At 70.3% G+C, this 56,819-nt stretch carries 51 protein-coding genes and 1 pseudogene (2 of these 52 cut by a window edge); 37 read left to right on the top strand and 15 right to left on the bottom strand.

Annotation, left to right across the window (positions count from 1 at the left end):
- The 7 genes from ACFYO2_RS31035 to ACFYO2_RS31005 all read left to right on the top strand — a co-directional run.
- Positions 1-368, top strand: the 3' portion of a protein-coding gene (locus ACFYO2_RS31035; RefSeq protein ID WP_388355613.1) for a diaminopimelate decarboxylase family protein. 904 nt of this gene lie to the left of the window's left edge; only the last 368 of its 1,272 coding nucleotides appear in the window; the start codon falls outside the window, past its left edge; the stop codon is at positions 366-368.
- Complete coding sequence (locus ACFYO2_RS31030; protein ID WP_388355611.1) at positions 365-1,615, top strand: MFS transporter; 1,251 nt, start codon at positions 365-367, stop codon at positions 1,613-1,615. Before ACFYO2_RS31035 ends, ACFYO2_RS31030 begins: the two co-directional genes overlap by 4 nt.
- Positions 1,612-2,892: an ATP-grasp domain-containing protein gene (locus tag ACFYO2_RS31025; protein ID WP_388355610.1), complete on the top strand. Its 1,281-nt coding sequence runs from the start codon at positions 1,612-1,614 to the stop codon at positions 2,890-2,892. Before ACFYO2_RS31030 ends, ACFYO2_RS31025 begins: the two co-directional genes overlap by 4 nt.
- 5 nt (positions 2,893-2,897) lie before the next feature.
- Positions 2,898-4,010, top strand: a complete 1,113-nt coding sequence (locus tag ACFYO2_RS31020; RefSeq protein ID WP_388355609.1) for a GNAT family N-acetyltransferase — start codon at positions 2,898-2,900, stop codon at positions 4,008-4,010.
- The gene (locus ACFYO2_RS31015; RefSeq protein ID WP_388355607.1) at positions 3,988-4,509 is read left to right on the top strand and encodes a GNAT family N-acetyltransferase; all 522 of its coding nucleotides are present in this window, start codon (positions 3,988-3,990) and stop codon (positions 4,507-4,509) included. Before ACFYO2_RS31020 ends, ACFYO2_RS31015 begins: the two co-directional genes overlap by 23 nt.
- Before the next feature lie 133 nt (positions 4,510-4,642).
- A complete protein-coding gene (locus ACFYO2_RS31010) occupies positions 4,643-4,951 on the top strand; it encodes a DUF4229 domain-containing protein (protein ID WP_388355605.1) in 309 nt (102 codons plus the stop codon).
- 39 nt (positions 4,952-4,990) lie between these two features.
- Positions 4,991-5,653, top strand: coding sequence for a TetR/AcrR family transcriptional regulator (locus ACFYO2_RS31005; RefSeq protein WP_388355603.1), 663 nt, complete (start codon positions 4,991-4,993; stop codon positions 5,651-5,653).
- Between the two features lie 64 nt (positions 5,654-5,717).
- Here ACFYO2_RS31005 and ACFYO2_RS31000 read toward each other — a convergent pair whose 3' ends face one another.
- Positions 5,718-6,557 carry a MaoC family dehydratase gene (locus ACFYO2_RS31000; RefSeq protein ID WP_388355601.1) on the bottom strand — a complete coding sequence of 280 codons (840 nt, stop codon included), beginning with the start codon at positions 6,555-6,557 and terminating at the stop codon, positions 5,718-5,720.
- Between the two features lie 255 nt (positions 6,558-6,812).
- On the opposite strand from ACFYO2_RS31000, the gene ACFYO2_RS30995 reads away from it, so the two are divergent.
- Together ACFYO2_RS30995 and kstD are read left to right on the top strand one after the other, a co-directional pair.
- Complete coding sequence (locus ACFYO2_RS30995) at positions 6,813-8,729, top strand: AMP-dependent synthetase/ligase (protein ID WP_388355599.1); 1,917 nt, start codon at positions 6,813-6,815, stop codon at positions 8,727-8,729.
- A 125-nt stretch (positions 8,730-8,854) separates the two neighbouring features.
- Positions 8,855-10,675: a 3-oxosteroid 1-dehydrogenase gene (gene kstD / locus ACFYO2_RS30990; RefSeq protein ID WP_388355597.1), complete on the top strand. Its 1,821-nt coding sequence runs from the start codon at positions 8,855-8,857 to the stop codon at positions 10,673-10,675.
- A 9-nt stretch (positions 10,676-10,684) separates the two neighbouring features.
- On the opposite strand, the gene ACFYO2_RS30985 is transcribed toward kstD, so the two are convergent.
- From ACFYO2_RS30985 to ACFYO2_RS30975, 3 genes are read right to left on the bottom strand one after another with little or no spacing between them, the layout of a single operon-like run.
- Entirely contained in the window at positions 10,685-11,344 is a 660-nt protein-coding gene (locus ACFYO2_RS30985; protein WP_388355595.1) for a class I SAM-dependent methyltransferase, read from the bottom strand.
- Positions 11,345-11,397: 53 nt separating this feature from the next.
- Positions 11,398-11,712, bottom strand: a complete 315-nt coding sequence (locus tag ACFYO2_RS30980) for an AzlD domain-containing protein (protein WP_388355593.1) — start codon at positions 11,710-11,712, stop codon at positions 11,398-11,400.
- Positions 11,709-12,401, bottom strand: coding sequence for an AzlC family ABC transporter permease (locus tag ACFYO2_RS30975; protein WP_388355591.1), 693 nt, complete (start codon positions 12,399-12,401; stop codon positions 11,709-11,711). Before ACFYO2_RS30975 ends, ACFYO2_RS30980 begins: the two co-directional genes overlap by 4 nt.
- Before the next feature lie 68 nt (positions 12,402-12,469).
- Between ACFYO2_RS30975 and ACFYO2_RS30970 the strand changes: the two genes are divergently transcribed.
- Complete coding sequence (locus tag ACFYO2_RS30970; RefSeq protein WP_388355589.1) at positions 12,470-13,039, top strand: helix-turn-helix domain-containing protein; 570 nt, start codon at positions 12,470-12,472, stop codon at positions 13,037-13,039.
- Between the two features lie 102 nt (positions 13,040-13,141).
- On the opposite strand, the gene ACFYO2_RS30965 is transcribed toward ACFYO2_RS30970, so the two are convergent.
- Positions 13,142-13,345 carry a cold-shock protein gene (locus tag ACFYO2_RS30965; protein WP_003992177.1) on the bottom strand — a complete coding sequence of 68 codons (204 nt, stop codon included), beginning with the start codon at positions 13,343-13,345 and terminating at the stop codon, positions 13,142-13,144.
- A gap of 344 nt (positions 13,346-13,689) precedes the next feature.
- Between ACFYO2_RS30965 and ACFYO2_RS30960 the strand changes: the two genes are divergently transcribed.
- From ACFYO2_RS30960 to ACFYO2_RS30940, 5 genes are all read left to right on the top strand, one after another.
- Positions 13,690-14,538, top strand: a complete 849-nt coding sequence (locus tag ACFYO2_RS30960) for a menaquinone biosynthetic enzyme MqnA/MqnD family protein (RefSeq protein ID WP_388355587.1) — start codon at positions 13,690-13,692, stop codon at positions 14,536-14,538.
- Between the two features lie 65 nt (positions 14,539-14,603).
- Positions 14,604-16,313 carry a serine/threonine-protein kinase gene (locus ACFYO2_RS30955; RefSeq protein ID WP_388355585.1) on the top strand — a complete coding sequence of 570 codons (1,710 nt, stop codon included), beginning with the start codon at positions 14,604-14,606 and terminating at the stop codon, positions 16,311-16,313.
- Entirely contained in the window at positions 16,310-17,119 is an 810-nt protein-coding gene (locus ACFYO2_RS30950) for a prepilin peptidase (RefSeq protein WP_388355583.1), read from the top strand. Before ACFYO2_RS30955 ends, ACFYO2_RS30950 begins: the two co-directional genes overlap by 4 nt.
- A 74-nt stretch (positions 17,120-17,193) precedes the next feature.
- Entirely contained in the window at positions 17,194-18,393 is a 1,200-nt protein-coding gene (gene mqnC, locus ACFYO2_RS30945; RefSeq protein WP_388355581.1) for a cyclic dehypoxanthinyl futalosine synthase, read from the top strand.
- 7 nt (positions 18,394-18,400) lie between these two features.
- The gene (locus tag ACFYO2_RS30940) at positions 18,401-19,078 is read left to right on the top strand and encodes a hypothetical protein (protein WP_388355579.1); all 678 of its coding nucleotides are present in this window, start codon (positions 18,401-18,403) and stop codon (positions 19,076-19,078) included.
- 36 nt (positions 19,079-19,114) lie between these two features.
- Here ACFYO2_RS30940 and ACFYO2_RS30935 read toward each other — a convergent pair whose 3' ends face one another.
- Positions 19,115-20,155, bottom strand: coding sequence for a chitinase (locus ACFYO2_RS30935; RefSeq protein WP_388355577.1), 1,041 nt, complete (start codon positions 20,153-20,155; stop codon positions 19,115-19,117).
- 307 nt (positions 20,156-20,462) lie between these two features.
- Between ACFYO2_RS30935 and ACFYO2_RS30930 the strand changes: the two genes are divergently transcribed.
- Genes ACFYO2_RS30930 through ACFYO2_RS30915 form a run of 4 tightly spaced genes read left to right on the top strand, consistent with a single transcriptional unit; the run spans position 20,463 to position 25,070 of the window.
- Entirely contained in the window at positions 20,463-20,861 is a 399-nt protein-coding gene (locus ACFYO2_RS30930) for a hypothetical protein (protein WP_388355575.1), read from the top strand.
- Positions 20,858-23,221 (top strand): bifunctional polysaccharide deacetylase/glycosyltransferase family 2 protein, encoded by a 2,364-nt coding sequence (locus ACFYO2_RS30925; RefSeq protein WP_388355573.1) that lies wholly within the window; start codon positions 20,858-20,860, stop codon positions 23,219-23,221. Before ACFYO2_RS30930 ends, ACFYO2_RS30925 begins: the two co-directional genes overlap by 4 nt.
- Complete coding sequence (locus ACFYO2_RS30920; protein WP_388355571.1) at positions 23,221-24,339, top strand: acyltransferase; 1,119 nt, start codon at positions 23,221-23,223, stop codon at positions 24,337-24,339. Before ACFYO2_RS30925 ends, ACFYO2_RS30920 begins: the two co-directional genes overlap by 1 nt.
- Positions 24,340-24,374: 35 nt before the next feature.
- Positions 24,375-25,070, top strand: coding sequence for a demethylmenaquinone methyltransferase (locus tag ACFYO2_RS30915; protein WP_388355570.1), 696 nt, complete (start codon positions 24,375-24,377; stop codon positions 25,068-25,070).
- Here the strand turns inward: ACFYO2_RS30915 and ACFYO2_RS30910 are convergent.
- A complete protein-coding gene (locus ACFYO2_RS30910) occupies positions 25,057-25,410 on the bottom strand; it encodes a PASTA domain-containing protein (RefSeq protein ID WP_388355568.1) in 354 nt (117 codons plus the stop codon). The two genes, ACFYO2_RS30915 and ACFYO2_RS30910, sit on opposite strands and share 14 nt — an antisense overlap.
- Positions 25,411-25,574: 164 nt before the next feature.
- A complete protein-coding gene (locus tag ACFYO2_RS30905; RefSeq protein ID WP_388355566.1) occupies positions 25,575-26,108 on the bottom strand; it encodes a GNAT family N-acetyltransferase in 534 nt (177 codons plus the stop codon).
- A gap of 70 nt (positions 26,109-26,178) precedes the next feature.
- Between ACFYO2_RS30905 and ACFYO2_RS30900 the strand changes: the two genes are divergently transcribed.
- Positions 26,179-27,468, top strand: a complete 1,290-nt coding sequence (locus tag ACFYO2_RS30900; RefSeq protein WP_388355564.1) for a geranylgeranyl reductase family protein — start codon at positions 26,179-26,181, stop codon at positions 27,466-27,468.
- 297 nt (positions 27,469-27,765) lie between these two features.
- Here ACFYO2_RS30900 and ACFYO2_RS30895 read toward each other — a convergent pair whose 3' ends face one another.
- Positions 27,766-28,575: a C40 family peptidase gene (locus ACFYO2_RS30895; protein WP_388355562.1), complete on the bottom strand. Its 810-nt coding sequence runs from the start codon at positions 28,573-28,575 to the stop codon at positions 27,766-27,768.
- Between the two features lie 744 nt (positions 28,576-29,319).
- Between ACFYO2_RS30895 and ACFYO2_RS30890 the strand changes: the two genes are divergently transcribed.
- From ACFYO2_RS30890 to recQ, 15 genes are all read left to right on the top strand, one after another.
- Complete coding sequence (locus tag ACFYO2_RS30890) at positions 29,320-29,679, top strand: NADH-quinone oxidoreductase subunit A (RefSeq protein ID WP_007383963.1); 360 nt, start codon at positions 29,320-29,322, stop codon at positions 29,677-29,679.
- A gap of 13 nt (positions 29,680-29,692) precedes the next feature.
- A complete protein-coding gene (locus tag ACFYO2_RS30885; RefSeq protein WP_010041554.1) occupies positions 29,693-30,247 on the top strand; it encodes an NADH-quinone oxidoreductase subunit B family protein in 555 nt (184 codons plus the stop codon).
- Positions 30,244-30,999 (top strand): NADH-quinone oxidoreductase subunit C, encoded by a 756-nt coding sequence (locus ACFYO2_RS30880; protein ID WP_388355559.1) that lies wholly within the window; start codon positions 30,244-30,246, stop codon positions 30,997-30,999. Before ACFYO2_RS30885 ends, ACFYO2_RS30880 begins: the two co-directional genes overlap by 4 nt.
- Positions 30,996-32,318 carry an NADH-quinone oxidoreductase subunit D gene (locus tag ACFYO2_RS30875; protein WP_388355557.1) on the top strand — a complete coding sequence of 441 codons (1,323 nt, stop codon included), beginning with the start codon at positions 30,996-30,998 and terminating at the stop codon, positions 32,316-32,318. Before ACFYO2_RS30880 ends, ACFYO2_RS30875 begins: the two co-directional genes overlap by 4 nt.
- Complete coding sequence (gene nuoE / locus ACFYO2_RS30870) at positions 32,315-33,187, top strand: NADH-quinone oxidoreductase subunit NuoE (RefSeq protein WP_388355555.1); 873 nt, start codon at positions 32,315-32,317, stop codon at positions 33,185-33,187. The genes ACFYO2_RS30875 and nuoE overlap by 4 nt, the downstream gene beginning before the upstream one ends.
- Positions 33,184-34,533, top strand: a complete 1,350-nt coding sequence (gene nuoF / locus ACFYO2_RS30865) for an NADH-quinone oxidoreductase subunit NuoF (protein ID WP_388355553.1) — start codon at positions 33,184-33,186, stop codon at positions 34,531-34,533. Before nuoE ends, nuoF begins: the two co-directional genes overlap by 4 nt.
- Positions 34,530-37,034, top strand: a complete 2,505-nt coding sequence (locus ACFYO2_RS30860; protein ID WP_388355551.1) for an NADH-quinone oxidoreductase subunit G — start codon at positions 34,530-34,532, stop codon at positions 37,032-37,034. The genes nuoF and ACFYO2_RS30860 overlap by 4 nt, the downstream gene beginning before the upstream one ends.
- A complete protein-coding gene (gene nuoH / locus ACFYO2_RS30855; protein ID WP_388355550.1) occupies positions 37,031-38,395 on the top strand; it encodes an NADH-quinone oxidoreductase subunit NuoH in 1,365 nt (454 codons plus the stop codon). The genes ACFYO2_RS30860 and nuoH overlap by 4 nt, the downstream gene beginning before the upstream one ends.
- A complete protein-coding gene (gene nuoI / locus ACFYO2_RS30850) occupies positions 38,388-39,029 on the top strand; it encodes an NADH-quinone oxidoreductase subunit NuoI (protein WP_388355548.1) in 642 nt (213 codons plus the stop codon). Before nuoH ends, nuoI begins: the two co-directional genes overlap by 8 nt.
- Positions 39,026-39,868, top strand: coding sequence for an NADH-quinone oxidoreductase subunit J (locus ACFYO2_RS30845; RefSeq protein WP_388355546.1), 843 nt, complete (start codon positions 39,026-39,028; stop codon positions 39,866-39,868). The genes nuoI and ACFYO2_RS30845 overlap by 4 nt, the downstream gene beginning before the upstream one ends.
- On the top strand, positions 39,865-40,164 hold the full coding sequence (gene nuoK, locus ACFYO2_RS30840; RefSeq protein ID WP_004927567.1) for an NADH-quinone oxidoreductase subunit NuoK: 300 nt from the start codon (positions 39,865-39,867) through the stop codon (positions 40,162-40,164). Before ACFYO2_RS30845 ends, nuoK begins: the two co-directional genes overlap by 4 nt.
- A 14-nt stretch (positions 40,165-40,178) precedes the next feature.
- Positions 40,179-42,143, top strand: coding sequence for an NADH-quinone oxidoreductase subunit L (gene nuoL / locus ACFYO2_RS30835; RefSeq protein ID WP_388355544.1), 1,965 nt, complete (start codon positions 40,179-40,181; stop codon positions 42,141-42,143).
- A gap of 5 nt (positions 42,144-42,148) precedes the next feature.
- Complete coding sequence (locus ACFYO2_RS30830) at positions 42,149-43,720, top strand: NADH-quinone oxidoreductase subunit M (RefSeq protein WP_388355542.1); 1,572 nt, start codon at positions 42,149-42,151, stop codon at positions 43,718-43,720.
- Positions 43,717-45,366 (top strand): NADH-quinone oxidoreductase subunit NuoN, encoded by a 1,650-nt coding sequence (nuoN, locus tag ACFYO2_RS30825; RefSeq protein ID WP_388355541.1) that lies wholly within the window; start codon positions 43,717-43,719, stop codon positions 45,364-45,366. Before ACFYO2_RS30830 ends, nuoN begins: the two co-directional genes overlap by 4 nt.
- A gap of 168 nt (positions 45,367-45,534) precedes the next feature.
- Complete coding sequence (recQ, locus tag ACFYO2_RS30820; RefSeq protein ID WP_388355759.1) at positions 45,535-47,526, top strand: DNA helicase RecQ; 1,992 nt, start codon at positions 45,535-45,537, stop codon at positions 47,524-47,526.
- Positions 47,527-47,571: 45 nt separating this feature from the next.
- Here the strand turns inward: recQ and ACFYO2_RS30815 are convergent.
- From ACFYO2_RS30815 to fahA, 3 genes and pseudogenes are all read right to left on the bottom strand, one after another.
- A pseudogene (locus tag ACFYO2_RS30815) lies at positions 47,572-48,244 on the bottom strand (HEAT repeat domain-containing protein); the annotation flags it as partial.
- A gap of 69 nt (positions 48,245-48,313) precedes the next feature.
- A complete protein-coding gene (locus tag ACFYO2_RS30810) occupies positions 48,314-49,252 on the bottom strand; it encodes a M56 family metallopeptidase (protein ID WP_388355540.1) in 939 nt (312 codons plus the stop codon).
- Between the two features lie 178 nt (positions 49,253-49,430).
- Positions 49,431-50,702 carry a fumarylacetoacetase gene (fahA, locus tag ACFYO2_RS30805; RefSeq protein WP_388355539.1) on the bottom strand — a complete coding sequence of 424 codons (1,272 nt, stop codon included), beginning with the start codon at positions 50,700-50,702 and terminating at the stop codon, positions 49,431-49,433.
- 228 nt (positions 50,703-50,930) lie between these two features.
- On the opposite strand from fahA, the gene ACFYO2_RS30800 reads away from it, so the two are divergent.
- The gene (locus tag ACFYO2_RS30800) at positions 50,931-51,392 is read left to right on the top strand and encodes a carboxymuconolactone decarboxylase family protein (protein WP_388355538.1); all 462 of its coding nucleotides are present in this window, start codon (positions 50,931-50,933) and stop codon (positions 51,390-51,392) included.
- Positions 51,393-51,451: 59 nt separating this feature from the next.
- On the opposite strand, the gene ACFYO2_RS30795 is transcribed toward ACFYO2_RS30800, so the two are convergent.
- The 3 genes from ACFYO2_RS30795 to ACFYO2_RS30785 all read right to left on the bottom strand — a co-directional run bounded on the left by ACFYO2_RS30795 (position 51,452) and on the right by ACFYO2_RS30785 (position 55,445).
- Positions 51,452-51,862, bottom strand: a complete 411-nt coding sequence (locus ACFYO2_RS30795) for a hypothetical protein (RefSeq protein ID WP_388355537.1) — start codon at positions 51,860-51,862, stop codon at positions 51,452-51,454.
- A gap of 323 nt (positions 51,863-52,185) precedes the next feature.
- Complete coding sequence (locus ACFYO2_RS30790; protein WP_388355536.1) at positions 52,186-53,358, bottom strand: arabinogalactan endo-beta-1,4-galactanase; 1,173 nt, start codon at positions 53,356-53,358, stop codon at positions 52,186-52,188.
- Positions 53,359-53,444: 86 nt separating this feature from the next.
- Positions 53,445-55,445, bottom strand: a complete 2,001-nt coding sequence (locus ACFYO2_RS30785) for a beta-galactosidase (protein WP_388355535.1) — start codon at positions 55,443-55,445, stop codon at positions 53,445-53,447.
- A gap of 276 nt (positions 55,446-55,721) precedes the next feature.
- Here ACFYO2_RS30785 and ACFYO2_RS30780 point away from each other — a divergent pair, with 276 nt between their 5' ends.
- Positions 55,722-56,819, top strand: the 5' portion of a protein-coding gene (locus tag ACFYO2_RS30780) for an ABC transporter substrate-binding protein (RefSeq protein ID WP_388355533.1). Its footprint extends 234 nt past the window's final position; 1,098 of the gene's 1,332 nt are visible here — the first part of the coding sequence; it begins with the start codon at positions 55,722-55,724; its stop codon lies off the right edge, out of view.

Raw genomic sequence — 56,819 nt, 5'->3', positions numbered from 1 at the left:
TGCCGGACTCCAACTGGCTGATCCTCGACGCGGGCCACCACATCGCCCCCTGGACCGGCACCGGCGAACTCCACCGCTTCACCCCGCTGGGGCGGGAGTTCTCGGCGGACCTCACCCCGTGGTCCCTGGCCGGCCCGCTCTGCTACGAGGCCGACGTCCACGCCCCCGACACCGACCTGCCCGCCGACCTCGGCGTCGGCGACCTGCTCGCCATGCACGACTCCGGCGCCTACTCGCTGGGCCGCAGCAACAACTTCATCCGCCTGCGCGCCGGGGTCGTCGCGATCGACGGGGAGCGGGAGGACCTGGTGTGGCGGGCGGAGACGGACGAGGACGTGTTCCGGTTCGCGGTGGAGGCCGGCGTATGAGTCTTGTCGCCAAGTACGCCGAGCTGCTCCGCCTTCCCGGCGCCCGCCCCGCCGTCCTCCCGGCCGCCTGTGCCCGTCTCGCGGTGACCATGGTGCCGGTGGCGTTGCTGCTGAGCGTCGTCGAGGCGGGGCGGTCGTTCGCCGTGGCGGGCGGGGCCGCTGGTGCCTACGCCGTCGGCAGCGCGTGCGGGCAGCCCTTCGCCGGGCGGGCCATGGACCGGCTGCGTCCGGCGCCCGTGCTGCGGGTGCTGGGCGCGGGGGTGTGCGTGGCGCTGGTCTGCGTCGCCGTGGCGGGCGTTCGCGCCCCGGTCGCCGTACTGTTCGCGGGCGCCTGTCTCGCGGGGGCGTGCGCGCCGCCGGTCGGGGCCTCGGTGCGGGCGCTGTGGAGCAGGCTGACCGAGGACGAGGGCCTGCGGCAGCGGGCGTACTCCTTCGAGGCCACCCTGACCGAGTTCCTCTTCATCGCGGGCCCCTCCCTGATCACCCTGCTCGCCGCGACCGTCGGCGCCCGCCCCGCGCTCGTCACGGCGGCGGTGGTGATGGGCGCCGGCACCTGGGCCTACGCCCAGGCACCCGCCGTACGGCAACAGCGGCCCGTCCCTTCGGTGGCCAGGCCCCGCAAACGCGGCGCGCACCGGCCGATCGCCGCGCTCACCGTCCTCGTCGCGATCGGTCTGACCGCCGCCCTGTCCAGCGCGCTCGCCGTCGCCGTCGCCGCGCTGCTGGACGGGGAGCGGTCGGACACGGCGTTCGCGGGCGTGCTGCTCGCCCTGCAGTCGGCGGGGAGTGTGGCCGGTGGTCTCGTCTACGGGGCGAAGCTGCGGCCCGGCTCCACCTACGGCCGCTATCTGCGGCTCCTCGTCGTCCTCACCGCCGGGCTCGCGCTGCTGCCGCTGGCCGGCCTCGCGGACGGCACCACGGCCGTCGTACTCCTGGCGGTCCTGCTGATCGCCAGCGGGACGCCCATAGCGCCCGCCGGTGCCGAGGAGTTCCAGCTGATCGGCGACATGACGGAGACCGGGCGGATGACCCAGGCCTTCGCGGGCGTCGGCAGCTTCATCCAGGCCGGCAGCGCCGCCGGTTCCGCGGGGGCCGGTGTCGTCGCCGAGCAGCTGGGCGCCTCGGCCGCGCTGCTCGTGCCCGCCGCCTGTACCGCCCTCGCCCTGGTCCTCGTCGTCGCCGCCCGCCATCCCATCGCGGTGGCGACCGCACCCCCCGCACCGGCCCTCGAAGGGAAGACCGCATGAGCACCATCCCCGTGATCACCACCCCAGTGATCGCCGTCATCGAGAGCCAGCTCTCCGACTTCGGACTCACCCCGCTGCGCGCCGCCCACGAACTCGGCCACCGGGCCGTGCTGGTGAGCAACGACCCCGACCGCTACCGGATCGTCTCGACCGCCGACGAGGTGTACGCCAAGTACATCGACGGCATCCTCACCGCCGACACCAACTCCGTGGCCGCCGTCATCGAGGCGCTCACGCCCTTCCACGCCGAGGGCGTGCTCGCCGGCGTCATGACGGTCACCGACTACAACATCCCGATCGTCGCCGAGATCGCCGCGCACTTCGGGCTGCCCGGCATGGACGTCGGCGCGGCCGCCGCCTGCCGCGACAAGCTCGTCCAGCGCGAGCTGATGCGGGACGCCGGGGTCGCCGTACCGCGCTTCACGCAGGCCGTCACCGAGGCGGACGCGCTGGCCGCCGCCGAGGAGTACGGGCTGCCCGTCGTGGTGAAGCCGATGACGGAGTCGGCGAGCATCGGCGTCAGCCTCTGCCGCACGCCCGAGGAGGTCGCCGCCGCGCACCACGCCATCGCGTCCGTCCCGCTGAACTTCCGGGGCCAGCCGCGCCGCCCGGGCGCGCTCGTCGAGGAGTACCTGATCGGCTACGAGCTCAGCGCCGAGATCGTTCACGACGGTGAGGCGCACGTCGTGATCGGGCTGACCGACAAGGCACTCGGCCCGCACCCGTACTTCGCCGAGCTGGGCGAGGTGTTCCCGTCGCTGCTGTCCGAGCCGGTGCGTCAGGCCTGCGCCGAGCTGGCCGCGCGGGCCCTTACGGCCGTCGGGCACGACTTCGGCGCCGCGCACGTCGAGGTCAAGGTCACCGAGCGCGGGCCGTACGTCGTGGAGATCAACGGGCGGATGGCGGGGGCGGAGATTCCCCGGCTGATCCTCGAATCCACCGGCATCCACATGCAACGCGAGGTCGCCAAGCTGCACGCGGGCGTGCCGGCCGACCTGACCCCCACCCAGTCCCGGGCCGCCGCGTCCCGGTACCTCACCGCACGGTCGGCGGGGATCCTCGCGGGCGTCGAGGGCGCGGACCTGGCCCGCCGGGTGCCGGGCGTCGTCACGGTCGTCCTCCAGCCCAAGGTGGGCAAGCCGGTCAAGCCGGCCGAGAGCAACCTCGACTACCTGGGCACGGTGGTGGCCACCGCCGACACGGCGGGAGACGCGCTGCGGTGCGCGGACGCGGCGATCGGACAGCTGACGCCGGTGGTTCAGGGGGAGGGGGAGTGACGGACATGACCGACCCCGGCCGCCTCACTGTCGGCGTCCACCGCAGCCCCCACGCCCTCGCCCCGGCCTGGGACTCCGCCTTCGGCGCCCGGTCCTTCTTCTCCGCCACGCCCTGGCTCCGGCACGCCCACGCCACCGCCGCCACCGCCCCGTACTACTTCACCGCCCACTCCACGGACGGGGACCTGCTCGCCGCCCTCCCCGCGCACCCCCTCGAAGACGACGCCCCCTATGTCTTCTGCCGCCCCGACTTCGTCCTTGGCCGTACCTACGACGCCCCCTGGACCCCGGGCCTCATGCCCGCCCTCGCCCTCGGCGGCCGCAACCCCTCCCACGGCAAGGCGGCCGCCGCCGACCCGGACGCCCTGCGCGGCCTCCTCACCACTGCCGAGGAACAAGCCCGCGACGACGGCATGCGCTCGGTCTGTTTCCTCTACGTCGACGAGGACGACGCCGTCCTGCGCACCGCCCTCACCGACGCGGGCTACACGGACCTCGCCTTCGAGACGACGTACTCCCTGGACGTGCCGCCGGCGGCCGACGGAGGCTTCGACGCCTACCGCGCCCGCTTCGGCCGCGAGACCCGCCGCCGCATCCGCCGCGACCTGCGGCGACTGGAGGAGGCGGGCGTGAGCTACGAGCTCTCGCCCCTCACCGACGACCTCATCGACCGCATCGCCCCCCTGGAACTCAACCTCTACGCCAAGTACGGCACCCCGGCCGACGCCGACGCCTTCCGCCGCGTCCTGACCAGCGTCGCCACCAACACCGGCGACACCGCCCGCGTCCTCACCGCCGAGTTGGACGGACACCTCGCCGGTTTCGTGCTCTTCTTCACCCACCGCGGCGAGATGTACGCCCGCCAGACCGGCTACGACTACGAAGCCAAGGGCGACACCCCCCTCTACTTCGGCCTCCTCTACTACGAGCTGCTGCGCCTCGCCGTCGCCGAGGACGTGACGGCGATCCACTACGGCACCGGCTCCGGCGACGTGAAACTCTCCCGCGGCTGCACCGGACGCGCCCAGCTCGCGTACGTGAAGGCCTTCGACCCGGAGACGGGCGCACGGCTGGCCGAACTTAAACTTGCCGACCATGGAGCTCATATTCCGGCCTGACCCCGACCTCACCCCCGAGCTGCTCGACGAGCTGACCCGGCTGTGGACGGACGTCAACAACAAGGGCGGAGCGGTCGGCTTCGTCGGCGACACGACGTACGAGGAGGTACGTCCCGAAATCGACCGGTACGCGGAGTCGGTCGCGGCCGGACGCCACCGCCTGATCGCCGGGCTCGACCCCGACGGACGGCTGCGCGCCACCGCCTTCCTCGGCTTCAACACACACCGCCTCCAAGGCCACTACGCGTGGCTGACCACCGTCATGGTCGACCCCGCCCTCCAGGGCGGCGGTCACGGCCGGGCCCTGCTCTCGGCGGCCGAGGAACACGCCCGCGCCCTCGGCCTGGAGGCGCTCAAGCTGACCTGCCGCGGCGGAATGGGCCTGGAGAACTTCTACGCCTCCGTCGGCTACAAGGAGGTGGGCCGGGTGCCGGGCGGGCTGCGGGTCGCCGCGGACGACTACCGGGACGACATCATGATGTGGCTTCCCCTGAACTGAGACCGGTACCGAGGCCTCTCCTGGACGGAGACACCCCCTGCAAGATCGCATGCCGGGCGTGCTTCACTGGATGGTGCCTTCGGGAACGCCCCCAGTGGGGGGACCCCCAGTCGGAACGGAAGAGTGGATTGAGATGCTCCGCTACACACTGATGCGCCTCGGGATCTTCGTGGGCTGCCTCGTGGTCGTCTGGGGCCTTGTCTACTCCGGTGCCGTCCCGCGCGGCGTGGGCGACGCCAACGGCATGTGGGTCGTCCTGCTCGCCCTCCTGCTCTCCGCCCCGATCAGCTTCGTCGTGCTGCGCAAGGAGCGGGACCGCGCCTCGGTCCAGGTCGTCCAGAAGGTGGACCGCATGAAGTCCAACCTGGAGGCCAACCGCAGCCAGGAGGACGGGGCCGACGACAGCGCCCGGACGCAGGGCCAGGCTCCCCAGGCCTCGTAGGGGCGTTGCTCACGGCCGTGCCCGATTAGTCTTTCCGGCATGGGTGCCGTGAAGAGCAAGCGGATGCCGCGTGCCGTCCGTGAACAGCAGATGCTGGACGCCGCCGTGCGGACCTTCGGGCAGCGCGGTTACATGGCCGCCTCGATGGACGAGATCGCCGAACTCGCGGGCGTGTCCAAGCCGTTGGTGTACCTGTACCTGAACTCGAAGGAAGACCTCTTCACCGCCTGCATCCGCCGCGAGGCCAAGGCCCTCACCGAGGCCGTACGGGCCGGCGTCGACCCCGGCCTGCCCGCCGACCGCCAACTCTGGGACGGGCTGGGGGCGTTCTTCACGCACACCGCGCAACACCCGGACGCCTGGTCGGTCCTGCACCTCCAGGCCCGCACCCACGGCGAGTCGTTCGCCGCCGAGGTCGCCGCGATGCGCGAGGGGATCGTCGCCTTCGTGACCCAGCTGATCGTCGTCGCCGCCCGCGAGGCCCACCGCGACCCCGACCTCCCCGAACGCGAGGTCGCCGGCCTCGCCGAGGCCCTGTTCGGCGCCGCCGAGTCACTCGCCGCCTGGGCCAACGCCACGCCCGGCGTCAGCGCCGGACAGGCGGCGGCGACTCTTATGAACTTCGCGTGGGCGGGGCTCGGCAACCTGATGAACGGGAACCCGTGGTCGCCGCCGGAGCCGGTTCACGAGGCGATCGGATAGATGTCGGTTCACGAGGCGATCCGGTGGACCTCGGCCCACGAGGCGATCGGCTCGACGTTTCGGTTCACGAGGCGATCGGATAGATCTCGCCGCTCATGTGCACCCGGTCCCCGCCGCGCAGCTCGAACCGCTCGTCGTCCGCGGCGTACGTCACCGTGCCCGGCAGCGGCACGGGCGCCTTGAACTGCGCCCGCACCAGGGCGGCTTGCGGTGTGCCGTGCGCGGCCAGGCAGCGGGCCAAGGTCCACATGCCGTGCGCGATGGGCCGGGGGAAGCCGAAGAGGCGGGCGGTGAGCGGGTACAGGTGGATGGGGTTGCGGTCGCCGGACGCGGCACCGTACCGGCGTCCGATGTCCCCGGCCAGCCGCCACTCGGCGACAGTGGGAAGCGGCTCGCGGGCCGATACGCCGGTCTTCGCGGCAGGGCCGTCCGTGCGGTGCCGGGCGAGATACGTGCTCCTCGACTCCCACACGACGCTCCCGTCCGCCCGCACCTCGGTGACGACGGCGGCCTCCGTGCCGCGTCGGTGCGGCGCCAACCCGTCGACGTACACCGTGAGTTCGTAGTCCCCGGTGGCCGCCGGCGCCTCGTGCTGTGCGATCTCGACCGACGTGTGGACGAGCCCGAGCAGCGGCAGCGGGAAGTTCCGCCCGCTCATCAGGCGCATCGCGAGCGGAAAGCCCAGCACATGCGGATACGTCACCGGCAGGGCGTCGTCCCCGGTCGGGAAGCCGCACACCCGCTCGTACGCCGCCAGCCGCGCGAGGTCGACGCGCAGGCCGGGCAGGACCAGCCGGGTGCGGGGGAAGTCGGCGGCCGGGCGGGGCCGCTTGAAGGGGGACAGCAGGGCGCCGCGGGCCAGGAGGGGCGCGAGGGCGGGGGGCCGGGTCAGGACGAGGGACACGAGAGAGAAGTTACCGTAGGTAATGCCACGTCACGCGGGATGTGCCTGAGGCTCACTCGCATAAGCGCCGAGGTTGCACATCCCCGGCTCCGGACCACCGCCGAACCCGCACGAACCTTCCACGTGGGCCCCGTACGATCACCGTCTTAACCCGCGGTAACCCGTCAGCCGCGCACCGCTGGTGAACGCCCGGTATGCCCCGTGCGTACCACATGCAGCAGAGCGGAACGCTGCTGCACGCCCCTGGAGCTGCCCATGTCCCTCTCCTACACGTCCGGTCACGACTACGACGGCGCGCCCGTGCTCGTGGAACCGGAGATCCGGCGGCTGGACGGAGAGGTCCGGGAGGTCTCCGTACCGCCGATGGTCCCGCCGCTCTCACACGGCTCGCTCGCGGACCTGCCCTTCGACAACGCGGACGCCGCGCCGGAGCACCGCGTGCTCAGCCGCCGTACGCCGGAAGGCGACTGGGCGGACGTGACGGCGGCCGAGTTCGCCGGGCAGGTGCTCGCCCTGGCGAAGGGGATGATCTCGGAAGGGCTGATGCCGGGCGACCGGGTCGCGATCATGGCGCGTACGACGTACGAGTGGACGCTCCTCGACTTCGCCGCGTGGGCCGCCGGACTGGTCACCGTCCCGATCTACCCGACCTCCTCCGTCTACCAGACCCGGTGGATCCTCCAGGACTCGGGCGCGGTGGCCCTGGTCACGGAGACCGTCGCCCAGGCGTCGGCGCTGGGCCCGGAACTCAGCCAGATCCCCGACCTGCACCACCTGTGGATCCTCGAGAAGGGCCACCTGGAGCGCGTCGCCGAGCTGGGGCGGGGCGTCGCCGACCAGGAGATCGCCGTACGGCGCGGGGTGCTGGTCCCCGACACGCTCGCCACCGTCGTCTACACCTCGGGCACCACCGGCCGCCCCAAGGGCTGTGCGCTCACCCACGGCAACTTCCTCATGGAGGTCGACAACGCGATCGAACTCCTGCACCCCGTCTTCAAGTCGAAGACCGCGGCCGAGGACGTCGCCACCCTCCTCTTCCTCCCCATGTCACACGTCTTCGGCCGCATGGTGGCCGTCGCCTGCATCCGTGCCCGGGTCCGCCTCGGTCACGCGCCGAGCCTGCAGGCGGAGGACCTGCTGGCGGACCTCGGCAGCTTCAAACCGACGTTCCTGCTGGTCATCCCGTACATGCTGGAGAAGGTCTTCAACAACGCGCGCGCCAAGGCGGAGAGCGGCGGCCGGGTCAAGGTCTTCGACCGCGCGACCGGCGTGGCCTGCCGCTACGCCGAGGCGGTCGAGGCCCGCCAGGCCGGCACGGGCTCCGGCCCCGGCGCCGCCCTCAAGGCGGCCCACGCCGTCTACGACCCCCTCGTCTACCGCCGCATCCGCAACGCCATGGGCGGCCGCATCCGCCACATCATCTCCGGCGGCTCCCCCCTCGGCCGCCGCCTCGCCGCCTTCTACGCGGGCGCCGGCATGGAGATCATCGAGGGCTACGGCCTCACGGAGTCCACCGGCGCCGCCACGGTCACCCCGCCCCTCAAGCCCCGCCTCGGCACGGTCGGCTGGCCCCTCCCCGGCACCAGGATCCGCATCGCCGCGGACGGCGAGATCCTCCTCAGCGGCGGCCAGGTCTTCCGCGGCTACTGGGACCCGCACGGCAGCGGCCTGATTCCCGCGTCCCCCGACGGCTGGTTCCCGACGGGCGACATCGGCCGCCTCGACGACGAGGGCTACCTGACGATCACGGGCAGAAAGAAGGAAATCCTCATCACGGCGGGAGGCAAGAACGTGGCCCCGGCGCCCCTCGAGAACTGGCTCCGCTCCCACCCCCTGATCTCCCAGTGCATGGTCGTGGGCGACACCCGCCCCTACATCTCCGCCCTCATCACCCTCGACATGGACGGCGTCACCCACTGGCGCCGGATGAACGGCAAACACCCCGTCCCGGCGGAACTCCTCGTGAACGACGACGAGTTGAGAGCCGTCCTGCAACGAGCGGTCGACGAGGCCAACAAGCTGGTCTCCCGCCCGGAGTCCATCCGCCGCTTCACGATCCTGCCCGTGGACTTCTCGGAGCAGGCCGGCCACCTGACCCCGTCGATGAAGCTGCGCCGGGACGCGGTCATGAAGGACTTCGCGCAGGATGTGGAGGGGCTCTACGAGCGGTGACGGTCGGCGACCTTCCGGTTCAATCGAGCATGTTGTGCCCAGTGCACGACCCTTGACTTCCCAAGACCCCCGCGCGACATTCCCGTCCCCTCACCCCTTTCATTCCCCGGCGGGCTGGAGCGGCCATGACCACGAGCGTGGGCTCTGCGAGAACAGGCGACAGGCTTCCTGGACGCCCTTCCCGAAGACACCTCCTGGCAGGCGCCGCCGGTGCGGGCCTCGCGGTCGCGGCCGGGGTGCAGCAAGGCGCCCGTGCGGCCGACCTGCCTGTCCTCGGGACGTACGACGTCGTCGTCATCGGCTCGGGCGCGGCCGGCATGACCGCCGCGCTGACCGCCGCCCGGCAGGGGCTGAGCTGTGTCGTCGTAGAGAAGGCGGGCACCTTCGGCGGGTCGGCCGCTCGTTCCGGTGCCGGGATCTGGATCCCCAACAATCCGGTGATCCTGGCCGCAGGCGTTCCCGATACTCCCGCCAAGGCCGCCGCCTACCTCGCCGCCGTGGTGGGCACGGACGTCCCCGCCGACCGGCAGCGTGCCTTCCTCGCCCACGGGCCCGCCATGATCTCCTTCGTCATGGCCAACAGTCCGCTGCGCTTCCGCTGGATGGAGGGATACAGCGACTACTACCCCGAGCTCGCCGGCGGCCTCCCGAACGGCCGCTCCATCGAGCCCGACCAGCTCGACGGCAACCTCCTCGGCGCCGAACTCGCCCGCCTCAACCCGCCGTATCTCGAAGTCCCCGCCGGAATGGTGGTCTTCAGCGCCGACTACAAGTGGCTCGCCCTGACCGCGGTGAGCGCGAAGGGTGTCGCCGTCGCCGCCGAGTGCCTGGCCCGGGGGACGAAGGCCGCCGCGCTCGGGCAGAAGCCGCTCACCATGGGGCAGTCGCTGGCGGCGGGACTGCGCCTCGGGCTCCGGGCCGCCGGGGTGCCGGTGTGGCTCTCCACCCCGCTCACCGAGCTGCACGTCGAGGGCGGCGCCGTCGTCGGGGCCGTGGTCGCGCGGGACGGAGTGCCCGGTCTCGTGCGCGCCCGGCGTGGGGTCGTCGTCGGCTCCGGCGGTTTCGAGCACAACGCGGCGATGCGGGCGCAGTACCAGCGGCAGCCGATCGGCACGGACTGGACCGTCGGCGCGAAGGAGAACACCGGGGACGGAATCCGGGCGGGGCAGCGGCTCGGGGCCGACCTCGCGCTCATGGACGACGCCTGGTGGGGGCCGGCCATCCCGCTCCCCGACCAGCCGTACTTCTGCCTTGCCGAACGCACCCTCCCCGGCGGCCTGATGGTCAACGCGGCGGGGCGTCGGTTCGTCAACGAGGCCGCGCCCTACAGCGACGTCGTCCACACCATGTACGAGCGGAACCCGACCGATCCCGACATCCCGGCCTGGCTGATCACCGACCAGAACTACCGCAACCGCTACCTCTTCAAGGACGTGGCGCCGACCTTCCCGTTCCCGGACGACTGGTACACCTCCGGCGCGGCACACAAGGCCTGGACCCTGGACGCTCTGGCCGCCGCCATCGGCGTCCCCGCGGCCGCCCTGCGCGCCACAGTCGACCGCTTCAACTCCCTTGCCCTGAAGGGCGACGACACCGACTTCGGGCGCGGCGACAGCGCCTACGACCACTACTACACGGACCCCGCCGTCCTCCCCGACTCCTGCCTCGCGCCCCTGTGGCTGCCCCCGTACCACGCCTTCCGGATCGTCCCCGGCGACCTCGGCACCAAGGGCGGCCTGCGCACCGACGCCCGCGCCCGCGTCCTGCGCCCCGACGGCTCGGTCATCCCCGGCCTGTACGCCGCCGGGAACGCCAGCGCAGCCGTGATGGGCCACAGCTATGCGGGCGCGGGCTCGACGATCGGCCCGGCGATGACCTTCGGGTACGTCGCGGCGCTGGACCTGGCGGGCGCGCTCCAGCCCTTCGGGCGGACGACGGGCACTTGACGACAGGGCCTAGCCGACGGTCTCCGTCGGCTTCCGCGCGATCAGGAAGGCCTGCGGGATGTCTTCCCCGAGGCCGGTGTCCGGTTCGCGCACCGTCCGCGCCACCATCTCGAAGCCGGACGCCGACAGCAGCTCGGCGATGGCCTCCGGCCGCCTGCGTTGGAAGGCGAGCGACACCGGGTGGCCCCACGGCCGGTCGTGGTACCGGGGTTCGTCGCCGACCTGGAAGGCGACGAGGAGGTGGCCACCAGGGGCCAGGACGCGGTGGAACTCGGTGAAGAGGTCGGGCAGCCGGTCCACAGGGGTGTGGATGGAGGAGTAGAAGGACACGACCCCCGCGAGCGCCCCGTCGGCAATGCCCAGCTCCAGCATCGAGCCCTGCTCGAAACGCAGGTCGGGGTTCTCCCGGCGGGCGATGGCCAGCATCGACTCGGACAGGTCGAGCCCGAACACGGACAGCCCGAGCGAAGCGAGATACGCGGTCGTCCGCCCCGGCCCGCACCCCAGGTCCGCCACCGCACGGTCGTCACCGACGAGTTCGGCGAACGCGGTGAGCACGGCCCGGTCCAGCGGCCTGGGGGCGAGAGCGTCGCGGAAACGGTCGGCGTAGTCCTCGGCCACGGTGTCGTAGAAGGTGCGGGTGGTGGTCAGAAAGTCGGTGTCGGTCATGGGCGGGGACCCTAGCGGCCGCCACCGACAGTCATGGCGACCCGGCAACCGGATCAGGCCACCCCCAGCACCCGCAACCCCGCCGTCACCCCCGCCGCTCCCAGCACCACCACCGCGAACGGCGCCCGCCGCCACGCCAGCACCCCGCCCACCAGCACCCCGGCCGGCCGGGCCCAGCCCGCGAAGCCGCCCCCCTCGGTCAGCGCCCCCGTGGCCAGCAGGGCCACCAGCAGCACGATCGCCCCGGCCGACAGCAACTCCTGTGCCCGTGCCGGGAGTTCCACCCGCCCGTGAAGCAGCGGCCCGACCAGTCGGAAGGCGTACGTCCCGACCGCGAGTGCGACGATCATGGCAACCGTGGCACTCATGTCGAGGAGCTCCTACGGCCGTGCAGCGCGAGCCCGGCCAGCGCCACCAGCACCGGCACCCCCGCCGGAACGGCCGGCGTCACCGCCAGGGCCAGTGCCGCGCCGGGCAGCGCGGATCGTCGTACGGCCGCATCCTCGCGGAGAGCGGGGAGGACCAGTGCGAGGAGTACGGCGGGGAAGGCGGCGTCCAGGCCGTACGTGCCCGTGTCGCCCAGGGCGCTGCCCGCGAGGGCCCCGGCCAGGACGGCCGTGTTCCATACGACGAACAGGCCGACGCCACAGATCCAGAAGGCGGCCCGGCGCCGGGCCGGGTCCGGCTGGGCGAGGGCGAAGGCCGCCGTCTCGTCGGTGACGAGGTGGGCGCCGAAGAGACGGGCGAGGCGGCCGCGGCCGATGGTGTCGGCGATGGCGAGGCTGAAGGCGGCCGTGCGGGTGTTGAGGAGGAGACCGGTGGCCGCCGCGGCGACCGGGCCGCCCCCGGCGAGCAGCACGCCGACCGCGCTGAACTGGGAAGCGCCCGCGTACACGACGACAGACATCACCACCGGCACCCAGACCGGGAGTCCGCCGGTGACGGCGATCGCGCCGAAGGAGACGCCGACGATGCCGCCGGCGAGCCAGATGAGGGACGCGTCGCGGATCAGTTCCGGGTGGCGCATGAAACGCGGTGTTCGCTCTGCCGTACGCATGTTCTCTACAATGAACAGGAGAGAGTCTGTTCGTCAAGGCGAACGAGCGTACCGATGGAGCGAACAACGTGACCGACGCCCTGCCCCCGTCCCGCCTCCCCCTCGACTGGATCGCCGCCTCCCTGCGCCGCGAACGCACCCGTGCCGGCCTGTCGTTGTCCGAGCTGGCCAAGCGGGCCGGGATCGCGAAGTCGACCCTGTCGCAACTGGAGGCGGGGAGCGGGAATCCGAGCGTGGAGACGCTGTGGGCACTGGGGGTGGCGCTGGGGGTGCCGTTCAGTGCGCTGGTGGAGCCGCCGGCCTCTTCCGTTCAGGTGATCCGGGCGGGAGAGGGGCCCGCGGTCGCGTCCGAGCAGGCGAACTTCGTGGCCACGCTGCTGTCCGCCAGTCCGCCCGGGGCGCGGCGGGACATCTACCACCTGCGGGCGGAGCCGGGGGCGGCGCGCGCGTCGGAGCCGCACATTCCGGGCACGGTGGAGCATCTGGTCGTCAGCACGGGGCGGGTGAAGGCGGGGCCGCGGGGCGAGGAGGTGGAGCTGGGGCCGGGGGACTACATGGCGTACCGCGGTGATGTGCCGCACTCGTACGAGGCGTTTGCGGCCGGGACGACGTTCGTGCTGGTCATGCAGCACGTGTGAGGGCCGGGGCGCCGAGCGAAAGGCAGGAGCCCCGTTGCCTTGCGGCACGGGGCTCCTTGGGTACTGCTGTCGATTCCGGATCAGAGCTTTGGGCTCATGAACTCAGACAGGGGTGACGTTCTCCGCCTGCGGGCCCTTCGGGCCCTGGGTCACGTCGAAGGAAACCTGCTGGTTCTCCTCCAGCGAGCGGAAGCCGCTCGCGTTGATCGCGGAGTAGTGGACGAAGACGTCGGGGCCGCCGCCTTCTTGGGCGATGAAGCCAAAGCCCTTTTCGGCGTTGAACCACTTCACGGTTCCGGTAGCCATAAGCCCTCCTTGGGCCCAAAGGGTTGCCCTGCTCCAGAACCCTGCAAAGTGTGAAAGCAAAATGCCGCACAACTGCATACGTCTGAAAACGACTAGAGCCCGCGGTCACATGCTCCGCAGGCTCTGTACTGCAAGGGAAACCAAACTGCAACTTGCGGTGAGCCTAGCACGCAGGCAGCCGAATGCAAGAGAGGTCAAGATCACGTCACCCGGACGTTTGAAAGGCGCGTTTCCTGGTTGACAGGGGGCAGGTGAAGCGAAGGTGACATGTGAGCCACAGATGGGTCACGCCCGAGTCGCACCCTGGGCCCTGCACGCTACGCCATGGGGTCTAGTCTCGCGATGTGGACATTTCTCGCACCCGGCCGCGCGTCGGCCACATCCAGTTCCTCAACTGCCTGCCCCTGTACTGGGGGCTCGCGAGAACCGGCACGCTGCTCGACTTCGAGCTGACCAAGGACACCCCGGAGAAGCTCAGCGAGCAGCTGGTGCAGGGGAGCCTCGACATCGGGCCCATCACCCTGGTCGAGTTCCTCAAGAACGCGGACGACCTGGTCGCCTTCCCCGACATCGCGGTCGGCTGCGACGGGCCGGTGATGTCCTGCGTGATCGTCTCGCAGGTCCCGCTGGACGAGCTGGACGGTGCCCGGGTCGCACTCGGCTCGACCTCGCGCACGTCCGTACGCCTGGCCCAGCTCCTCCTGTCCGACCGCTACGGCGTGCAGCCCGACTACTACACCTGCCCGCCCGACCTCAGCCTGATGATGCAGGAGGCCGAGGCCGCCGTACTCATCGGGGACGCGGCGCTGCGCGCGAACCTGCTCGACGGGCCGAAGTTCGGGCTCGAGGTGCACGACCTGGGTGCCCTGTGGAAGGAGTGGACCGGGCTGCCGTTCGTGTTCGCCGTGTGGGCGGCCCGCCGCGACTACCTGGAGCGCGAGCCGGCCATCACCCGCAAGGTCCACGAGGCCTTCCTCGCCTCCCGCAACCTCTCCCTGGAGGAGGTCGGCAAGGTCGCCGAGCAGGCCGCCCGCTGGGAGGCCTTCGACGAACAGGTCCTGGAGCGCTACTTCACGACCCTCGACTTCCGCTTCGGCGGCCCCCAACTCGCGGCGGTCGCCGAGTTCGCCCGCCGGGTCGGACCGACGACCGGCTTCCCGGCGGATGTGAAGGTCGATCTGCTCCAGCCGTAACCGCGCGGAGTACGGCGCACTACGCTGCTGATGCCTTGGCAGTGGCACGGGGGAGGAGTGACGCCATGCAGCCGCTCGGAGTCGACGAACCCACCGTCGTGGGGCCCTACCGGCTGCTCGGCCGGCTCGGCTCCGGCGGGATGGGCCGGGTCTACCTCGGCCGCAGCACCGGCGGCCGCACGGTCGCGGTGAAGATCGTGCACCCGCACTTCGCGCTGGACGAGGAGTTCCGTGCCCGCTTCCGCCGCGAGGTCGACGCCGCGCGCCGGGTCGGCGGCGCCTGGACCGCGCCGGTCCTGGACGCGGACCCGGAGGCGAACGTGCCCTGGGTCGCGACCGCCTACGCGGCGGGACCGTCCTTGTCGGCGGCGGTCGCGGACGCAGGTGCGCTGCCCGCGCATTCGGTACGGGCGCTGGGGGCGGGGCTCGCCGAGGCGCTGACGGCGGTGCACGAACTCGGGCTCGTGCACCGGGACGTGAAGCCGTCCAACGTGCTGCTCACCCTGGACGGCCCCCTGCTCATCGACTTCGGTATCGCGCGGGCCCTGGACGGTACGGCCTCCCTGACGTCCAGCGGAGTCTCGATCGGCTCGCCCGGCTACATGTCGCCCGAGCAGATCCTGGGCAAGGGGGCGACCGGCTCTGCCGACGTCTTCTCCCTCGGCGCGGTGCTGACCTACGCGGCGACCGGGGAGGCGCCCTTCCGGGGGGACTCATCGGCGGCGCTGCTGTACCGGGTTGTCCATGAGCCGCCCGAACTCGGGTCACTGGACGGTGACCTGCGGCCACTCGTGGAAGCCTGCCTGTCCAAGGAGCCCGACGCGCGGCCGACGCCCGCCGAAGTGGCCCGGTGGCTGGCTCCCGAGGGAGCGGCGCGGCTGGTCGCGGGCGGGTGGCTGCCGGGGGCGCTGGTGGAGCAGGTCAGCCGGGGGGCCGTACGGCTGCTGAACCTGGAGACGGCGCAGGAGGTGACCTCCGGGCCGGTGGAGTTCAGCAGGACCTCGGAGGCGGCGCCGGTCATCGGGGAGTTCGGGCCGCCGCCCGTCATGGCTCCCGCTTCGGCTCCGGGTGTCGCTCCGGTTGAGGCGCCTGTCCCCGTGCCGCCCCTGTCCGTTCCCGAGCCCCGGGACGCGCGCGAACCCCACCGCCACGAACCCCACCCGCACGACACGGCTCCCTCCGACCGCGGGCCCGGCAAGCTCTCCGTCTCCTTCTCCGCCACGGCGGCCCCCGCCGCCACCGGCCGAGGGCGTCGGCTCAGCTGCACGGTGGCCCTCGCGGTCGCGGGGGCGCTGGCTGCGGTGACCGTCGGGTCGGTGTTCGTGTTCGACCTGTTGCCGGACAACAGCAGTCCCGGCGCCGGTGACTCCGGCAGCAGCGCCTCCTCCCCGAGGCCGAGTGCCAGTGGCGACGCGGTCGCGGTGCCGGCCCGTTACGTCGGGACGTGGGAGGGACAGGCAGTCGCCCTCGACGGCACGCTCCCCATGGGGACCTTTCGGCTGAGCGTCGAACGGGCCGACGTGGGCGAGAAGTTGGGCACCCTCCGGCACACCGATGTGCTCGGCGGTGTCTGCGACGACGTACTGACCCTGAAGAAGGTGACGAACAAGCAGGTCGTGGCGACCGCCGTCGGCGCCGCGTCGAACCGGGGCGTGTGCAGCCAGGCGGCCCACACGGTTCGGATCACGCCGGTCGGCGACGACCTCCAGTACGACTCGGACAGCGAGGACTCCGGGCGGCCGCGGGCGCGGCTGTCGAAGGTCGGGCAAGGATGACCGGTGTGTCCGGCCTGACCGGTCCGCTGATCGCCGTCGCCGCGGTGTGGGGCGCGGTGGCGGGTGCGCTCGTGCCGCGGCTCGCGTACCGGTTCTCGGTGCCCTCGGAGGAGGTCTGGCGGGAGCGGTGTCCCGGCGGGCATCCGATCCGGGGGCCGGTCCGTGGGTGGCTCGGGTGGGCCCGATGCGGGGAGTGCGCGAGCGAGGTCGCGGTGGGGGCGGAGGCCGAGACCCTCGTGACGACGAAGTCCGCGCACGGTACGTACGGCCCCCGCACCCCCGTTCTCGCCCTCGCCACCGCCCTCCTCTGTGCCGGCCTCGCCGCCGCCACCGGCACCCGGCCCGAGATCGCCGTCTGGCTGCTGCTCGCGCCCGTTGGGGTGTTGCTGGCCGTCGTGGACTTCCGGGTGAAGCGGCTGCCGGACGTGCTGACGCTGCCGCTCGCCGCCCTCTCGCTGGTGCTGCTGGGGCTGGTCGCGCTGGTGCCCGAGCATGTGGGGAGCTGGCCGACCGCCGCGCTGGGCGCCCTCGCGCTGGGCGCCGGGTACTTCGTGCTGTGGCTGGTCAACCCCGGGGGCATGGGCTTCGGCGATGTGAAACTGGCGCTCGGGACGGGGGCCGTGCTCGGGTGGTACGGCTGGGGGGCCGTGCTGCTCGGTACCTTCGCGGGGTTCCTGCTGGGGGCGTTGTACGGCGGTGCGCTCGTCTTGGCGCGGCGGGCCGGGCGCCGGACGACGATCCCCTTCGGGCCGTTCCTGATCGCGGGGGCGTACCTCGGGCTGCTGATCGGCGCGTACGCGGCCTGAAGTCCGTCGGGGAAATGGCCTGGCGTAGGCTGGTTCGGACGTGTCCTCACCCCTTGACGAAAGGGACGCCCCCGGTGACCGAGAAGGCCGACCTTCAGTCCGTCCTCGACCGTGCCGCCGAAGGTGGGCGCATCACTCCCGAGGAGGCGCTCCTCCTCTACCGCGACGCCCCGCTGCACGCGCTGGGCGCCGCCGCCGACGCCGTACGGCGCCGCAGGTACGCGGGGACCGAGCACATCGCGACGTACATCATCGAGCGCAACATCAACTACACGAACGTGTGCGTCACGGCGTGCAAGTTCTGCGCCTTCTACGCCGCACCCAAGGACACCGCCAAGGGCTGGACCCGGGATCTCGACGACATCCTGCGCCGGTGCGCCGAGACCGTCGAACTCGGCGGGACGCAGATCATGTTCCAGGGCGGTCACCACCCGGACTACGGCGTCGAGTACTACGAGAAGCACTTCTCCGCCATCAAGCGGGCCTTCCCGCAGCTGGTGATCCACTCACTGGGCGCGTCCGAGGTCGAGCACATGGCCCGGATCTCGAAGGTGTCGGTCGAGGAGGCGATCCAGCGCATCCACGCGGCCGGTCTCGACTCCTTCGCCGGTGCCGGTGCCGAGCTGCTGCCCGAGCGTCCGCGCAAGGCCATCGCGCCGCTGAAGGAGTCCGGCGAGCGCTGGCTGGAGATCATGGAGACCGCGCACCGGCTGGGTGTCGAGTCCACCTCCACCATGCTCATGGGGACCGGCGAGACCAACGCCGAGCGCATCGAGCATCTGCGGATGATCCGTGACGTACAGGACCGGACGGGCGGCTTCCGCGCCTTCATCCCGTACACCTACCAGCCCGAGAACAACCACCTGAAGGGCCGTACGCAGGCCACGCTCTTCGAGTACCTGCGGATGATCGCCATCGCGCGGCTGTTCATGGACAACATCGCCCACATCCAGGGCTCTTGGCTGACCACCGGCAAGGAGGTCGGCCAACTGTCGCTGCACTACGGCGCGGACGACCTCGGCTCGATCATGCTGGAGGAGAACGTCGTCTCCTCCGCCGGTGCCAAGCACCGCTCCAACCGGATGGAGATCATCGACCTCATCCGCAAGGCGGGACGCGTCCCGGCCCAGCGGGCGACGACGTACGAGCACCTCGTCGTGCACGACGACCCGGCGAACGACCCCGTCGACGAGCGCGTGATGTCCCACATCTCGTCCACGGCGATCGCGGGCGGCACGGCTCATCCGGAGCTGAAGCTGCTCGCCTCCAACTGACCTCGCCGTGCTGACGATTCACGCCGCCGACCTCCTGATCACGGGAGATCGGCGGCCGCCCGTGCCCGGTGGGGCGGTGCTCGTCGACGGGCGGGAGATCGCGGCCGTCGGGCCGTACGAGGAGCTGGTCGCCGCGCATCCGACCGCTCGCGTGCGGCGCTGGCCGGGGCTACTCACGCCCGGTCTGGTGAACGTCCATGGGCCCGAACTCCTGGAGCGGACCTACCATCCGGATCCGCGCGAGGCCGACGAACTGGGCACCGAGCCGCTCACCGGCGCGGCCCTCGCGGCGCTCACCATGACCGACGCGCGGTGGGGTGCGAGCGCGCGGCGGGGAGTGCAGCGGATGCTCGCCCACGGGACCGTCGCCGTGGCGGGGCACCTGCGGCGGCCCGCCGCTGTCGACGCCGTGTACCGGGCGGGGCTGACGGCGGAGGAGCGGTTCGAGGATCCCCCGGGCCCGCCGACGCTCGACCCGTTGGCCGGGCCGGCCGGGTCGGTCCGGTCGGCCGGGGGGAGCCTGGCGGAGGCGATCCTGCTGCCGCTTCCGCCGGACGGAGTGCGCGGCGTGGACGCCACGTTCGCCGTGTTCGACGTCCCCGACGAGGCCGCTCTCGAGCTGCGCGGAGCTGTGAGCTGTGTGGCGACGGTCGTCAAGGGGCGCCTGGTGTACCGGCGCCGGTAGCCGACAGCCCCCGTAGGCGGCTGCGTTTCGGCGGGCTCAGCCCGCGAACGCCTTCGCGAACGCACCCGAACTCTGCTCCACCCCACTGCAGTCGGTCGCCGCGTCGTCCTGCCCCGAGCTGCCCTCCTCGCACTGCTGGTCGCGCTCGGTCGACCACATCGACACCCACGCGATCCCCTTCTCCTCCGCGAACGACCGCACCTGGGCCGCGTCCGAGAGCGTGAACGTCTCGTTGTCCACGTCATTGACGCCGATCATCGAGGTCAGGGCCATCCCCCGCCAGGCGGCCGCGTCCGCGAGACCGAAGACGTCCTTGAGCTGGCCATGAGCGGCCCTCGCCGAAGTCAGCGCGTAGTCGCCCATGTCGCCGTCGTACGACTCGCCGTAATTCATCGTCATGAGGTTGACGGTGGACACCTGTACGTCGTGCTCGTTGGCCGACTCCAGAAGAGCGAGGCCGGCGGCGTCGAGGCCGGACGGCATGACCGGGAGCGTGAAGGAGACCTCGAGGCCGGTGCGCTCCTCCTGCAGCGCAGCGATCGCCTCCGAGCGCAGGGCGACCGAGTCGGAGTCGGTGAGTTCGTCGCCCTCGATGTCGAAGTCGGCCTGGGCGGAGCCGGCCGCGTCCAGCGCCTTGCCGTACGCCTCGGCCAGCTCGGCCGCGCTGTCGCAGGCCGCCGCCAACTCCTCGCCGGAGGCGCCGCCGAAGGAGACGCGGACCGTGGCGCCGTCCTCCTTGAGCCGCGATATCCGGGACTTCACCGCGGAGTCGCCGATGGCGTGCGTCCCGTTCCACTTCGGCGTGCAGCCGCTGCCGTCGGAGATCACGAAGGCGAGGTTGTACGTCGTCGGGGAGGCGGCCGAGTCGTTGTCGGACGCGGTCGTGGCGCTCACGTAGGGGGCGTACGAAGTGGTCGGCCCGGCCTCCTCGGCGGGGGACGCGGTGGGGGAGGCGCTCGACCGCTGCGGCGCGTCGGGCGCCGCGTCCGCGGTGTCGTCGGATCCCGCGGAGCACCCCGCGGTGGCCAGGGCAAACAGGCAGGTGAGCCCGGCCGCCGGCTTCAGTAAACTCCGCATCGAGTGTGCTCCCGCTCTCGTGACTTCTGTCTCAGGCCGGAAACAAGGCGCGTTTCCGAAGTGGAAATGTCTCACACGGAGCTGAGCTTCGGGCGGACAACGACCGCACAGGCGCTTCATGGGCACAAGCGGTCAAAAGGTGCTCTCCGGGCATGTAATTCGGGCATTCGACCCCTTTCTCGCTGTCCGGAGTTGCGCAGGGTTTCCGGGAATCTCTCAGGGAAAGGACAGGTTTCCGGGTTTCTCATGGTTCTCTCACATGCAAGCCTGAGTTTAGGCCACATAAAGGGTCCCTAATATCCGGGGAATGCATTCCGAGCCTGCCATCGAAAACCGCGCCGCCGCAGCAGTCGTGCGCGGTCGCCGCCGCAAACGCGGCAACGGGTCCGCCGAGGGTCCGGTGTTCGTCGACAACTCCGGACGCCGCTCCAAGGCGCTGCGCCGGATCGGCCTCCTGGTCGGTGTCGTCTGCCTCGGGTACGCGGTCGTGCTGGGCATGGCCTTCATGGGCATCGGCACCTCGATCAACCCGTCCTCGCTGGTGCCGTTCGGCGGTGGGAGCGGGAGCGGGAGCGGGGGCGGGCCGGGTGGCACGGGCCCCGCCGGCTACCGGCCGCAGGGCGGCATCGGCAACCCGGGCGTCCGGCCCAGCGGTGCCCCGTCGGTGCTGCCCTCGGTCACCTCCACCCCCTCGGCGGCGTCATGAACACGAACGTGCCCCCGCGCCGCCGCCGGCGCGCCCCCACCCGGATCGAACGGGCGGCGGGCAAGGCCGCGGCGCTGCAGAAACCGCGGGCCATCCTCGCCCTGCTGCTCCTGCTCGCACTGACCAGCATCATGCTGCTCGACGGCTATCTGCGCGCCGAGGTCGGCGGCGACCAGCGCGTGCGCGACGGGGCCAGCGCCAGCAAGGTGCCAGACAAAATCCTCGACGGCGGGCCGATCGTCAGCTTCCGGGGCGGACAGGCCACCACGCTGTCCGTGCCGGACAAGACGATCGCGCTCACCTTCGACGACGGCCCGAACCCGACGTACACGCCCCGGGTCCTGGACATCCTGGAGAAGTACGACGTCCCCGCCACGTTCTTCGTGGTCGGCTCGATGGTCTCCCGTTACCCGGGCATCGTGCGGGACATGGTCGAGCAGGGCAACGAGGTGGGCATCCACACCTTCACCCACGTCGACCTCTCCTACCAGAGCGACGCCCGCATCCGTCGCGAGATGACGCAGACGCAGCTGGCGCTCGCGGGCGCGGCCGGCATCACGACCACGCTGTTCAGGGCGCCGTACTCCTCGGAGACGGACGCCATCGACAACTACAGCTGGCCCGTCTACAAGGAGCTCGGCGCGGACGGCTACACCAGCGTCTTCGTCGACACCGACAGCGACGACTGGAAGAAGCCGGGCGTCTCCAACATCGTCAAGTGGGCCACGCCGTCGGGGAACGACGGGGCGTCGGTGCTGATGCACGACGCGGGAGGCGAGCGCGAGCAGACGATCAAGGCGCTGCCGACGTACATCGAGAAGATGCAGGCGAAGGGGTACACCTTCACCACCATCAGCGGTGTCATGGAGCAGCAGAACGGGGGCGCCGCACAGGCGGCCGGGGCGGCCGGGGCGGCCGGGGCCGCGGGGGCTTCGGACGCGTCCGGGGCGTCAGGGGCGGCCGGTTCCGAGCAGCCGGGTGGCGTGCCGAACGGGCAGGGGGAGGCGCAGACGGAGGGGCCGGCAGGGGCCCGGCGTTCGGCCGCGGACCGTCTCCAGGCCGCGCACCGCGAGGCCACCGGGGCGACTCTCTACGAGGGCAAGGCCCTCCTGGTGGCCGTCGCCGTCGCCGAGTGGACCGTACCGACGCTGTCCGTCGGACTGGTCGTCGTGGGCGTCGCGGTCATCGGCCGGTTCGGCATGATGCTGATCCTCGCCCGCAGCCACTACAGACGGCGCAACAAACGCCGGTTCAGCTGGGGGCCGCCGGTCACCCGGCCGGTGAGCGTGATCGTCCCGGCGTACAACGAGAAGGAGTGCATCGCCAACACCCTCAAGTCGCTGGCGCGCAGCACCCATCCGATCGAGGTCATCGTCGTGGACGACGGCTCGACGGACGGCACCTGCGAGATCGCGCGCAGTGCCGCCGACTCGCTCGGCATGTCGAACGTCCGGGTCATCCGCCAGGAGAACGCGGGGAAACCGGCCGCCCTCAACAACGGTGTGCGCAGCGCCAGTCACGACATCGTCGTGATGATGGACGGCGACACGGTCTTCGAGGCGGACACCGTACGCCGGCTCGTGCAGCCGTTCGCCGACCCCGAGGTGGGCGCGGTCGCCGGCAACGCCAAGGTCGGCAACCGCGACACGGTCATCGGCGCCTGGCAGCACATCGAGTACGTGATGGGCTTCAACCTCGACCGCCGCATGTACGACCTGCTGCGCTGCATGCCGACCATCCCCGGTGCGATCGGCGCGTTCCGCCGCGAGGCGGTCCTGCAGGTCGGCGGCATGAGCGAGGACACCCTCGCCGAGGACACCGACATCACCATCGCCATGCACCGCGAGGGCTGGCGGGTCGTCTACCAGGAGCACGCGCGTGCCTGGACCGAGGCGCCGGGCTCTCTCAAGCAGCTGTGGTCGCAGCGCTACCGCTGGTCCTACGGCACGATGCAGGCGCTCTGGAAGCACCGCAAGTCCCTCACGGACAAGGGCCCTTCGGGCCGCTTCGGCCGCGTCGGCATGCCGCTGGTGGTGATCTTCCAGATCGTCACGCCGGTCTTCGCCCCGCTCATCGACGTGTTCACCGTCTACTCGATGATCTTCGTCGACTTTCAGGCGGCGCTGCTGGCCTGGCTCGCGGTCCTCGGCGTCCAACTGTTCTGCGCGGCGTACGCCTTCCGCCTCGACCGTGAGAAGTACCGCTACCTGCTGATGATGCCGCTCCAGCAACTGGCCTACCGCCAGATGATGTACCTCGTCCTGATCCACTCGTGCATCACAGCCCTGACGGGTGGCCGCCTGAGGTGGCAGAAGCTCAAGCGGACGGGCGAGGTCGGGACGCCGGCGGGGGCGGGCTGATGGGGGCGCACAGCAAGGGCGCGATTCAGCAGCCCGCAGCGCCGGTAACGGTCTCCAGGGACGCCGAGCGGTCCGACCCCGCGGCACCACAGCGCGACCGCTACTTCGACACCCTCCGGGCCCTCGCCCTGATCCGCGTCGTCGCCTATCACACCTTCGGCTGGGCCTGGGCCGGCCTGGTCTTCCCCTCCATGGGGATCATGTTCGGCCTGGCCGGCACGCTGATGGCGAAGTCCCTGGAACGCCCGGCGTACCAGGTGGTGAAGAGCCGGCTGCGTCGCCTCCTGCCTCCGTTCTGGTTCTGGGGCTTCTTCGTGGTCGTCGCGATGCTGGTCCACGACTGGATGCCGGGTTGGCAGATCGTCTACTGGATCGTCCCGCTCGGCGACCCGCCGGGCAACGAGTGGGGCGTACAGGCCTGGGAGATCCTCTGGTACCTGCGGACGTATCTCTGGTTCGTCCTGCTCTCCCCGCTCCTGCTGAAGGTCTTCCGGCTCGCCCCCGTGCCGGTGCTCCTGCTGTCCCTCTTCCCGATCCTCGTCCTGACCTTCGTCCGGTCGGGCCCGGACAACCGGCTCGGCAGCGCGCTGTGGGACCTGTCGACGTACCTCTTCTGCTGGATCCTCGGCTTCGCCCACCGCGAGGGCGTGCTGCAACGGATGCCGTCGGCCGTGGTGGTCGTGCTCTCGCTCGCCGCGATGGGCTACGGCGGCTGGTACGCCTTCTCCCACCAGGCCGACTTCGGCACCTACGACCTGGACGAGATCCCGCTCGCGCAGGCCTTCTGGTCGGCCGGCTTCGTGATGCTGTTGATGTGGGCCAAGGCCCGTTTCCGGATCGACTTCGCCGGGCTCACCCGCTTGCGGCGGCTGGACAGGATCGTGACGGTCTTCAACGCGCGCGCGGTCACGATCTACCTCTGGCACGAGATCGCGCTGATCCTGGCCGTCCCGCTGGTCGACCAGTTCTGGAAGGTGCCGGCCTTCGAGAGGTATCTGCCGCTGGAGAGCCAGTGGTTCATGTTCGGCGTCGGCTGGGTCCTGATCGCGGGGTTCATCCTGGCGTGCGGATGGGTGGAGGACGTGGCCGCGAAGAAGAAGCCGCGCCTACTCCCATGAGCGGGCGCGAGGGGACGTACTGCAACAATGGCCCCGTGACCCGCGCTTCCCTGAACAAGCAGCCGCACGAAGTCGCCTCGATGTTCGACGACGTCGCGGAACGGTACGACCTGACGAACGACGTGCTCTCGCTCGGCCAGGACCGGGTGTGGCGCAAGGAGGTCGCCAAGGCCGTCGACGCCCGCCCCGCGCAGAAGGTCCTGGACCTGGCCGCCGGTACGGCCACCTCCTCGCTGCCCTTCGCCCGCACCGGCGCCTACGTCGTCCCCTGCGACTTCTCCCTCGGCATGCTCCAGGTCGGCAAGCGCAAACACACCTGGCTGCCGTTCACCGCGGGCGACGCCACGAAGCTGCCCTTCAAGGACGACACCTTCGACGCCGTCACCATCTCCTTCGGGCTGCGCAACGTGCAGGACACCGACACGGCCCTGCGTGAGATGTACCGGGTGACCAAGCCCGGCGGCCGGGTCGTGATCTGCGAGTTCTCGCACCCGACCTGGGCGCCCTTCCGCACCGTCTACACCGAGTACCTGATGCGCGCCCTGCCGCCGGTCGCGCGCGCGGTGTCGTCCAACCCAGACGCGTACGTCTACCTCGCCGAGTCCATCCGCGCCTGGCCCGACCAGCCCGCGCTGGCCGAGCGCCTCCAGAAGGCCGGCTGGTCGAAGGTGGCCTGGCGGAACCTCACGGGGGGAATCGTGGCGCTGCACCGGGGCTTCAAGGTGAGTTGAACCCGGCCACGGCGTAGTAGGGGGCGCACGGCTCGTCGAGCTCGCGCTGCATGCCGCCGCCACCCGGACGCGGTAGGCGCGGCTCATGTACGCCCGCACCTCCGCCGCCCTCACCCTCGCCGAACTCGAACCACACGGTCACCACGGCCCCGCGCGGCACTTCGACTCCGGGTGGTGGGTACTGCCGTACGACGTACTCCACGACCGTGCGACGGAAGTCGGGTCGGTCCGGGGCGGCGAGCAGCACGTTCGATGCCTCGGCCGCCTCGCGCGCGTCCACGGCCATCAGGCCCACCAACCTCGGTACGCGCACCTCGGGCGATTTGGGTGTTATGCGCACAGATGTCACCCCCCAGCGGTACTGGCAGGGTAACCCCGGTCGCACGTCGCCCGGAAGCGCCAAGTGTCGTTCTGTGACAGTCGATTACTATCAGTAACTACCGGCTGCTTCTGGTGCTTCCGGCCGGTCCGGCTGGTCGCGGTTGCTCCGGCTGGTCGCGGCCGCTACAGATCGAGCCGGTAGCAGTGCCCCTCCCGCTCCGGCGCCGGCGTCCGGAACACCTCTGCGAGGCGCATGCCCAGCCGCCGGGTGACCGCGACGGACCGGGTGTTGCGGGCGTCGACCATGGCGACCACGCTCGGCACGCCCGCCGCACGCAACCGTTCCAGCGTCATCCGCGCGGCCGCGGTGGCGTATCCCAGGCCCCATCGCTCGCGCCCGAGCCGCCAGCCGATCTCGATCTCACCCGTCGGTCCCCAGCTGTGCTCCCACGGCTGGGCGCCGGTGAAGCCGATGACCTGCCCGAACTCGTCGGTCATGGTCCACAGGCAGTACCCGCGCTCGGCGTCGTGCCGGCGCTGGCGGGCGGTGAGCTCCTCGTAGACGGACAGCTCCGCGGCCTTGCCGCCGTGGAACTCCATGACGTCCGGGTGGGCGAAGGTCCGGTGCCAGGCCACGGCGTCCTCGTCGGTGGGCACACGCAGCCGTACTACGGGGAGAGCTCGGTTCACAGGGCAGCCCTTCAGCCGGGTGATCAATTCTGCTGAATAGACTGCCCATGTCCAGTGCCCGTCGGCACGCACATTCCGAACTTGGGGAGATCCCGCCGTGACCGAGCCCCTCTCCGAAAACACCGCCGATGTGATCGTCGTCGGCGCGGGGCCAGCCGGCTCCACCACCGCCTACCACCTCGCGAAGGCCGGACTCGACGTACTCCTGCTGGAGAAGACCGAGTTCCCGCGCGAGAAGGTCTGCGGTGACGGCCTCACCCCGCGCGCCACCAAGCAGCTCGTCGCCATGGGCATCGACATCTCGGAGGAGGCCGGCTGGCTGCGCAACAAAGGCCTCAGGATCATCGGCGGGGGTGTGCGGTTGCAGCTCGACTGGCCGGATCTCGCCTCCTTCCCGGACTACGGCCTCGTCCGCAAGCGCGACGACTTCGACGAGCAGCTGGCGCGGCAGGCGCAGAAGGCGGGCGCGCGGTTGTACGAGCGCTGCAACGTGGGTGCGCCGATCGTCGACGACCGCACGGGCCGCATCACCGGCGTGCACGCCAAGCTCGGTGACACCGGGGAGAAGCGGGAAGTCACCTTCCACGCGCCGCTGGTCGTCGCCGCCGACGGCAACTCGACCCGGCTCTCCCTGGCGATGGGCCTGCACCGTCGCGAGGACCGCCCGATGGGCGTGGCGGTCCGTACGTACTTCACCTCGCCGCGCCACGAGGACGACTACCTGGAGTCCTGGCTGGAACTGTGGGACCGGCGGGGCGCCGAGGACCGTCTTCTCCCCGGCTACGGCTGGATCTTCGGGATGGGCGACGGCACCTCGAACGTCGGCCTCGGCGTCCTGAACACCTCGGACTCCTTCAAGGAACTCGACTGGCGCGAGGTCCTCAAGGCATGGTGCGCATCGATGCCGGAGGACTGGGGCTACACCCCGGACAACATGACCGGGCCCATTCGCGGCGCCGCACTCCCCATGGCCTTCAACCGCCAGCCGCACTACACGCGCGGGCTGCTGCTGGTCGGCGACGCCGGCGGCCTGGTGAACCCGTTCAACGGCGAGGGCATCGCCTACGCCATGGAGTCCGGCCAGATCGCCGCCGACGTCATCGTCCAGGCCCACGCCCGCTCGACTCCCGCGGGCCGCGAACTGGCCCTCCAGCGCTACCCCCGTGTCCTCAAGGACACCTACGGCGGCTACTACACGCTGGGCCGCGCCTTCGTGAAGCTCATCGGCAACCCGAAGGTCATGAAGATTGCGACCCAGCGCGGGCTGTCCCATCCCCTGCTGATGAAGTTCACGCTGAAGATGCTCGCGAACCTCACCGACCCGACGGGCGGCGACGCGATGGACCGCATCATCAACGGCCTGAGCAAGGTGGCGCCGAAGGCGTGACGAAGGCCGGGTGACGGCAGCGCGCGAGAACACGCGGCGCTCGGGGGACCGGCGAGCACGGCCCCCCACCACCCCCTGCCGTGGCCGGCCTCCTCTGCCTGAACCCGGCGGCGAGGGGCCACGGCGGCCTTTGCTCACGGTGGCCTCGGGCTCGCCGTGCTGGTCGCCTTCACGATCCCTCGTCACGAACCGCCGACGGCGCGGCCCGTTGCCGAGCGCGCCCTCCTGTCGGCCCGGAAGGGGCCGCTGCCCCCGAGCGGCTGCGGCCCCTTCCCTACGGCTGTGCGTGCCTGTGTGTCAGAGCACCCGCACCGCGCCGGTCGGCGGGTCGTAGGACAGCGGCTTCTCGGCGACGCCCGTGGACGGGTTCTGCGCGCCGACGAACATGCCGTCGCCGACGTACACCGCCACGTGGTACGCACTGCCCGCGCTGCCCCAGTACAGGATGTCGCCCGGCTGCAGGTTGCTGAGCGAGACCTGGGTGCCGGCGGTCGACTGGTCCTGCGAGACGCGCGGCAGGCTGACGCCGATCTGGTTGAAGGCGGCCTGCACCAGGCCGGAGCAGTCCCAGGAGTTGGGGCCGGTACCGCCGGAGACGTAGGCGTCACCGACCTGCGCCTTGACGAAGGCGATGACCGCGGCGGCCGAACCGGTGGCCTTGGACGTGCTGGTGGACGTGCTGGCGCTCGCCGCGGCGGACAGGGTGGCCCGCTCGGCGGTGCGGGACGCGCGCTCGGCAGCGGCCTTGCGAGCGGCTTCCTGGGCCGCCTTCTTCTTGGCCTCGGCCTTCTGCTTCGCCTCCGCGAGGTCCGCCTTGGCCTGCTTCGCGGCGTTTGCGGCAGCCGCGTCACGCTCCGCCTGCAGCTGGTAGTTCGCCGCAGCCTGCTGCGTGGCGTCGGCGGACTCGGCGACCTGCGTGGCCAGGTCGGCCGTGAGGGTGGGCAGTTCAAGCGTCTGCGTCACGGGCTCGGCAGCGTTCGCCGAACCCGACGCCCCGGCCACTGCCAGGGTGCTGAGAACGCCACCGGCAACTCCGGCCCGCATCGCGATTGTCGACGCGCTGCGGCGGGGTTTCCGGTGGCTGCGTATGTGAGCGGTGTGGGACATGAGAACAACCGGTATCAGGGGCTCCTCCATACCTTCAAGAAACGTGTGGTGCGCCACAGTTGTTCAATCGCCACCACGAACGCCGGGCGTGTCGTTCTTTATTGACGCCGTAACGGACATTGCGGACACTGGTGATCAAGCCTGTGATCATGGCCTTTCGCTGTTACGCCCGAATTGCCCGCCACCTACCACTGGTTGGGACAGGTGGCCAACCCCGCTTCTCGTGGGCTTCTCGCGGATGTGGTGGAGGTCACGCAACGGTTACGAGCGCGGGTGCGTCCGGTGTGCGGAACCCGTCGAGCCGCGCTCGTGAATGTGTGCACGCGTCCACACGGCACCTCGCGATTCCCTCTGATGTGTAAACGCGGTCCTCTACCAAGGCGTCGCTTCCAGCGCCAATTTGCATGCAAGGGAAGTCTCTTGATATGGAGACTCCCTTTTTCACCTGCGCCGACGAGCGAAGATGTCACCTCTGGTGATCAATCGGACGCTTCTCGTACGAAGATCGCCGCTCCTCCGACTTCATGATCCTTGGTCAGGTGGTGGAGATCACAAAGCTTGTGCAATACCCCGTGTCGCAGATCACAGAGCGGCAGGCATAAGATGCGTGGCAGTTGGGCTTGTGACCTGCTTCACATGTTCGCGATCTTCGCCGGGACAAGCGGGGCCCGTGTGATCTGTGGGGCGGCTGAGTCCGATGTGCCATCGCCAGCAGTCAGTGCCGACTGAGAGGAGCGAGGAGCGGTGAACGCGTATGCGCCCATCCTCGTACTGGGAGCCCTCGGGGCAGGCTTTGCGATCTTCTCCGTGGTCATGGCCACGCTGATCGGTCCGAAGCGGTACAACCGGGCCAAGCTCGAGGCCTACGAGTGCGGTATCGAGCCGACCCCCACGCCGGCCGGCGGCGGGCGCTTCCCCATCAAGTACTACCTGACGGCGATGCTCTTCATCGTCTTCGACATCGAGATCGTCTTCCTCTACCCCTGGGCCGTCACCTTCGACGCCCTGGGCGTTTTCGGGCTCGTGGAGATGCTGCTCTTCGTGCTCACCGTCTTCGTCGCGTACGCGTACGTATGGCGGCGCGGCGGTCTGGAATGGGACTGAGGGGCCTTTAGACATGGGACTCGAAGAAAAGCTGCCGAGCGGCTTCCTGCTGACCACCGTCGAGCAGGCCGCGGGCTGGGTGCGCAAATCGTCCGTTTTCCCCGCCACCTTCGGCCTCGCCTGCTGTGCCATCGAGATGATGACCACCGGCGCCGGCCGCTACGACCTGGCGCGCTTCGGTATGGAGGTCTTCCGCGGTTCGCCGCGGCAGGCGGACCTGATGATCGTCGCCGGCCGGGTCAGCCAGAAGATGGCCCCGGTGCTGCGGCAGGTCTACGACCAGATGCCGAACCCGAAGTGGGTGATCTCCATGGGGGTCTGCGCCTCCTCGGGCGGCATGTTCAACAACTACGCCATCGTCCAGGGCGTCGACCACATCGTTCCGGTCGACATCTATCTGCCCGGCTGCCCGCCGCGGCCCGAGATGCTGATGGACGCCATCCTCAAGCTCCACCAGAAGATCCAGACCTCCAAGCTCGGCGTGAACGCCGAGGAGGCGGCCCGGGAGGCGGAGGAAGCGGCGCTCAAGGCCCTGCCGACGATCGAGATGAAGGGGCTGCTGCGGTGAGCGACGCGAACGGCACCAACGGGGCGTCGAACGGGGTGAACCCGGAAAAGGACCTCGGCGCCTCCAACCTCCCCGGCCGGCGTGGCGAAGGCGGCGAGGAGATCCGCGTCCAGCGCGGCATGTTCGGCGCCAACAACGGTGGCGACACCACCGGCTACGGCGGCCTGGTCCGCTCGATCCGGCTCCCGGGCCCGGCGAGCCGCCCCTACGGCGGCTGGTTCGACGAAGTCGCCGACGAGCTGGAAGGCGCGCTGGACGAGCAGGGCCTGCTGCCCGAGAACGCGATCGAGAAGACGGTCGTCGACCGCGGCGAACTCACCTTCCACATCGAGCGCGAACACCTGCTGCGCGTCGCCCGCACCCTGCGCGACGACCCGGCCCTGCGCTTCGAGCTCTGCACCGGCGTGAGCGGAGTCCACTACCCGCACGACAAGGGCCGCGAGCTGCACGCCGTCTACCACCTGCGCTCGATCACCCACAACCGGCTGATCCGCCTCGAAGTCAGCGCCCCCGACGCCGACCCGCACATCCCGTCGCTGGTCTCGGTCTATCCGACCAACGACTGGCACGAGCGCGAGACCTACGACTTCTTCGGCATCGTCTTCGACGGTCACCCGGCTCTGACGCGGATCATGATGCCGGACGACTGGCAGGGCCACCCGCAGCGCAAGGACTACCCCCTCGGCGGCATCCCCGTCGAGTACAAGGGCGCCCAGATCCCGGCTCCGGACCAGCGGAGGTCGTACTCGTGAGCACTTCCCACGCTTCTCCCAGGGAGACCACCGAGGGCACCGTCTACACGGTCACCGGTGGCGACTGGGACGAGGTCGTCCAGTCCGCGGCCCGCGCCGACGACGAGCGCATCGTCGTCAACATGGGCCCCCAGCACCCCTCCACCCACGGGGTTCTGCGTCTCATCCTGGAGATCGACGGCGAGACGGTCACCGAGGCCCGCTGCGGCATCGGCTACCTGCACACCGGCATCGAGAAGAACACCGAGTTCCGCACGTGGACGCAGGGCACCACCTTCGTGACGCGCATGGACTACCTGACGTCCTTCTTCAACGAGACCGCCTACTGTCTCGCCGTCGAGAAGCTCCTCGGCATCGAGGACCAGATCCCCGACCGCGCCACCCTCATCCGCGTGCTCCTGATGGAGCTCAACCGGCTGTCCTCGCACCTGGTGTGCATCGCCACCGGCGGCATGGAACTCGGCGCCACCACGATCATGATCTACGGATTCCGTGATCGTGAAATGATTCTCGACATCTACGAGCTCATCACGGGCCTGAGGATGAACCACGCGTACATCCGCCCCGGCGGACTCGCGCAGGACCTGCCGCCCGGCGCGGTGGACCACATCCGCGAGTTCGTGAAGAAGATGAAGAAGAACCTCCCGGAGTACGACAAGCTCGCCACCGGGAACCCCATCTTCAAGGCCCGCATGCAGGACGTCGGCTATCTCGACCTGGCCGGCTGCATGGCCCTCGGCGCCACCGGCCCGATCCTGCGCTCCGCCGGCCTGCCCCACGACCTGCGCAAGGCGCAGCCGTACTGCGGCTACGAGACGTTCGACTTCGACGTCCCCACCGCCGACTCCTGCGACTCCTACGGCCGCTTCCTGATCCGCCTGGAGGAGATGCGCCAGTCCCTCAGGATCGTCGAGCAGTGCCTGGACCGGCTGCAGCCCGGCCCGGTCATGGTCGCCGACAAGAAGATCGCCTGGCCCGCCCAGCTCGCCCTGGGCCCGGACGGCCTGGGCAACTCCCTCGACCACATCAAGAAGATCATGGGCACCTCCATGGAGGCCCTGATCCACCACTTCAAGCTGGTCACCGAGGGCTTCCGCGTGCCGCCGGGACAGGCGTACGCGGCCGTCGAGTCGCCCAAGGGCGAGCTCGGGGTGCACGCCGTTTCCGACGGAGGCACCCGCCCCTACCGGGTCCACTTCCGGGACCCGTCCTTCACCAACCTGCAGGCCATGGCGGCGATGTGCGAGGGCGGCCAGGTCGCCGACGTCATCGTCGCCGTCGCGTCCATCGACCCCGTGATGGGAGGCGTCGACCGGTGACCACTTCTTCTTCGGAGCGGGGCGTCAGCCTGGGCATGCCCGAGCTGCCCGCGCCCACATACCCGGACGACGTCCGCACCCGGCTGGAGACGGACGCGCGGGAGATCATCGCCCGCTACCCGGACTCCCGCTCGGCCCTGCTGCCGTTGCTGCATCTCGTGCAGTCGCAGGAGGGCCATGTCACGCGCACCGGGATGCAGTTCTGCGCGGACGTGCTGAACCTGACCACGGCCGAGGTCACCGCGGTCGCCACCTTCTACACCATGTACCGGCGCCGGCCGAGCGGTGACTACCAGGTCGGCGTCTGCACCAACACCCTGTGCGCGGTGATGGGCGGCGACGCGATCTTCGAGTCCCTCCAGGAGCACCTGGGCGTCGGCAACGGCGGGACCACCGAGGACGGCAAGGTCACCCTGGAGCACATCGAGTGCAACGCGGCCTGCGACTTCGCACCGGTCGTGATGGTCAACTGGGAGTTCTTCGACAACCAGACCCCGGCGAGTGCCAAGCGTCTCGTCGACGACCTGATCGAGGGACGGCCGGTCGAGCCCACGCGCGGGGCGCCGCTGTGCACCTTCAAGGAGACCGCCCGGATCCTGGCCGGCTTCCCCGACGAGCGGCCCGGGGCCGTCGAGGCAAGCGGCGGAGCGGGACCCGCTTCGCTGGTGGGCCTTCGCCTGGCAAGGGGAGAGGCCGCACCCGCGCGCGTGGTCCATCCGCGCGACGGCGGACCGCACGACGCGCCGCAGGACAGGGCGGTGCACCACCCGTCACCGACGGAGCACTTGAGCTCGCACGACGCGCCGCAGGACACGTCGGCCTCCGACCCGGCCCACCCGGCAGGGCCTACCGCCGAGGAGGGGGAGTGATGACCTTGGCACCCGAGATCAAAGACACCAGCCCGGAGAAGCTGCTCGCACCCGTGCTGTCGGCCTTCTGGGACGAGGACAGGTCCTGGACGCTGGACGTCTACCGAAGGCACGAGGGGTACGAGGGACTCCGCAAGGCGCTCGCCATGTCGCCGGACGACCTGATCGCGTACGTCAAGGACTCCGGTCTACGCGGTCGCGGCGGTGCGGGATTCCCCACGGGAATGAAATGGCAGTTCATTCCCCAGGGGGATGGAAAGCCACACTATCTAGTTGTCAACGCCGACGAGTCGGAGCCCGGAACGTGCAAGGACATTCCGCTCCTCTTCGCGAACCCGCATAGCCTCATCGAGGGCATTGTCATCGCGTGTTATGCCATCAGGTCTTCGCATGCCTTCATCTATCTGCGCGGTGAAGTCGTCCCTGTTTTGCGGCGGTTGCACGAGGCCGTGCGTGAGGCCTACGCGGCGGGCTATCTGGGCGAGAACATCCTGGGCAGCGGACTCGACCTCGAACTCACCGTGCACGCGGGCGCGGGCGCGTACATCTGCGGTGAGGAGACCGCACTGCTCGACTCGCTCGAAGGCCGCCGGGGTCAACCGCGGCTCCGTCCTCCTTTCCCTGCTGTCGCGGGCCTCTATGCGTGCCCGACTGTTGTGAATAACGTCGAGTCGATCGCGTCGGTTCCCGCCATCCTGCAAAAGGGAAAGGAATGGTTCAGGTCGATGGGCAGCGAGAAGTCTCCGGGCTTCACGCTCTACTCGCTCAGCGGCCACGTCGCCAGCCCCGGCCAGTACGAGGCCCCGCTCGGCATCACCCTTCGCCAACTCCTCGAGATGAGCGGCGGGATGCGGCCCGGACACCGGCTCAAGTTCTGGACGCCCGGCGGCTCCTCGACGCCGATGTTCACCGACGAGCACCTCGACGTCCCTCTTGACTACGAAGGAGTGGGCGCCGCGGGTTCCATGCTCGGCACAAAAGCTCTGCAGTGCTTCGACGAGACGACCTGCGTCGTGCGCGCCGTGACCCGCTGGACCGAGTTCTACGCCCACGAGTCCTGCGGCAAGTGCACACCGTGCCGTGAAGGGACGTACTGGCTCGTGCAGTTGCTGCGTGACATCGAGGCGGGCAAGGGCGTCATGTCCGACCTCGACAAGCTGAACGACATCGCCGACAACATCAACGGCAAGTCGTTCTGCGCCCTCGGCGACGGCGCCGCCTCGCCGATCTTCTCCTCGCTCAAGTACTTCCGCGAGGAGTACGAGCAGCACATCACGGGCCGCGGCTGCCCCTTCGACCCGGCCAAGTCGACGGCCTGGGCCGACCGCACGGAGGTGAACGCATGACTGTGACCACCAACGCTCCCGCAGGTGGGGGAGAAGCGGCGGTCCCGCCGGAAGATCTCGTCTCGCTGACGATCGACGGCGCCGAGATCAGCGTGCCCAAGGGCACCCTGGTCATCCGGGCCGCCGAGCAACTCGGCATCGAGATCCCCCGGTTCTGCGACCACCCGCTCCTCGACCCGGCCGGCGCCTGCCGCCAGTGCATCGTCGAGGTCGAGGGCCAGCGCAAGCCCATGGCGTCCTGCACCATCACCTGCACCGACGGGATGGTGGTGAAGACCCACCTCACCTCGCCGGTCGCCGAGAAGGCCCAGCACGGTGTGATGGAACTGCTCCTCATCAACCACCCGCTGGACTGCCCGGTCTGCGACAAGGGCGGCGAGTGCCCCCTGCAGAACCAGGCCATGTCGCACGGCAACGCGGAGTCCCGCTTCGAAGGAAAGAAGCGGACCTTCGAGAAGCCCGTCCCGATCTCCACGCAGGTGCTGCTCGACCGCGAGCGGTGCGTGCTGTGCGCCCGCTGCACCCGCTTCTCCAACCAGGTCGCGGGCGACCCGATGATCGAACTGCTCGAACGGGGCGCGCTCCAGCAGGTCGGCACCGGCGAGGGCGACCCCTTCGAGTCGTACTTCTCCGGCAACACCATCCAGATCTGCCCGGTCGGCGCGCTGACCTCCGCGGCGTACCGATTCCGCTCCCGCCCCTTCGACCTCATCTCCTCGCCGTCGGTCTGCGAGCACTGCTCCGGCGGCTGCGCCACCCGTACCGACCACCGGCGCGGCAAGGTCATGCGGCGGCTCGCCGCCAACGACCCCGAGGTCAACGAGGAGTGGATCTGCGACAAGGGACGGTTCGCGTTCCGCTCCGCCCAGCAGCGGGACCGGCTCCAGACGCCGATGGTGCGCAACGCCGAGGGCGAGCTCGTGCCGGCCTCCTGGCCTGAGGCGCTGCAGATCGCCGCCCAAGGGCTGCTCGCCTCACGGGGCCGGACCGGTGTCCTGACCGGCGGCCGGCTGACCATCGAGGACGCCTACGCCTACAGCAAGTTCGCGCGCGTGGCGCTCGACACCAACGACATCGACTTCCGCGCGCGCGTGCACAGCGGCGAGGAGGCCGACTTCCTGGCCGCCCGGATCGCCGGACGTGGACGGGACCTCGACGGTACGGGCGTCACGTACACCGCCCTGGAGAAGGCGCCCGCCGTTGTGCTGGTCGGGTTCGAGGCCGAGGAGGAGGCGCCCGGAGTCTTCCTTCGGCTGCGCAAGGCATGGCGCAAGCACGGGCAGAAGGTGTTCTCCCTCGCCACGCACGCCACGCGTGGCCTGGAGAAGGCCGGCGGCACGCTGCTGCCCGCCGCTCCCGGCACCGAGACCGAGTGGCTGGACGCACTCGCGAGCGGAGTCGGCCTGGAGGAAGACGGCGCGAAGGCATCGGAGGCGCTGCGCACCGAGGGCGCGGTGATCGTCGTCGGCGAGCGGCTGGCCGCCGTGGCGGGCGGGCTGACCGCCGCCGTACGGGCCGCCTCCGCGACCGGCGCCCAGTTGGTGTGGATCCCGCGCCGCGCGGGGGAGCGCGGTGCCGTCGAGGCGGGCGCGCTGCCCACGCTGCTGCCGGGCGGGCGTCCGGCCACCGACCCGCGCGCGCGGGACGAGGTCGCCGCGGCCTGGGGCCTGGCTGAACTCCCGCACCGCTATGGGCGCGACACCGGCCAGATCGTCGAGGCCGCCGCGGGCGGTGAGCTTCAGGCGCTGCTGGTCGCGGGCGTCGAGGTCGCCGACCTGCCCGACCCGGCACGCGCGCGTGAAGCGCTGCGCGAGGTCGGCTTCCTGGTGTCGTTGGAACTGCGGCCCAGCGAGGTCACCGAACTCGCGGACGTGGTCCTGCCAGTGGCGGCGGTCGCCGAGAAGGCCGGCACCTTCCTCAACTGGGAGGGCAGGGTGCGCTTCTTCGAGGCCGCGCTCAAGCCCGACCACATGACCCGGCGTCTGGCGCCCACCGACGCGCGCGTACTGCAGATGCTGGCCGACGCCATGGACGTACACCTGGGGCTGCCGGACCTGCGGACGGTGCGCGCGGAGCTGGACCGGCTCGGGGCCTGGGACGGGCCCCGGGCCACCGAGCCCCTGGAAACCGCCGCGCAGTTGCCGCGGCCGGCCGCCGGGGAGGCCGTACTGGCCGGGCACCGGCTGTTGCTCGACCAGGGCGTCCTCCAGGAGGGCGACGAGGCGCTCGCCGGGACGCGGCACGCGGCCCACGCGCGCGTGTCGCCCGCCACGGCGGCCGAAGCCGGGGTGAAGGACGGCGACCTGCTCGCCGTGACCGCAACCACCGGAACGGTCGAACTGCCCCTCAGGATCACCGAGATGCCCGACCGGGTGGTCTGGCTCCCGCTGAACTCCCTGGGTGGCGGCGTCGCCTCCGACACCGGGGCGCTGCCCGGCGCACTCGTCCGCATCGGTTCGGCGACGCTCGCCGCCGAAGCCCCCAAGGAGGTGGAGGCATGAGCCCGTACCTCGCCGCTGAAGACCTCTCGATGTTCGGCACCGACCCCTGGTGGCTGGTCGTCGTCAAGGCGGTGTTCTGCTTCGCCTTCCTGATGCTGACCGTGCTGTTCTCCATCGTGTGGGAGCGCAAGGTCGTCGCCTGGATGCAGCTGCGCATCGGCCCCAACCGGCATGGCCCCTGGGGCATGCTCCAGTCGCTCGCCGACGGCATGAAGCTGATGCTCAAGGAAGACGTCATCGTCAAGCGCGCGGACAAGGTGGTCTACGTCCTCGCGCCGATCGTCGCGGCCATCCCGGCCTTCATGGCGATCGCGGTGATCCCCTTCGGCCCGGCCGGCAACGAGATCTCGATCTTCGGGCACCGCACCGCGATGCAGCTCACCGACCTGCCGATCGCGATGCTCTACATCCTCGCGGTTGCCTCGGTCGGCATCTACGGCATCGTCCTCGCGGGCTGGAGTTCCGGATCCACCTATCCGCTCCTCGGCGGCCTGCGCTCCTGCGCGCAGATGATCTCGTACGAGATCGCCATGGGCGCCGCGTTCGCCTCGGTGTTCCTCTACTCGGGGTCGATGTCGACGTCGACGATCGTCGAGCAGCAGCACGACCGCTGGTACATCGTCCTGCTGCCGGTCTCCTTCTTGATCTACATCGTGACGATGGTGGGCGAGACCAACCGCGCCCCCTTCGACATGCCGGAGTCCGAGGGCGACCTGGTGGGCGGCTTCAACACCGAGTACTCGTCGATCAAGTTCGCGATGTTCATGCTCGCCGAGTACGTGAACATGGTGACGGTCTCGGCCGTGTCGGTGACGCTCTTCCTGGGCGGCTGGCGGGCCCCGTGGCCGGTCAGCACCTTCTGGGAGGGTGCCAACCACGGCTGGTGGCCGATGCTCTGGTTCGTGATCAAGGTGCAGTTGCTGCTGTTCTTCTTCATCTGGCTGCGCGGCACGCTCCCGCGGGTCCGCTACGACCAGCTGATGAAGCTCGGCTGGAAGGTTCTGATCCCGGTCTCGCTCGTCTGGCTGATGCTCGTGGCCACCGTGCGGACCCTCAGGAACGAGAACTACGACTTCGCCGACATCGCCCTCTACATCGGCGGCGGCGTCCTCGCTCTGCTGCTGCTCTCCTTCGTCGTCGACATCTTCCGCGAGAAGACGAAGGCGGCCGAGCGGCCCGTCGAGGAACCGGTCGGCTTCGACCCGATGGCGGGCGGGTTCCCCGTGCCGCCGCTGCCGGGACAGGAGCTTCCACCGGTGCCGCGGCGCAGCTCGCGCCGCGAGCGGGAGCTGATTGTCAGTGGTGGGCCCGATACTCAGAGTGACGGATCTCTGGATGGAAAGGAGGCGTCCGATGGCTGAGGAGCCCAAGGAGACCAAACCCGGTTTCCAGAACCCGGTGGCCGGCTTCGGCGTGACCTTCAAGGCCATGTTCAAGAAGCGGCTGACCGAGCAGTACCCGGAGCAGCAGAAGACCACCGCTCCCCGGTTCCACGGACGGCACCAGCTCAATCGCCATCCGGACGGCCTGGAGAAGTGCGTCGGCTGCGAGCTGTGCGCCTGGGCCTGCCCCGCCGACGCCATCTATGTGGAGGGCGCCGACAACACCGACGAGGAGCGCTATTCGCCGGGCGAGCGGTACGGCCGCGTCTACCAGATCAACTACGCCCGCTGCATCCTGTGCGGCCTGTGCATCGAGGCGTGCCCCACGCGCGCGTTGACGATGACGAACGAGTTCGAACTGGCCGACTCCAGCCGCGCCAACCTCATCTACACCAAGGAGCAGCTGCTCGCCGGCCTCGAGGAGGGCATGGTCGACAGCCCGCATTCCATCTTCCCGGGGACGGACGAGCAGGACTACTACCGGGGTCTGGTGACGGAGGCCGCGCCCGGCACGGTGCGGCAGGTCGCCCTCTCCAATGGCGAGGTTCCGCAGGAGGCCGCGTCGACCTTCGGCGAGGACGAGCCGACGTCGGAGAAGGTGATCGGCCGATGAGCGCGCAACTCGCCGCCTACTCCACCTCCACGGGTGAGGCCTTCCAGTTCTGGGTCCTCGGTACCGTCGCGGTGATCGGTGCACTGAGCACCGTCTTCATGAAGAGGGCCGTGCACAGCGCGCTCTGTCTCGCCGGAACCATGATCATCCTGGCGGTGTTCTACCTCGCCAACGGCGCCTACTTCCTGGGCGTCGTCCAGATCGTGGTCTACACCGGCGCGATCATGATGCTGTTCCTGTTCGTGGTGATGCTCGTCGGCGTCACCGCGGCGGACTCCCTGAAGGAGACCATCAAGGGCCAGCGCTGGCTGGCCCTGATGTGCGGGTTCGGCTTCGGCGTCCTGCTGTTCGCGGGCATCGGCAACGCCTCCCTCAACGAGTTCAGCGGACTCGCGCAGGCGAACGCGAACGGCAACGTGGAGGGCCTCGCGGCCCTCATCTTCACGAAGTACGTCTTCGCCTTCGAGATCACCGGCGCCCTGCTGATCACGGCCGCCGTCGGCGCCATGGTGCTCACCCACCGCGAGCGCACCGAGCGGGCCAAGACCCAGCGCGAGCTGTCCGAGGAGCGCGTCCGCGAGGGCAAGCACCTGCCGCCGCTGCCGGCGCCCGGTGTGTACGCGCGGCACAACGCCGTGGACATCGCGGGCCTGCTGCCCGACGGCACCCCGTCCGACCTCACCGTCAGCAAGACGCTGCGGGAGCGCGGGCAGATCCGTGACGTGTCGCAGGAGGCACTCAACGACCTGCGGGCCCTGGAACAGCGCGCCGAGGAGCGCCTGGAGCGGACCGCGATCGAGCCGTCGACCTTCAAGCGGTCCGAGGAGGCGTCGAAGTGAACCCGGTCAACTACCTCTATCTCGCCGCCCTGTTGTTCACGATCGGTGCCACCGGCGTGCTGATCAGGCGCAACGCGATCGTCGTGTTCATGTGCGTCGAGCTGATGCTCAACGCCTGCAACCTCGCGTTCGTCGCCTTCTCCCGGATGCACGGCAATCTCGACGGCCAGATCATCGCCTTCTTCACGATGGTCGTCGCCGCCGCGGAGGTCGTGGTCGGGCTCGCGATCATCGTGTCGCTGTTCCGTTCCCGCCACTCGGCCTCGGTCGACGACGCCAGCCTGATGAAGCTGTAAGGGGTCGCTGAATCGTGGAGAACCTCATTGCGCTGCTCATCGCGGCGCCCCTGCTCGGAGCGGCGGTCCTGCTGTGCGGCGGCCGGAGACTGGACGCCGTCGGCCACTGGATCGGCACGGCCCTGGCCGCCGCGTCCTTCGTGTTCGGTGTGATCCTCTTCGCCGACCTGCTCGGCAAGAGCGCCGAACACCGCACGCTCACCCAGCACCTGTTCAGCTGGGTGCCGGTCGAGGGCTTCCAGGCGGACGTCGCCTTCCAGCTCGACCAGCTGTCGATGACGTTCGTGCTGCTGATCACGGGTGTCGGCTCGCTGATCCACCTGTACTCCGTCGGGTACATGGAGCACGACGAGCGGCGCCGCCGCTTCTTCGGCTACCTGAACCTGTTCCTCGCGGCGATGCTGCTGCTCGTCCTCGCCGACAACTACCTGCTGCTGTACGTCGGCTGGGAGGGCGTCGGTCTCGCCTCCTACCTGCTGATCGGCTTCTGGCAGCACAAGCCCAGCGCGGCCACGGCGGCGAAGAAGGCCTTCCTGGTCAACCGCGTCGGCGACATGGGCCTGTCGATCGCGATCATGCTGATGTTCACGACGTTCGGCACCTTCGCCTTCGGCCCGGTGCTCGGCAGCCATGAGGAGCCCGGGCTCGTCGGTGACACATCAGAGGCCACGCTCACCGGCATCGCCCTGATGCTGCTGCTCGCCGCCTGCGGCAAGTCCGCCCAGGTGCCGCTGCAGTCCTGGCTCGGGGACGCGATGGAGGGCCCGACCCCGGTCTCGGCCCTCATCCACGCCGCGACGATGGTGACCGCGGGCGTATACCTGATCGTCCGCTCCGGCGCCGTCTTCAACGCCGCGCCCGACGCGCAGTTGGTGGTCACCGTCGTCGGTGCCGTCACGCTCCTGTTCGGTGCGATCGTCGGTTGCGCGAAGGACGACATCAAGAAGGCGCTGGCCGGCTCGACCATGTCGCAGATCGGCTACATGGTCCTCGCCGCGGGCCTCGGCCCCATCGGCTACGTCTTCGCGATCATGCACCTGGTGACGCACGGCTTCTTCAAGGCCGGGCTCTTCCTCGGCGCCGGTTCGGTCATGCACGGCATGAACGACGAGGTCGACATGCGGAAATACGGCGGCCTGCGCAAGTACATGCCGGTCACTTTCGTCACCTTCGGCCTCGGCTACCTCGCCATCATCGGCTTCCCGGGCCTGTCCGGCTTCTTCTCCAAGGACAAGATCATCGAGGCGGCCTTCGCCAAGGGCGGCACCGAGGGCTGGATCCTAGGCGGCGCGGCCCTGCTGGGCGCGGCCATCACGGCGTACTACATGACGCGCGTGATGCTGATGACGTTCTTCGGAGAGGAACGCTGGCGCAACCAGCCGACCCGCTCCCCCGAGGCCCCGAGCGCGGAGCCCGCCGCCGAACACCAGGGCGAGCATGCCGAACCGCATCCGCACGAGTCGCCCCGGTCCATGACGATCCCGATGATCGTGCTGGCCTTCGGCTCGGTTTTCGCGGGCGGGTTCTTCAGCATCGGCGACAGCTTCCTGCACTGGCTGGAGCCCGTCACCGGGCACGACCACGGAGACTCCCCGGTCAGCGCGCTGACGGTCACCCTCGCCACGATGGTGGTGCTGGTGGTCGGCGTGGCGATCGCCTGGGCCCAGTACGGCCGCCGTCCGGTCCCGGTCGTCGCCCCGCGCGGGTCGCTGCTCACCCGGGCCGCCCGGCGCGACCTGCTCCAGGACGACTTCAACCACGTGGTCCTCGTGCGCGGCGGAGAGCACCTCACGCGCTCCCTGGTGTACGTCGACCACAGCCTGGTCGACGGCGTCGTCAACGGCACGGCGGCCTCGATGGGCGGCCTGTCCGGGCGGATGCGCAAGCTGCAGAACGGCTTCGCGCGGTCGTACGCGGTCTCGATGTTCGGCGGTGCGGCGGTCCTCGTCGCCGCGACCCTGCTGATGAGGGCGGTCTGATACCGATGTCCTTTCCCCTCCTGACAGCGACGGCGGCGCTCCCGGCCCTTGGGGCGGTCGCCACGGCCGCCGTACCGGCGGCGCGGCGCACCGCCGCCAAGTGGTTGGCGCTGCTCGTCTCGCTCGCCACGCTCGCGTTCGCGATCGTCGTCCTGGTGCGCTTCGACCCGGACGGCGACCGTTACCAGCTCACCGAATCCCACTCCTGGATCAAGGACTTCGGGGTCAGGTACGAACTGGGCGTGGACGGCATCGGGGTGGCGCTCATCGCGCTGACCGCGCTGCTGATCCCGTTCATCATCCTCGCGGGCTGGCACGACGCCGACCCGCTGGAGACGGGCAACACACGCTGGCGGCCCACCCAGGGCTTCTTCGCCCTGATCCTGGCCGTCGAGGCGATGGTGATCATCTCCTTCGAGGCCACCGACGTCTTCCTCTTCTACATCTTCTTCGAAGCCATGCTGATCCCGATGTACTTCCTCATCGGCGGCTTCGGGGACCGTGCCCACCAGCACGGCGAGGAGGCGGCGTCGACGCAACGGTCGTACGCCGCGGTGAAGTTCCTCCTCTACAACCTGGTCGGCGGCCTGATCATGCTGGCCGCGGTGATCGGCCTCTATGTCGTCGCCGGAAGCTTCAGCCTCCAGGAGATCGCCGAGGCGCGCGCCAACGGCTCGCTGGACATGGCGACCAACACCGAACGCTGGCTCTTCCTGGGCTTCTTCTTCGCCTTCGCGGTGAAGGCGCCCCTGTGGCCGCTGCACACCTGGCTGCCCAACGCGATGGGGGAGGCCACCGCCCCGGTCGCCGTCCTCATCACCGCGGTCGTCGACAAGGTGGGCACCTTCGCGATGCTCCGCTTCTGCCTTCAGCTGTTCCCGGAGGCGTCGAAGTGGGCGACGCCCGTCATCCTCGTACTGGCGCTGATCAGCATCATCTACGGGGCGCTGCTCGCGGTCGGCCAGCGGGACATCAAGCGGCTGGTGGCGTACGCGTCGATCTCGCACTTCGGGTTCATCATCCTGGGCATCTTCGCGATGACCAGCCAGGGCCAGTCGGGCGCGACGCTCTACATGGTCAACCACGGCATCTCGACCGCCGCGTTGATGCTGGTGGCGGGCTTCCTGATCTCGCGGCGCGGTTCGCGGCTCATCGCCGACTACGGCGGGGTGCAGAAGGTCGCTCCGGTGCTCGCCGGCACGTTCCTGATCGGCGGCCTGGCGACTCTGTCGCTGCCCGGGCTCGCGCCGTTCGTGAGTGAATTCCTCGTCCTGGTCGGCACGTTCGCGCGCTACCCGGTGATCGGGATCATCGCCACCTTCGGCATCGTGCTGGCCGCGCTCTACACCCTCGTCCTCTATCAGAGGACGATGACCGGTCCGGTGAAACCCGAAGTCGCGGCGATGCCCGATCTCAGGGTCCGGGAACTCGTGGTCGTCGCCCCGCTGGTCGTACTGCTGATCTTCCTGGGCGTCTACCCGAAGCCCGTCACGGACATCATCGATCCAGCGGTCAAGCAGACCATGTCCGACGTCCATAAGAAGGACCCCCAGCCCGAGGTGGAGGCGGCCAAGTGAGCGCAGCAGCCGTCCACAGCCTGTGGACAACCGCGGCCGAGCCGATCGCGAAGATCGACGCGCCGACGTTCGAATACGGACAACTGTCGCCCACCTTGATCGTCGTCGGCGCGGCGATCGTCGGGGTGCTGGTCGAGGCGTTCGTCCCGCGCAAGTCCCGTTACTACGCCCAGATGTTCGTGTCCGTCGTCGCGCTGGTCGCCGCCTTCGCCGCGGTCGTCGCGCTCGCCGCCGACGGATACGGAACGACCAAGGCGCGCATCGCGGCGATGGGCGCGATCGCGGTCGACGGCCCGGCCCTCTTCCTGCAGGGCACGATCCTGCTGGTGGCCCTGGTCGGCCTGTTCACCTTCGCCGAGCGGCGGCTCGACCCGGAGGCGCACGGCAACCGCATCGACTCCTTCGCCGCGCAGGCCGCCTCAGTGCCGGGCAGCGAAAGCGAAAAGGCCGCGGTCAAGGCCGGTTTCACCACCACAGAGGTGTTCCCGCTGCTGCTGTTCGCCGTGACCGGCATGCTGATCTTCCCGGCGGCCAACGACCTGCTGACGCTCTTCGTGGCCCTGGAAGTCCTCTCCCTCCCGCTGTACCTGCTGTGCGCGCTGGCCCGCCGCAAGCGGCTCATGTCGCAGGAGGCCGCGGTCAAGTACTTCCTGCTCGGCGCGTTCGCCTCCGCGTTCACGCTGTTCGGCATCGCACTGCTGTACGGCTACGCGGGCTCGATGTCGTACGCGACGATCGCGCAGGTCGTCGACGGCCAGGTCCAGACCGTCAACCCGGCGCTCGCGGACACCATGGGCAACGACGCGCTGCTGCTCATCGGTGCCGCGATGCTGGTGATGGGCCTGCTGTTCAAGGTCGGCGCCGTGCCGTTCCACATGTGGACGCCGGACGTCTACCAGGGCGCGCCCACGCCGGTGACCGGGTTCATGGCGGCGGCGACGAAGGTGGCCGCCTTCGGTGCGCTCCTCCGGGTGCTGTACGTCGTGCTGCCCGGCCTGCGCTGGGACTGGCGGCCGGTCATGTGGGGCGTTGCCATCGTCACCATGCTCGGCGGTGCGATCGTCGCGATCACGCAGACCGACATCAAGCGGCTGCTGGCGTACTCGTCCATCGCGCACGCGGGATTCATCCTCGCGGGTGTCATCGCGACCACGCCCGACGGTGTCTCCTCCGTCCTCTTCTACCTGGCCGCCTACTCGTTCGTGACGATCGGCGCGTTCGCGGTCGTGACCCTGGTGCGGGACGCGGGCGGGGAGGCGACGCACCTGTCCAAGTGGGCCGGCCTCGGCCGCCGTTCACCGTTGGTGGCAGCCGTGTTCGCGGTGTTTCTGCTGGCCTTCGCGGGCATTCCGCTGACCTCCGGGTTCGCAGGGAAGTTCGCCGTGTTCAAGGCGGCGGCTGAGGGCGGCGCGGCTCCGCTGGTCGTGGTGGGTGTGATCTCGTCCGCGATCGCGGCCTTCTTCTACATCCGTGTCATCGTGCTGATGTTCTTCAGCGAGCCGCGGCCCGAGGGACCGACCGTGGCCGTCCCCTCGCTGCTGACGACGACCGCGATCGGAGTCGGCGTGGCGGTCACGCTGGTGCTCGGTGTGGCGCCGCAGTACTTCCTGGACCTGGCCAACCAGGCGGGAGTGTTCGTGCGCTGACCTGCGGTGCGTGAGATGAAGGGCCCCGGCTCCCGGTGAGGAGCCGGGGCCCTTCGTGTGGGGAGGGCGGGCCGGCAGGACATCGACCTGTGGATAACTCCGGCGGTGTCAGTCCGGACCCCTATCGTGGGGGCAGTGGTCGAGGGACGACGTACGGGGGACACGGCAATGGGTGGGACGGGCGGGATCGGCGAGATGCCAGGGACGATCGATAGCGAGGCGCTGGCCACGCTGCACCGTGTCTTCGGGTACGAGGCCTTCCGCGGTGAGCAGGAAGCGGTCATCGAGCATGTGGTGGCCGGCGGCGACGCCGTGGTCCTCATGCCGACCGGTGGCGGCAAGTCGCTGTGCTACCAGATCCCGTCCCTGGTCAGACCCGGTACGGGCATTGTGGTCTCGCCGCTCATCGCGCTGATGCAGGACCAGGTGGACGCGCTGCGGGCGCTCGGCGTGAACGCCGGGTTCATGAACTCGACGCAGGACTTCGACCAGCGGCGGGTGGTGGAGGCCGAATACCTGGCCGGTGAACTGGACCTGCTGTACCTGGCGCCGGAGCGGCTGCGGCTCGACTCGACGCTGGACCTCCTGTCACGGGGGAAGATCGCGGTCTTCGCCATCGACGAGGCGCACTGCGTCTCCCAGTGGGGCCACGACTTCCGACCCGACTATCTGTCCCTTTCGCTGCTCGGCCAGCGCTGGCCGGACGTCCCGCGGATCGCCCTCACGGCGACGGCCACGGACGCCACGCACAAGGAGATCACCCAGCGGCTGAACATGCCGACGGCCCGCCATTTCGTGGCGAGCTTCGACCGGCCCAACATCCAGTACCGGATCGTGCCCAAGGCCGACCCCAAGAAGCAGCTGCTGGGCTTCCTGCGCGAGGAGCACGCGGGCGACGCGGGCATCGTGTACTGCCTCTCGCGCAAGTCCGTGGAGGCGACGGCCGAGTTCCTGTCCCGCAACGGCATCGAGGCGGTGCCGTACCACGCGGGCCTGGACGCGGGCACGCGTGCCGCCCACCAGTCCCGCTTCCTGCGGGAGGACGGCCTGATCGTGGTCGCGACCATCGCCTTCGGCATGGGCATCGACAAGCCGGACGTCCGCTTCGTCGCCCACCTCGACCTGCCCAAGTCGGTCGAGGGCTACTACCAGGAGACGGGCCGCGCAGGCCGCGACGGACTGCCGTCCACGGCATGGATGGCATACGGGCTCAACGACGTCATACAGCAGCGCAAAATGATCCAGTCGAGCGAGGGCGACGAGGCGTTCCGGCGCCGGGCCGCCGCCCACCTGGACTCGATGCTGGCGCTGTGCGAGACGGCCCAATGCCGACGCGGGCAGCTCCTCGCCTACTTCGGCCAGGACCCGGACCCGGTGGACTGCGGGAACTGCGACACATGCCTCACCCCGCCGGAAACCTGGGACGGCACGGTCGCGGCCCAGAAGGTGCTGTCGACGGTGGTGCGGCTGCAGCGGGAGCGCGGACAGAAGTTCGGCGCCGTGCAGATCGTCGACATTCTCCTGGGGAAGCGCTCGGCCAAGGTCATCCAGTTCGATCACGACCAGTTGTCCGTGTTCGGTATCGGCGAGGAGCTCTCGGAGGGGGAATGGCGAGGCGTCGTACGACAGTTGCTGGCGCAGGGGCTGCTCGCGGTCGAGGGGGACTACGGCACGTTGGTGCTCACCGAGGCGAGCGGGTCGGTGCTGCGGCGGGAACGGGAGGTGCCGCTGCGGAAGGAGCCGAAGAAGGTCGTGACCTCACGGTCGGCTGCGGGATCGTCGGGTTCCGGGCGCGGGGAGCGCAAGGCCAAGACCGCCGCGGCCGAGCTGCCCGAGGTTCTCGTGCCCGCGTTCGAGGCGTTGCGGGCGTGGCGAGCCGAGCAGGCTCGTGAGCAGGGAGTTCCGGCGTACGTCATCTTCCATGACGCGACACTGCGGGAGATCGTCACGGTGTGGCCGACGTCCGTGGCACAGCTCGGCGGGGTTGGCGGGGTCGGCGAGAAGAAGCTGGTGACCTACGGGGAGGGCGTGATCGGGGTGCTGGCCGGGTTGGGCGGGGCTCCAGGGGGCGCGGCGCCGAGTCAGGAGGGGGACGCGGACCCGGGTGCGGACCACTGGCCCGAGATGGATGCGGAGCCGGAGCCGGACGACTGGATATAGAGGAGCCGGACGACTGGATAGAGAAGGGGACTGCGGCGCGCACCGTCACAGAGCTCGCGCCGCGTACGCCCTGACATCCGCGTCGGAGTCGGTGGTGGCCGTGGCGAGGGCCGCACGGGCATTTCGGCACCGGCGTGCCGGATCAGCGCAAGGCCCGCCGCCTTACGGCCGTCGGCGTTGAGGTCGGCGAGGGCCTTGGCCAGGGCCGGGACGGCAGAGTCGCGAGTCGCGGCCGACAGGGCGGTGGCCGCGCCGGCCCGGACCTGCCACGCCGGATCGGACAGGGCCGCCGTGGCTCGTTCGGCGAGCGGCGCCGGGCAACCGGTGGTGCCGAGCGCACCGTAGGCGGCCGCGCGTACCAGGGCGTCGGGGTCGCCTACGAGGTCGTTGAGGGCCGCCCGCACCGGATCGGGTTCGGGCCCGACGGAGGTTGGACCCGCCGGGCCCAGGCGTCCCGCGGACACGGTGGCCAGGCCCTTGTGGCGATCGTGACGCGGACCTCGTGCGACGGGTCTGCGGTCGCGGCGTGGGCGAGCTCCTCGGCGGCGTCGACCGACACCAGCGCACGCACGGCCTCAATGCGGACGGCGACGTCGGCGTCCGCCAAGGAGGTCGCGAACAGGCCGGTGTCACCCAGGAGCAAGGCGCGCAGCACGTCCAGTGAAGCGGCCCGCACGACCGGGTCGGGCTCGGCCAGGGCGGCGATCAGGCCGCCGCGGCGGCGCGCACCTCCGCGGCGCTGTCGCGGAGCGCGTCGTGTCGGTTGCCCTCAGCTGGGGTGGCGCGGTTATGAGAGCGCTGTCAGGCCGGGGGCGAAGGTGATGAGGAGGGGGAGCAGTGGGATCAGGGTGGCCACGGTCGTCGTGAGGGCTCGGTGGCGGGGGCCGAGGCGGGGCTGGGGTTCCAGGAGGCGGTCCACTCGTTCGCCGAGGAGGCGGTGGGTGGAGGCGCAGGAGAGGACGCCTCGGTGTTGGTTCAGTTCGATCAGGGCGAGGGCCGTGGTCAGGTGGCCGCAGCGGCGGGAGGCCGTGTCGTCGGCGGAGAGTTCGACCAGGCGGTGGGTCTGGTCGCAGAAGTGGGCGAAGAGCGGTATGCGGGGGAAGCCGGTGGCGAGGGCGGTGGAGAGGTGGAGCAGCCAGTCGTGGCGGGCGCGGGCGTGGCCGCGTTCGTGGGTGAGGACCGCGTCAAGCTGGTGGTCGGTGAGGCGGTGCAGGGCGCCGGTCGTGACGATCAGCTGGGGCGGGCTGCCGGGCATCCACCAGGCGTCCGGGTACTCGTCCTCCAGGACGAGGAGAGGGCCGCGCGCGGCGGGCAGGCCGGCCGGCAGGTCGGGGGCACGTTCGCGCAGGTGGGCGCGGGCCTGGCCACGGCGCCGACGGGCCTCGACGAGCTCACGGGCGAGCATCGCGGTCGTCCAGGCGGCACCGCCGGCCAGGAGCAGGGTGAGGGCGGCGGCCCAGGGCGGGGCGGCGGAGAGGTCGTACGCGGCGGTCACGGCGGGCGGCGCCGGAGCGAAGACATGGTCGCGGACGGTGTGGAAGACCGCCGCCGTGCCCAGCACCAGGGCCGCCAGACAGCACAGCAGGACGGTGGCGACCAGGCACTGCCACACCCACAGCGCGACCACCGGGTCCCGCTCGGGCCACGCGGCCCGGGTCAGAGCACGCGGAACCGGCACGGCGGCCGCCAGGGCGACGGCGCTCAGCAGGAGCAGGCAGACAGTCATGCCACGGGCTCCGGATCCTGATCGGAAGAAACGGCTGCTATGGGTGCACAGTGCGAAGAGCGCAAAGGGCAAGCACCGCAAGGGCTCTACGGGCGGCGACGGTGTCGTCCTCACAAGCCACGCCGCCCGACGCCAGTATGACGGCGGCGGGCGGCGTACGGCAGGTGTCGGGAGTCGTTCAGTGGGATCGGGGGTGGGGTGTGGGGTGGGCCGCGGAGGGCACCACCCGGCCGGTGACCTCACCCAGTCCCACCCGGACGCCGTCCGGTCCGGGGGCCCAGGCCGACAGTGTCACCACGTCGCCGTCCTCGAGGAAGGTCCGCTTGCCGTCCGGGAGTTCGAGGGCGTCGCGGCCGTTCCAGGTCAGTTCGAGCAGCGATCCGCGTTCCCGCTCGGCAGGGCCGCTCACCGTGCCGGAGCCGTACAGGTCGCCGGTGCGCAGACAGGCGCCGTTGACGGTCATGTGGGCCAGCTGCTGGGCGGCCGTCCAGTACATGGTGGAGAAGGGGGGCTCGGAGACGACGTGGCCGTTGACGGCGACAGAGATACGCAGGTCGTAGCCGCCGGGTTCGTCGTCCGTGTCGTCCAGGTAGGGCAGCAGCGGGTGGGTCCGCTCCGGGGGCGTCACCCGCGCCGGCTCCAGGGCGTCCAGCGGGGTGATCCACGCCGACACCGAGGTGGCGAAGGACTTGCCGAGGAACGGGCCGAGAGGGACGTACTCCCAGGCCTGGATGTCGCGGGCGGACCAGTCGTTCAACAGGCACAGTCCGAAGACGTGCTCGCGGAAGTCACCGAGTGCGACCGGCTCGCCCATCCGTGAGGGTGCCCCGACCACGAAGCCGACCTCGGCCTCGATGTCCAGACGGACGGAAGGCCCGAAGACGGGTGCCGGGTCGGAAGCGGCCTTTCGCTGCCCCGACGGGCGTACGACGTCCGTGCCGGACACCACGACCGTGCCGGAGCGGCCGTGGTAGCCGATCGGCAGGTGCTTCCAGTTGGGGGTCAGGGAGTCGGCGGCGTCCGGGCGGAAGATCTGGCCGACGTTCCGGGCGTGGTTCTCGGAGGCGTAGAAGTCGACGTAGTCCGCCACCTCGAAGGGGAGATGCAGAGTCACGGAGGACAGGGGGTGGAACAGCGGCTCGATGGTCTCGCGGTGCGACGGCACCGTCACCCATGCCGTCAGCGCACGCCGTACATCCGACCAGGCGGTGCGGCCCGCGGCGAGCAGCGGGTTCAGGGAGGGCCGCGCGAGGAGGGAGACGTACGGGGAGCCGAGGGCGGCGGCCGCTGCGCCCGCGTCCAGGACCTGGTCGCCTAGACGGACACCGACCCGCCGGTCGGCAGAAGCAGCAGAAGCGGCGGAACCGTCGGATCCAGGGAGCGAGAACACGCCGTACGGCAGGTTGTGCGTGCCGAAGGGGTCGCCCTCGGGGACATCGAAGGGGGGCATGGGTGCTGCCTCACTCTCGTGCGTACCGTGCGTTCGATGTGGTCACGTCACAGCTGTCACGTCACAGCTGTCGCGCCACACGCTGTCGGGCCACACGTTACGGCTGAGTTGCCTGCCATGGGCAGGACCAGAGATTCCTCCGGCCGACCTGTCACAACAGCTGCCTCCGTTCCGTCAGTGCAGTGAGACCGAGAACAAGAACGCGAACCTGACACAGGAGGCAGCACCATGCAGGCTCGGATGACGAACCCGGCGTACGTCCTTCCCGGCGCACTCAAGGGCATCGGCACCCTCAACCAGGCGATCGGCGAGAGCGGTCTGTCGCAGGAGGTGGCGGAGATCGTCGGGCTGCGCGCCAGCCAGATCAACGGCTGCAGCGCCTGCGTCCACGGACATGTGCACAATCTGCGCAAGGGCGGGGCCAGCGAGGAGCGCATCGCGGCCGTCGCCGCCTGGCGCGAGGCGCCCTGCTTCTCCGACGCCGAGCGGGCCGCACTCCAGCTGACCGAGTCGGTCACCCGCCTCGCGGACCGCTCCCACGAGTCGGTGTCGGACGCGCTGTGGGACGAGGTCGCCGACCACTTCGACGAGAAGGAACTGTCGGCGCTCATCCTCACCATCGCCCTCACCAACCTGTTCAACCGCATCAACACCACCATCAAGGAGCCGGCGGGGACGACATGGGGATGACCTGGGGATGACCGGAGACGCCGGTCCGGCGCCGGCCCGCGCGCGGGCCCGGACCGGTGTCACGAGGTGCAGACGTCCTTCAACTTGTCGGCGGCCGCGTCGATCTTGCCGGTGTCCGGGTCGGTGTCGCCGTTCAGGATGGCCCTGTTGTAGTCCTCGATCGCCTGGTTCAGGTCGTCGGCCGCCTTGTCGACCTTGCTGTCGTCCGTGTCGTTGTTGATCTTGTCGAGGTTCTTCTCGATCGTGTCGATCGACTCGTCCGTGCGCGACGGGTCCTTCGCCGCGTCCCAGCCGGCCTCGTGGATCGCCTTGAGGCTGTCGGAGATCGTGTCGGCGTTGGACACGCAACCCAGCGAGTTGTCGAAGTCGTCGGGGTCGCAGGCGGTGGCGAGCCCGGCGGTCAGGGCCACGGCAGCCACGGCGGTGGCGATGGTGGTGATACGGCGGCGGCGCGGACGGTTCGCGGACATTGGGCTGGTCCTTTCGTAGAGGATCTCGGTCGAGGACTCGGTCGAGGTCTGTGCCCCTTACGATTCCGTCGCCCGCCCGCCGCCACGAGGGAACGGCCACCCGTATCCGGGGTGTAGCCCACTACACCGTCCGGCGGCGACAGGTTCGCCGCCGCCGGTGAACAAGACCCTACGACCGGCCGCCCTACGACCGGCCGCCCTACGACCGGCCGCCCTACGACCGGCCGCCCTACGACCGGCCGCCCTACGACCGGCCGCCCTACGACCGGCCGCCCCTATAACCGGCCGCCCCTATAACCGGCCGCCCCTATAACCGGCCGCCCCTACGCCCGATAGCGCCCCAGTGTCCTCAGCCCCGGCAGCGCCCGGTCCTCGAAGTCGAACAGGGCGAGGTTCTCCCACGCGTTGCCGGACGTCGGGTCCTCCGGGTTCCAGCCGCTGCCGGCGCGGTACGTCCACAGGCCTTCCCAGTAGCAGTAGCCGAGGCCCTGCCCGCCGGGGACGGCGGACGCGAGGTCGGCCACCGTGCGCAGCCAGGCCGCCTGGCCCTCGGGCGTGGCGGGGAAGCCCTCGGTGAGCTGCGAGGGGTCGTTCATGATGTCGTTGACGTCGTCCTCGCTCTCCAGCGTGAACGGGTAGGCCGTCTCGGCGATCACGCACGGCTTGCCGTAACGGGCGGTGATGTCGGCCATGTTGGCGGCGGCCTGCTCCAGCGGCCCGTGCCAGAAGGGGTAGTAGGAGAGCCCGATGATGTCGAAGTCGACGCCGTAGGAGACCGCGTTGTCGAACCACCACCGGTACAGCCCGTTGTCGCCGCCGTTGGCCAGGTGGAGGATCGTGCGGATGCGCGGCTGGGTGTCGCGGGCGGCGCGGAGGCCGGCCTTGAGGAAAGCGGCGAGGTTGTCCCAGTGCTCCCAGTTGCCCTCGGGCCAGAGCATGCCGCCGTTCAGCTCGTTGCCGATCTGCACCAGGTCGGCCGGGGTGCCCTGCCGCCGCAGCGCGCCGAGGACGTCGGCGGTGTGGTCGTAGACCGCCCTGGTCAGGCCGGCCGCGTCCAGGTCGGCCCAGGCGGTCGGCTTGGTCTGGTGCGCCGGGTCCGCCCAGGTGTCGGAGTAGTGGAAGTCGACCCAGATGCCGATGCCGGCCCGCTTCAGGCGACGCGCCAGCGGGAGTATGTGGGCCTTGTTGTTGTAGCCGTCGGCCGGGTTGACCCACACCTTGAGGCGGGCGTGGGTGACGCCCGAGTCGGCGAGGATGCGGAGGGGGTCGTCGCGGCGGCCGTCGGTACGCCGGTAGACGGCACCCTTGTCCTCGTTCTTCGGCAGCGAGGAGATGTCGACGCCGCGGATCTCCAGGCGGCGACGTTCCCCGGCCGTCGAGGCGGGCGTCGAGGCGGGCGTCGAGGCGGCCGTCGAGGCGACGGCGGGGGCCGCGCCGACCACGGGAATCGTCAGCGCGGCGGCTCCGGCGGCGGTCAGAACACTGCGTCTGCGCATGTCAGGGTCCCTTCACAGTAAAAGCAACAAGGAAGAACAAAAGGAATAGACAAAGAGAACAAACGGCGCAAGACGGGGCAGGAAGCTCAGCGCGGTTCGCGGAACACCTCGACCGCCCCCGCCGGCACCGCCACACGACTCCCGTCCGCCAGCGCCACCTTCACCTCGGCGTCGGTGTGGTTGACGGCGAAACGGAACGCCCCCGACTCGCCCTCCCGTACGACGACTTCGACGTCCCTGGGTAGATCCAGAGGCGTCACCCCCGCGTCCGCGAGGGTGAGGTCCACGACCGCCGCCAGATCGGCCCCGGTCAGCCGGGTGGCCAGATACCAGGCGGCCCCGTCGCCGAGCGCGCGCCGGGTGAGCGCCGGGCGCCCCGCCGTACGGCCGTCGCCGAAGACGGCGACGGTGTCGCAGCCGTCACCGGGGACGACGTACTCGGACCACACCTCGGCCCGGAGCAGGTCTCCCTCGGCCGTGCGTACGGTGACGGCCTCACCCGGCAGCAACGGGTCGAACTCCTCGATGGTCAGCCCGAGTACGTCCCGCATCGCCCCCGGATACGCCCCGGGGTGCACGGCGTCGTGCTCGTCGACGATGCCGGAGAAGTAGGAGACCAGGAGGGTGCCGCCGCGCGAGACGTACCGCTCCAGGTCGGCGGCGATGCCCGAGGGCGCGGAGTACAGCTGCGGGACGACGAGCAGCGGATACCGGGCGGGATCCACGTCCCCGAGCGCGGCCGGCGCGAAGAAGTCGACCGTCAGATGCCGGTCGTAGAGCGCCTCGTAGAACGCGTCGAGCCGCTCCCGCGCGTCGAGGTCCTCGCTCGGACGCCAGTCCAGGCCCTGCGCCCACCACGACTCCCAGGACCAGACCATGGCCACGTCGGCCCGGGTCCGCGTGCCGCGCAGGTCCGCGAGGCCCGCCACCCGCTCGCCGAGCTCGACGACCTCCCGCCAGACCCGCGTGCCCGTCCCCCCGTGCGGCAGCATCGACGAGTGGAACTTCTCGGCGCCGCTGCGGGACTGCCGCCACTGGAAGAACATCGCGCCCTCGGAGCCGCGGGCGACATGGCCGAGGGAGTTGCGGGCCATCTGGCCGGGCTCCTTGGCCGGGTTGTGCGGCTGCCAGTTGATGCCCGACGGGGAGTGTTCGAGCAGCAGCCAGGGGGCGCCGCCCGCGACGGAGCGCGTGAGGTCGGCGGCGAGGGCGAGGTTGACGTGGGTGCGGCGGCCGTCGGTGATCAGGTAGTGGTCGTTGGTGACGAGGTCGACCTCGCGCGCCCAGGCCCAGTAGTCGATGGAGGCGCACTGGCTGGGCGCGACCATGAAGTTGGTGGTCACGGGCACGCCGGGGGACAGGTGGTGCAGGATGTCCCGCTCGGCGACGAAGTTGGCGCGGGCCTGACCGTCCGCGAACCGCTGGAAGTCCAGCTGGTGGGCCGGGTTGCCCACCGTCGGTGTGGCCCGGGGCACCCCGATCTCCTCCCAGTCGCCGTAGAGCTGGCCCCAGAAGGCGGTGCCCCAGGCCTGGTTGAGGGCGCCGAGGGTGCCGTAGCGGTCCTGGAGCCAGGCCCGGAAGGCGTCGGCGCAGGTGTCGCAGTAGCAGGTCAGCACGGGAGCGCCGTACTCGTTGTGGACGTGCCACAGGACCACGGCGGGATGCCGTCCGTAACGCGAAGCGATCCGCGAAGTGATCTCAGCGGCGGCGGCCCGGTAGTCCGGATTCGAGTGGCAGACGGCGCCGCGTGAGCCGAACGCCAGCCGCACCCCTTCCCGGGTCACGGGCAGCGCTTTTGGATGCGCGCGATAGAACCAGGCGGGCGGTACGACGGTCGGCGTCGCCAGGTCCACCAGGATGTCGGCCTCGTACAGCATCCCGATGATCAGGTCGAGCCACTCGAAGTCGTACTCGCCGGGCCGGGGTTCGATCCTCGACCACGCGAAGATGCCGAGCGAGACCATGGTGACCCCGGCCTCGCGCATCAGCCGTACGTCCTCCTCCCATACCTCCTGCGGCCACTGCTCGGGGTTGTAGTCGCCCCCGAAGGCGAGTGGCAGGCGGTCGTGCGGGGCGGCGGAGGACATGCGGAGGCTCCCGGGAATCGGCAGAGGTGACGCCAGGTTTCTGTGATCGTGCACAGTACTGATTACGGCTGGCATCGGTGAGCAACAAGTAGGTAACCCCAGGCATCCGCCATTGACAAGGGGCCGAAACAATTCTCTACTGTGCACGATCACAGAGCCGCGCGGCCCTCGCGCACCAGCCCCTCGGTCACGTGTCGCAGCCCCTCCCCCCACGGCGGTCGCCGCGAACGCGAGACGTTCCGAGGCGGGCTCGTTCTCAGTCAGGGGAGATTGAAGATGTCGATCCACCGCCGCCAGATCAGCAGGCGCAGCATTCTCGCCGGGGCCGCAGCCCTCGGCCTCACCAGCACCCTCGCCGCCTGCGGCGGTTCCGACGACGAAGACTCCGGAGAGAGCAGCGGGCCGGTCAAGCTGACCTACTGGTCGTGGGCGCCCAACATGGAGAAGGTCGCCGCGATCTGGAACAAGAAGAACCCCGACATCACGGTCACCGTGTCGAAGCAGGGCAGCGGCGCCGAGATCCTCACCAAGGTGATCACGGCGAAGAAGGCCGGCAACGCGCCCGACCTGATCCAGGCCGAGTACCAGTCCCTGCCGACCCTGGTCTCCAACGACGTGCTCGCCGACATCTCGAAGTACGTCGGTGACGCCAAGGGCGAGTTCGCCGAGGGACTGTGGGACATGGTCACCCTCGGCACCGACGCGGTCTACGGCGTCCCCCAGGACTCCGGGCCGCTGATGTTCTACTACCGCGAAGACCTCTTCAAGAAGCACGGACTGTCCGTGCCGAAGACCTGGACGGAGTTCGCCGAGACCGCGCGCGCCGCCAAGAAGGCCCTCCCGGACGCCTACCTGACCACCTTCTCCTCGAACGACCCGGGTCTGTTCGCGGGCCTCACCCAGCAGACCGGCGCCAAGTGGTGGACGGTCGACGGCGGCGGCAAGTGGACGGTCGGCATCGACGACGCGGCCAGCCGGAAGGTCGCCGAGTTCTGGGGCGGCCTGGTCCAGGAGGGCGTCATCGACAATCAGCCGATGTACACGCCGGCCTGGAACAACGCCCTGAACAAGGGCACCCACATCGCCTGGGTCTCCGCCGTGTGGGCGCCCGGTGTGCTGGTCTCCGCCGCCCCCAAGACCCAGGGCAAGTGGCGGATGGCCCCGCTGCCGCAGTGGAAGGCCGGCGACAACGTCACCGGCAGCTGGGGCGGTTCCTCCACCGGTGTCTCCACCGACTCCAAGCACGCCGAGGCCGCGGCGAAGTTCGCCCACTGGATCAACACCGACCCCGAGGCGCTGGCCGCCCTGGTCAAGGAGGTCGGCATCTACCCGGCGGCCACGCAGGGCCAGTCCGGCGACGTCCTCACCACGCCC

The organism is Streptomyces sp. NPDC006602 (assembly GCF_042870385.1).
Classification (GTDB): Bacteria; Actinomycetota; Actinomycetes; order Streptomycetales; family Streptomycetaceae; genus Streptomyces.
The sequence above is the reverse complement of the archived record's forward strand: the minus strand, read 5'-3'. Positions and strand labels throughout refer to the sequence as shown.

Excerpts from the sequence above, each read along its gene's own strand:
- ACFYO2_RS30925 (WP_388355573.1), top strand. The coding sequence starts at position 20,858 with ATGAACACGAACGTGCCCCCGCGCCGCCGCCGGCGCGCCCCCACCCGG.
- ACFYO2_RS30790 (WP_388355536.1), bottom strand. The coding sequence starts at position 53,358 with ATGCGCAGACGCAGTGTTCTGACCGCCGCCGGAGCCGCCGCGCTGACG.
- ACFYO2_RS31020 (WP_388355609.1), top strand. The coding sequence starts at position 2,898 with ATGACCGACCCCGGCCGCCTCACTGTCGGCGTCCACCGCAGCCCCCAC.
- ACFYO2_RS30985 (WP_388355595.1), bottom strand. The coding sequence starts at position 11,344 with ATGACCGACACCGACTTTCTGACCACCACCCGCACCTTCTACGACACC.
- ACFYO2_RS30930 (WP_388355575.1), top strand. The coding sequence starts at position 20,463 with ATGCATTCCGAGCCTGCCATCGAAAACCGCGCCGCCGCAGCAGTCGTG.
- ACFYO2_RS30935 (WP_388355577.1), bottom strand. The coding sequence starts at position 20,155 with ATGCGGAGTTTACTGAAGCCGGCGGCCGGGCTCACCTGCCTGTTTGCC.
- ACFYO2_RS30885 (WP_010041554.1), top strand. The coding sequence starts at position 29,693 with ATGGGACTCGAAGAAAAGCTGCCGAGCGGCTTCCTGCTGACCACCGTC.
- ACFYO2_RS30830 (WP_388355542.1), top strand. The coding sequence starts at position 42,149 with ATGTCCTTTCCCCTCCTGACAGCGACGGCGGCGCTCCCGGCCCTTGGG.
- ACFYO2_RS30975 (WP_388355591.1), bottom strand. The coding sequence starts at position 12,401 with ATGCGTACGGCAGAGCGAACACCGCGTTTCATGCGCCACCCGGAACTG.
- nuoH (WP_388355550.1), top strand. The coding sequence starts at position 37,031 with ATGAGCCCGTACCTCGCCGCTGAAGACCTCTCGATGTTCGGCACCGAC.
- ACFYO2_RS30795 (WP_388355537.1), bottom strand. The coding sequence starts at position 51,862 with ATGTCCGCGAACCGTCCGCGCCGCCGCCGTATCACCACCATCGCCACC.
- ACFYO2_RS30860 (WP_388355551.1), top strand. The coding sequence starts at position 34,530 with ATGACTGTGACCACCAACGCTCCCGCAGGTGGGGGAGAAGCGGCGGTC.
- ACFYO2_RS30955 (WP_388355585.1), top strand. The coding sequence starts at position 14,604 with ATGCAGCCGCTCGGAGTCGACGAACCCACCGTCGTGGGGCCCTACCGG.
- ACFYO2_RS30785 (WP_388355535.1), bottom strand. The coding sequence starts at position 55,445 with ATGTCCTCCGCCGCCCCGCACGACCGCCTGCCACTCGCCTTCGGGGGC.
- ACFYO2_RS31015 (WP_388355607.1), top strand. The coding sequence starts at position 3,988 with ATGGAGCTCATATTCCGGCCTGACCCCGACCTCACCCCCGAGCTGCTC.
- ACFYO2_RS30950 (WP_388355583.1), top strand. The coding sequence starts at position 16,310 with ATGACCGGTGTGTCCGGCCTGACCGGTCCGCTGATCGCCGTCGCCGCG.
- kstD (WP_388355597.1), top strand. The coding sequence starts at position 8,855 with ATGACCACGAGCGTGGGCTCTGCGAGAACAGGCGACAGGCTTCCTGGA.
- ACFYO2_RS31010 (WP_388355605.1), top strand. The coding sequence starts at position 4,643 with ATGCTCCGCTACACACTGATGCGCCTCGGGATCTTCGTGGGCTGCCTC.
- ACFYO2_RS30845 (WP_388355546.1), top strand. The coding sequence starts at position 39,026 with ATGAGCGCGCAACTCGCCGCCTACTCCACCTCCACGGGTGAGGCCTTC.
- ACFYO2_RS30800 (WP_388355538.1), top strand. The coding sequence starts at position 50,931 with ATGCAGGCTCGGATGACGAACCCGGCGTACGTCCTTCCCGGCGCACTC.
- ACFYO2_RS30895 (WP_388355562.1), bottom strand. The coding sequence starts at position 28,575 with ATGTCCCACACCGCTCACATACGCAGCCACCGGAAACCCCGCCGCAGC.
- ACFYO2_RS31030 (WP_388355611.1), top strand. The coding sequence starts at position 365 with ATGAGTCTTGTCGCCAAGTACGCCGAGCTGCTCCGCCTTCCCGGCGCC.
- ACFYO2_RS30920 (WP_388355571.1), top strand. The coding sequence starts at position 23,221 with ATGGGGGCGCACAGCAAGGGCGCGATTCAGCAGCCCGCAGCGCCGGTA.
- fahA (WP_388355539.1), bottom strand. The coding sequence starts at position 50,702 with ATGCCCCCCTTCGATGTCCCCGAGGGCGACCCCTTCGGCACGCACAAC.
- ACFYO2_RS31025 (WP_388355610.1), top strand. The coding sequence starts at position 1,612 with ATGAGCACCATCCCCGTGATCACCACCCCAGTGATCGCCGTCATCGAG.
- nuoI (WP_388355548.1), top strand. The coding sequence starts at position 38,388 with ATGGCTGAGGAGCCCAAGGAGACCAAACCCGGTTTCCAGAACCCGGTG.
- ACFYO2_RS30995 (WP_388355599.1), top strand. The coding sequence starts at position 6,813 with ATGTCCCTCTCCTACACGTCCGGTCACGACTACGACGGCGCGCCCGTG.
- ACFYO2_RS31005 (WP_388355603.1), top strand. The coding sequence starts at position 4,991 with ATGGGTGCCGTGAAGAGCAAGCGGATGCCGCGTGCCGTCCGTGAACAG.
- ACFYO2_RS30980 (WP_388355593.1), bottom strand. The coding sequence starts at position 11,712 with ATGAGTGCCACGGTTGCCATGATCGTCGCACTCGCGGTCGGGACGTAC.
- ACFYO2_RS30965 (WP_003992177.1), bottom strand. The coding sequence starts at position 13,345 with ATGGCTACCGGAACCGTGAAGTGGTTCAACGCCGAAAAGGGCTTTGGC.
- recQ (WP_388355759.1), top strand. The coding sequence starts at position 45,535 with ATGGGTGGGACGGGCGGGATCGGCGAGATGCCAGGGACGATCGATAGC.
- ACFYO2_RS30810 (WP_388355540.1), bottom strand. The coding sequence starts at position 49,252 with ATGACTGTCTGCCTGCTCCTGCTGAGCGCCGTCGCCCTGGCGGCCGCC.